Source organism: Pedobacter jeongneungensis (assembly GCF_039538295.1).
Lineage (GTDB): Bacteria > Bacteroidota > Bacteroidia > Sphingobacteriales > Sphingobacteriaceae > Pedobacter > Pedobacter jeongneungensis.
Map to the genome: position 1 here is coordinate 57672 of NZ_BAABBY010000012.1, position 57671 is coordinate 115342.

Below are 57671 nucleotides of genomic sequence, written 5' to 3' on the forward strand. Positions count from 1 at the left end.
CGAATTCAAATCTGGCCCAACCACCGGCGGTTACCTACCAAGCAGATCCGACAGGAAAAGACCTCACTTATACCGTTACTTTAAAGGCTACCACCGCCTGCGGCATCACTACACAAACTTCAACCGTATTGGTAAAAGCCAAACCGGTTGCTGTTTTCTCTCCTGATAAAACCACAGGCTGCTCTCCCCTGGCGGTTACTTTTAGTAATACTTCGCCCGGAAATTACACCAGTTATACCTACGATTTTGGCGATGGCTCTGCACCGCTAACCGTAACCGATAAAAACAGCGTAAGCCATACTTATACCACTTTGGCGGTTAGGGATTACGTGGTAAAAATGACCGCCACCAACGAGTGTGGCAGCAGTGAATCTCAGTATTCTATCCGTGTGGCACCTAACGATATTATCCCTGAATTGGTGGTCAACAGCAACCAGCTTAAGGGTTGTGCCCCTTTAAAAGTCGATTTCTTTAATAACACCAAAGGTGCCGGCACTTTTGTTTACGATTTTGGCGATGGCAGCACCACGGTTACCCACACCGCACCCGAAACCATATCGCATACCTTTACCGAGCCGGGAAAATATACCATTACACTATACGCATCGAACAATTGTTCTAACGCCTCCACAACCGAAACTGTTGAAGTTTTACCACAGCCCAGCGTAAGTTTTACTGCAGATAAAACAAGTGGCTGCGATGGCGTAACAGTTAAGTTTAAAAATACCAGTACCGGCGCCATAGGTTATGTTTGGGATTTTGGTGATGGTTCGCCAACATCAAATGCCATAGAACCTACGCATACCTTTAATGGTGCAGGGAAAAACTATGCGGTTACCCTCACGGCAACAAACGCTCTCGGCTGTACAAAAAGCACTACCATAGCCGATTATATCCATGTTGTGCCCCCACCTGTAGCAACTTTTACGGTTACCCCGGGGAACGAAGTCTCCATTCCGAACTACACATTTGCCTTTAAGGACATTAGCGTGGATGCGGTGAGCTGGCAGTGGACTTTTGGTGACGGTGCGGTTTCAACCCTGCAAAATCCTACCCACACTTATGCCAATGAAGGCACCTACAACGTAACCCTGAAGGTACTTAACAAAGAAGGCTGTTCTTCCAATACTTTTCAATCGGTCCGGATTATCGGGGTGCCGGGTTATCTGAATATCCCGAATTCATTTATGCCGGCAAGTGCGAAAAACGAAATCAAAGTATTTAAGGCTAAAGGTCGTGGCATAAAAGAGTGGCAAATGTCAATCTTTAATAAATGGGGCCAGCTATTATGGGAAACTACAAAACTGGATGATGGCTCACCTTTAGAGGGTTGGGATGGCACTTATAACGGACAGGAGCAGCCACAGGGCGTTTATTACTGGAAAGTAGACATAAAATTTATTAATGGCAGCGATTGGAAAGGGATGACTTATGATTCATCTCCTCCAAAGAAAACGGGTGTAATATATTTAATAAGATGATGAGGAGCAGGATAATATTATTTTTGTTTTGGGCATTGCCAATGGTTTCGTTGGCACAGGACCATATTTATTCGCAGTTTTACAATGCACCGATTTACTTAAACCCGGCCTTAACCGGTCAGTTTGAAGGTGATATCAGGTTTAATGCCTTATACCGTAACCAATGGACAGGTTTGGCGAGCGATTTTTCTTACATGACCGCCTCAGGAGACCTTAACTTGTCAAGATTAAATAGCGGTATTGGTATTATTTTTAACCGCAGCAGCGAGGGTACCGCTTACCTGGTGAAAAACAATGTTGCCCTAAGCTATTCGTATATTATTGGCGGAGATGATTTTACCTTATCGTTTGGCTTGCAGGGGGGCATTACCAACCAGAAATTAAACTGGGATAAGCTTGTTTTTGGCGATCAGATCGACATTAGTACGGGTTATATTCCCGGCAGTGTTTCAGGCGCCGAAAGGCCAAGTGTAGATAGCCGCTATTACTTCGATTCGAATGCAGGTGCCAACCTGGTGGTGGGCAAATTTATGATGGGATTAGCTGTGCATCACCTTAACCGCCCGGATGAATCCCTGTCAGGTTTTCAGGCCAGGTTGCCCATGCGTATTTCTGGTAATTTAAGTTATAAATTAACCCTGGTGCCTGATGAGTACGATCGCGACGGGAATTACCTCATCCCTTCTATTGTGGCCTATAAACAAGGTAACGTAAAATCGTTCAGTGTAGGCATGCAGTATAAATATGCAGGTATAAATGCAGGCATCTGGTACCGTAACGATGGCAATGCGAACGGAAACGATGCCGTTGTTTTTTCGGTGATCTTTGATATTTTCAACAGACGAACCAATGGCGAAAAATTCAGATTAGGCATCAGTCACGATGCTACAACCTCGAAAATCAACTACAGCAATACCGGCGGAACTTCAGAAATCGGAGTAGGATACGAAAAATATTTTCCAAATAGTTCAAATGGTGGCCGTGCAAATGGCCTGAGATGTTACGATTTTTATTAATTTGCCATTGATAACTCAAGGCAATGAACGATATCTTAGATCAAAACCATTTTATTACACAAAGCGAAATCAATAAGTTTTTACTGGCTACCCTGCTTTGTGGCATTATCGGTGCAGAACGCGAATACAGAAGTAAATCTGCCGGTTTAAAAACCATGATGATGATCGGTTTGGGTGCCACCCTGTTTACCATCTTATCCATCAAAATCGGGCCAACCAGTCAGGACCGTATTGCCTCGAACATTGTTACCGGTATCGGTTTTCTTGGTGCAGGCGTAATTTTTAAAGAAGAAAACCGCGTTAAAGGGCTTACTACAGCCTGTATCATCTGGATTGTTGCCGCCATTGGTATGGCAGTGGGCTCCGGTTATTACGAACAGGCCATTGGCGTTACCATTGTGGTATTACTGGCATTGATTATTTTTCCCTTTCTGGAAGAAATCGGCGACCGCCGCTTTACCAAACGTGTTTACCGTATTGTAAAAAAACAACATACCCATGGCGATCTGGAAAGCTATGAAGAAGTTTTTCGCGAAAGTAAACTTAAACCACAACGCGGCAAGCATCAATTGGTAAACGATATCATCACCGGAAACTGGGTAGCCACCGGAACGCCGCAAAACCATCAGAAGTTTGTAGAGCGCATGCTAAAAGATAACGATATTATAGAGTTTGATTTTTAACCGAATCAAAAAGATCTGCCCGCTGGGTTTGTAAAGCCAGTTTTTTCTCGTCGATAACAATTGTGTCCGACCAGCGATCGTGCCAGGGATCACAAGGATTACCGAGTCCACTAATTGCATTAAAAGGAATCGAGCGGATCATATTTCGTGTAAATGCCTTTCCGAAATCAATCTCACTGCCATCTAAGTTTACGGCCTTTGTGCCTGTAATGAGTTTTCCGATTGATTTTCCACGTGAAACAGCTTCTATTAAACACATAATAAAGCCATAACAAACCATCGCGATCAACCGGTCTAAAAGATCATTGATTCCATCTAAAATACCCGGAAGTAAAATTCCGATGCAGATGTAAATGCCAAGAAGAATGATGTAAAAAACAATAAGGTCGATGATGTAATTTGCCAGTCTTTTGCCTGAGCTGGCACGGCAGTAGCTTAAATCAATTTCCTGATAACTGTTGTTGAAGTCCATTTTTAGTGCGTTTAATTTAGATCTTTCTAAGGTAAAATATTTTCATCTTCAGTCAAAATTAATTTAGTCAGAATCATAAAACAATCATAGCTTTGTATAACTTATATTCATAATGATCAAGGAACAAATTTCGGTTTTCGATATCTTTAAAATAGGCATTGGCCCTTCAAGCTCACATACTTTAGGCCCCTGGCGTGCGGCCCAGCAATTTACAGCTTCGCTTGCCCAAAATGGCTTAATTGATGATGTTGAAGGCATCAAGATATTGTTATATGGTTCCCTTGCCAAAACAGGAAAAGGCCATGGAACCGATGTGGCTATTTTATTGGGTTTAACCGGGGCTGATCCCGTAACTTTTGATGTGGATGCCGTTACCCCAACATTTGAAAACATCCAAAAAGATAAAAAACTGAACCTTGCCAGCCACCTGATCATCGATTTTGATTATGATGAAGATTTACTCTTCCTTTTTACCGAGAGTTTACCTTTTCACCCTAATGCAGTAACTTTTCAGGCCTTTTTAAAAAGTGGCAAAGCTTTTTCTGAAACCTATTACTCCATTGGTGGCGGTTTTGTGGTGAAAGAAGGTGAAGACAATAGCAATAAAGTACAGGTAGACTTACCTTTTCCGGTAGAAAAAGCTAAAGAATTATTACACTGGTGCCTGTCTACCGGTTTAAAAGTGAGCGAGATCGTTATGGAAAACGAACTGGCCTGGCGCACCGAAGTAGAAACCAAAAAGGGTATTTTACAACATTTCGCGGTAATGCGCGATTGTATTTACCGTGGCTGTCACACCACTGGCTTTTTACCCGGTGGACTAAATGTAGCCAGAAGGGCTTTCCCGCTAAATAAACGTCTGATCAACAAAAGTGAATATACCAATTACGATAGCTGGGTTGATGCCATTAGAAAAGGTGGCAACGGCTTTAATTATACTTTAGATTGGGTAAGCTGTTTTGCACTGGCTGTAAATGAAGAAAACGCATCATTTGGCCGTGTGGTAACTGCCCCTACCAATGGCGCTGCTGGTGTAATTCCGGCCGTATTACAATATTTTATTACCTTTTGCGATGGTTATAGCGAAGATAAAATCATTCAGTTTATTGCCTGTGCTTCCGAAATTGGCAGTATTTTTAAAAAGGGAGCAACCATTTCCGCAGCAATGGGTGGCTGTCAGGCCGAAATTGGTGTTTCCTCTGCCATGGCAGCAGCAGCACTAACCGAATGTCTTGGTGGCTCGCAAAGGCAGGTTTTAATGGCCGCAGAAATCGCCATGGAACATCATTTGGGCTTAACCTGCGATCCGATTGGTGGTTTGGTACAAATCCCTTGCATCGAACGGAATACCATGGGCGCCATTAAAGCCATTACAGCCAGTCAGCTGGCTTTACAGAGCAATCCCGATAAAGCAAAGGTGAGTCTTGATGCTGTGGTTAATACCATGTGGGAAACTGCTTTGGATATGAATGCCAAATACAAAGAAACCTCTGATGGAGGCCTCGCAACCAATATTCCGATCAGTTTGCCTGAATGTTAATTTACCACAATATTTGTTGTTTTAACCGCAAAGCATTGGGCAGTTGGCGAAACGGTCAAAGTATCATTATTTCGGGCGTATGTTAAATCCTCCGTGTTAATCTGTATTTCGGTAGCCAGCCTCTAAAAACAGCCTCTGCGTACTTTGCGGTTAAAAACGAGAATAATTTAAACCAGCCCCGAATACGTGAGCACCAGCCACCACAAACCCGTGGTAATAAACGAAAGCACAATCCCGATGCCAACCACCAGATTGGAGAGTTTAGGATTAAGATTATACTGATCGGCCACTACCCCTGCGGTTAATAATGTTGGCATTGCCATTTCGAAAATGGTTATTTTGGTAATTGTTCCGCTCATGCCTAAGATCACAGCAATCAGCATCACCACCAAAGGCGCTAAAATCAGTTTATATAGCAAAGTAAAACTGATGTGTTTTAGTTCACTAAACCAACCCCCAAATTTTAACTGCAAACCGATCGAAAATAAGGCCAGCGGACCAACCGTACCGGCCAGCTTATCAAATAACGGATTGAGTGTAGTAATATTTACAAAATGTGGAACGGTTAAGGCTAAAACACAACCGATTAACGGCGGAAAAGTTAATACTTTTTTCAGCACCAGTTTTCCGCTTAATTTTTGGTACTGCGACGAGCGGATGGCGACAATAATTCCAATGGTTGATAACAGGGTAAATGTTACCTGATCGCAGATTATGGCGATACCCAATTCCTTTTCACTAAAATAAGCTACAATTAAAGGAAATCCCACAAAAGAAGTATTACTTAAAGAGCTGGTTAATTTTAAACCTCCGGAAGTTGCTTTACTGAGATTTCTTATACGGCTGTAAACGGTGATGAACAACCAACCGGACAACCAGATACAAACCGGCGCCAGTGCCGGGAAAAGCAGATCTTTCGTCCAGGTAATGTGTGGCAGGTACTTAAACGAAACAGCAGGTAATGCGATGTAAATAATCCAGGCATTAATGCCCTTGTGTGCATCTTTAGGCAGCGATTTGCTTTTTCTGAAAAGAATGCCCGCCAAAATACATAAACCGATAAGAATAAAATTTGCCATTTGAATAATGCAAAGCTAATCTATAAAAGAAAATGGATGATTTCCTATCGCTAGCTAAATCATCCATTTTACATCTTCCTTTTTACATTTTAAGCAGATGGTTTTGGTTTTTTCTTTTTATGCCAAACCTTTTTCTTGCCGTTATGCTGAGGTCTTTTTTCTTCTACATGTGTAATTTCCATTGCAGCTATACTTTCGGGCAAGGGCATGCGCGGAACAGGCTTTTCAATTAGTTTCTCTATGTTATCAAATTTACGCTTATCCCTTCCGTTAACCAGGGTGATGGCTGTACCTTTTGTGGCTGCCCTTGCGGTACGCCCAATACGGTGTACATAATCAGCCGGATCGCCGGGAACATCGTAATTGATTACTAAATCGATTCCTTCTACGTCAATTCCACGTGATAAAACATCTGTACCGATTAAAATCGGCAACCTTCTGTTTTTAAAGGCCAGTAAAATATCTTCGCGCTCTTTCTGTCCCAAATCAGAGTGAAAAGCTTCGGCTTTTATGCCCAAACCTTTAAAAGCTTTATACAATGCCTTTACTTTTTCTTTGGTAGAGGCAAAAATGATACTGCTTTTGTATTGGTCGCTTTTAAAAATCTCTGTTAATAATGCCTGTTTCTGCTGGTCGTGGATATTGTAGGCTTGTTGGTCAATTCCTTCGGCAGGTTTAGCAATCGAAATGGTAATCTGTTTGGGTTCGTGCAAAATTTTACCAGCCATGGTCCTTATTTTAGGTGCCATAGTAGCCGAAAATAAAAGCGTTTGCCTTTTCTTTGGCAGGTAGCTGATGATCCGGATAATATCGTCGTAAAAGCCCATATCCAACATCCTGTCTGCTTCATCGAGGATTAAATGCTGCAAGTGCTCCAGTTTTAACACACCACTGGATAAATGCGCCATTAACCTGCCCGGAGTAGCAATAATGATATCCACACCTTCGCGCATCGAACGTTTTTGCTGCTCATAAGCAATGCCATCTCCCCCACCATATACCGCTAAAGAGCTAATGTTGGTAAAATAGGCCAGCGCTTCAACCTGTAAATCAATCTGTTGAGCCAGTTCGCGGGTTGGAGCCAGGATTAAAGTATTATTATGCCTGTCGGTTGCTTTGCTAATTTTATCCATTACGGGCAAAAGGTAGCTGGCGGTTTTCCCTGTGCCGGTTTGGGCGCAGGCAATCAGATCATGATTATCTAAAATTACCGGTATGGCTTGTTCTTGTATTGGAGTAGCGCTTTTATACCCCATGGCCATTAAGCCTTCGTATAAATCGGGGTTAAAATTAAAGTCGTTAAAATTCAATCTGTTGTATTTATGTCTTTTAGCAAAAGTACCTTAAAATACCGCCAATAGCAAACAGCATTTCAATATCATTTATATTCAGAAGAAACAAATGCATTTTATAAGCTCTTAACCCAAAAAAGCCCCAACTGTATTAAACAATTGGGGCCTGGAAATTATAATAGACGAAACTTAGTGCACCTCGATATCTTTTTCGGGTATATTCGTTTCGGGGTTTTTAGGCAGGTTAACTTTCAAAATTCCATCGGCGTAGTTTGCTGAGATATGATCTGATAAAACCTTTCCGTTTAAAGCAAAAGCCCTTTCAAAAGTGCCATTGCTGTATTCTTTCCTGTTGTATTTTTTAGCCGTTTCAGCTTCTTCTTTTGGCTGGTAAGAAATGGTTAATACATCATCTTTGGTTACTACTTTTAAAAATTCTTTCTCCAATGCCGGTGCAAAAAGCTCAATAATAAAACTGTTTTCTGTTTCCTCGATGTTAACCGGTACTTTTCTAAATCCCTGGTTAAACATCCCGAATTTATGGTGACCAAAAGGCCCGCCGAAGTGTCTTCCAAATCTTCCTTCTCCTGCGCCGTAACGGCCATGCATCCTGCCCTCGTGGCATCTATGTTCTTTGTACATTTTACTTAATCTAATGGTTATTTATTTTATTAATTCGCAGGATTTAACCAGTTAACTGGTAACCGCCTGCTCGGTTTTGGTAATCCCCAATAGCTGGGTAATGATGTTGGCATAAGGATAAGCCGGTGAAAAAACGGCATAATCGAATTTTAATCCCCTTATCTGCACCACAATATCATCGATAAACTTCATGGGTTCGAGTAAGGCACTGATCAAACCCGATTTCGGTTTTTCTTCATCACTTTCAGCATTGCGCTGAAAAACATCCACCTCGCGATTATAGGCCTTAAAATCTGCACCGATTTGTTCAATAGGAGCTTTAAACTCATCCGAACTGAAAAAAGTTACCTTTTCTCCACGACTGATCAGTTCGTTGGCCATTCCTAAAATCGGACTCACATCTGCCTGTGATGGATCGCTCAAAAAAAGTACCTGCGACATAATCTTATCTTTTTGTGATGTTAAAACTATCTACCGGCGCAATTAAAGCATCAGTGGTTTTTCTATTGTGGTGACTGAAAGCATGGCGCCTGTTATGCTCATGCTGGCAATCTTCGTTGTAATGCCTGTTTTTAAAGTCAAGTCGATCGCGATATCCGTTTTGAACAGCTAATACATTTAAGCTGTAAAAAGTTCCTGCAGCAACAGCAAGTGCCAGTAATATTCTGAATGTTCTCATGGCTTAGTAGTTTACATTGATGTTGTTAACGGATCCATTGCTTTGTACGGTTGGCCTGTACCATTGATTGTCAATCGGCACAATCGGGTTGAAATGGTTTTCAAAACCGTTATATCTGCTGTGGAAATAATGACGTCTTCTGCCTGCAAAGGCCCTGAATATAAAACCGATCAGCACCGCAGCCAATATAAATTTGAATACAAAGGGGATAAAGAAAGCGGCCGCGCCGAGTATCATCCCAAATCCTATAGCTTTTAATATTTTTTTCATCTTCTTATCTTTTTAAAGGTTTAATCATTTCACTGTAAGCAAGTTGACCCATCAAACCCTGTTATTTCGTTATTTATATAGGAAGACGAAGCAACTTTATTTTTACTTTAAATTATTTTGATTTTTTTTAATCTGGAGCGTCACTCCCTCGTTATGTCATCCTGAGCGTAGTCGAAGGATCTTTTAGTAGTTACCATTTCGGTCGGTGAGACACCAACTGATAGAATAAGTAGAAAAGTCGTTCTTAGTATGACTGTTTAAAAAATCGACCGTCATTTCCACTGAAGCGCAGCGAAATGACTGCCCGTACAGGCGGGGAGAAATCTATTTTGATAGATCTCTCCACTCCGCGTTGCTGCGGAGATGACGATTCGCGGAGAGGCTTTCGCGATGTTCAGAATAACGGCAAAACAGATAAAACAAAAAAGCTCCGAAGAAATTCGGAGCTTTTCACTATTCTTTATTCCGGTGGTGGCCCCATCCGCCACACCTCCGTTTATATTCTTCTTTAAATTTTACCCGTTCCTCGTCGTCCATGGTTTCCCATTTGGCACGCATGGCCCTTGCCCGCTCACGGAAACCATTATGTCCGTCATGACCGCCTTTTTTAAAATTACCAAAAAGCAACCGGCACAGCACCAGTAAGCCGAGGGCCTGCCAGTAATTTAGTTTGCCTGCATGTGCCACCTCAGGTAAAATCCAGTTCCATAAAAACATAACCACATAACCCAAAACCGCTGCTATAAGCACCGCTACGGGTAAAAAGAAAATAAATTTCTTGCGCCGATTAAAATTTCTATTCATCATGTCTGCAAATTTAATAGTTAATAAATTCCTGATATAAATTTTGTAAGCGGTTACGCAGGTGTTTTACCGCATAACCTTTTCTTGATATTAATGTTTTAATATTCTCCCCGCTTTCATCGGCCAGCTCCTGAAAAGTGCGTTCTTCCAATTCATTCTGTACAAATACGTAACGTTGATTTTCGGGCAGTTCTTCGAGCGCTAGAAACAGCTGGTCCCAGAATAGTTTTTTCAAGCTTTCCTCTTCCGGTGAGTAAGCCTCGGCCAGTAGAATTTCCTTGAAATTGATTTCCCCATCTTCCCCTTCGAAACTGAAATCTTCAATCGATTCTTCCTTTTGTTTCCGGTATTCATCGGTAATCTTATTTCTGGCCACGCGGTATAGCCAGCCACTAATCTGCTCAATAGTACCCACTTCGGGCTGATTGCTTAGCTGAAACCAAACATCCTGTAAAATATCTTCCGCATCCTCGTCTGTATTCACCCTTCCACGGATGAAACTGAACAGGCGTTTACCATAATTGGCAACCGTTGAAATGATATTTTGAGGTTCGTTTGTTGGCACTATTTATTGCGTATAAAGCAGTAAACGGATGAAACTCAATATTACTTTAAATTTTTGTTATTTTTTTTGGCAAACCTCCGAAGTTTAGGGGAGGGAATGAGCAAGGCGAACCTTGAGAGTCTAAAAAGGCCTTATATGCAGAAATGATAAGGTTTTCATTACCTTTTTTTGGAAATGAAGGGAGGATGGTCTTGGGGAACTGCAGCCCTGCTGTTTGCTATAGTCCCGACGTAAAGTCGGGAGCTGCCGCTTCCATCAGGTTTATTAACAAAGTAGGTGCACCCTGCAACCCCTAAAATGAAATGCTATTTTGGCCCCCTGCCCGTTGCAGGCGGGCGGGTGAATTGATACCCTGCTGGGTTGAGGCACGAAACCCAAAGCGTATAAGCGGAACACGGGAACCAGCTTATTTTCTTGTACAGGCACTGCGCTCCAAAAAACTAAGATATGTTTCTTCTACTTTAGCGCGCCGGTTGGGTTACTTCCCTTATCAACCACCGTTTTAATATTGCCATTTAAATCTGCCACATAAATTTTGCTGCGTGTATATGGCTTTTCTTCACCGCTATAAAAAATACGGTCATCTGCAGTAACAAAAAGGAAAGGCGCATGAACGCCTTTGGGTGAGATTGGCGCCACTTTTTTACTGGCTATATCAAGAATATAAACAGCCTCGGCCCTATCGTGTAAGCCATCTAACACCTCGCCATTACTGGCATTGAAGATTAACTTTTTGCCATCTTTACTGTAGAAGAAATTGTTGCTGCTTGATATGTAATATGCATTTCCGATTAGCCCTTTAATAGATTTTGTATCTATCAGCTTTCCGGAAAGATTGAATGTGTAAAGGTTATCAATATCATGCGCAATGATTTCTTTTTCATTTTTCCAGTTAGGCCCAAAAGCATTTATTTTCGAGGTGCTATCCAGCATTACGTAGCCTGAATTATCAGCTTTAATTACACCAATTTTCCAAACACTTTGGTTATTAAAAACGCTGAAAGCAATATTATTACCGTCAGCAGACCATACCGCACCGTAATAATTATTGCCGTTTACCTGTAATTTGCCCTGGCTTTTATTTTCCAAATCAGCAATCCAGACCGACCTGTTCCCTACCGAATCGCTAAGGGTATAAGCCAGTTTATTGCCATCAGGAGAAATGGCCGGATCTGTAGCGCCACCAAACGAAATCTGCTTCATCGTATCGATACTCGTAGCTACAATTTTATCTCCATCCTGATAAGCAAGCGCAAAGTTTTTATTGCTCAAAGAAACAGTATCTAAAACGGCTTTGTCATCGTTTTCGGTAGATTTATTGTTACCACAAGAAGTGATTAACGCCACACAGGGAATTAAAATGGAAACTAATCGGCTACTGATTTTCGTCATGCGCAATTTTACAAATAGTTTTTCTTTCTGTTCATTAGAAACCTGTGATCGGACAATATTTTACTTAAAATAAACTTAATCAGTCGCCTTGGTTCGTGTCTCCACGAACCACACATACTACTTAACTCTTTTTCTTATCCGCGTAACCGAAAACCTTTTGCAATAAAGTTGTGCTTCTTGAGCTTAAATTACCCCTGATTTTTAATTCTTCTTTGGCTACTTCAATAAATAAGCCATCTATTGCTTTTTGGGTAACATATTCGGTGAGGTTGGTATTTACAGGTTTTACCAAAGGCAAGCGGTTATATTGAGTTGTTAAATCGCTGTAATATTTGGTAGCATTTACCTTGCTTAAACTGGTGGTTACAATCGGACTAAATTTTTCCATCAGCTGCGATGTAGTTACTCTTTTAAAATATTCTGTAGCTGCATTGTTATTGCCCAAAAGGATATTGGTGGCATCAGTTAATGTCATTTGTTTAATGGCCGAAATAAAAATAGGTTTTGCTTCGGTAGCGGCATCTTCTGCAGCGCGGTTTAAGCTCACAATTACGTTATCACAAAGCTTGTTTAGTCCTATGCCGCGCAATGTTTTTTCTACTTTTTGCGCTTCAGGCGGCATCAGTATTTTAACGGCAAGATTACCCAAAAAACCATCTTTAACCGAAAGCCTGTCGGCACCTGCAGAAACCCCGATCTGCAATGCTTCCTTTATTCCCTGCCCGATTTCGAAAGTAGAGGGCGTTCCGGTTGCACTTGTTGTGCCTGTGCCCTGCTTTTCAGTTACCTTTTTAAAGATATCGCTCAGTTTAATCTGGGCCTTTGCGTTGAGGCTTACGGATAGCAGCACTATCGATAAAGCTAAAATATTAATCCTTTTCATTTTGTGTGTTTAGTGATGGTTAGCAAAACAACTGCCATAATTTAAATTGATGTTCAAATATAAGTGTTTGTGTGCTGTGAATCCGGAATTAATAATGGGTAATCATCCCTAAAAAATTAGTTTATGTACCATCACTCAGAAATATTTTTTATACTTGAAAGATAATTCGAAATAGCGACCCTTTTTTTGAGATTTATAAAAAACACAGCTGGAAACAACCAGCAGGATGATGCCAAATTGATTGCTGAGTATAAAAATACCGGCGACTTAGACGCATTGGGTACGCTTTACAATAAATACATGCACCTGGTTTTCGGGGTTTGCCTTAACTACTTTAAAGATGAAGAGCAGAGTAAAGATGCTGTAATGCAGATTTTCGAAGAACTGGTAACCAAATTAAAAGTACATGAGGTGCAGAATTTTAAAAGCTGGCTTCATGTTTTAACGCGGAATCATTGTTTAATGGCTCTGAGGAAATCTGCAAAGCAAAATAACGTTTCAATAGACGATACTTTTGTGGAAAACAGCGAGTTTGTGCATCTGGATATAGACAACACAAAAGAAACGCAGCTTACCATTATGGAAAAGTGTATGGAAACTTTGCCCGAAGAACAGCGAAAAAGCGTAGATTTATTTTATTTACAAGAAAAATGCTACAAAGAAGTGGCCGACATTACCGGTTACGACATGCTTAAAGTGAAAAGTTACATCCAGAACGGTAAGCGGAATTTAAAGATTTGTATAGAAAAAAATAGTGGTGAATAACGACTGGTTAGATATTGATGTGCTGGAAGATTACCTTGATGGTAAGCTTGATGCCAAAGCTATGCACTTTGTAGAAAGGCAGGCTTTGGAAGATCCTTTTGTGGCCGAAGCACTGGAAGGGCTAAAACAATCGCCAAAACGCAAACAAACACTTTCTATTTTACAAAAGCAGCTTTACGACCGTGTTTCGGAAAAACCAATAAAACGAAAACTTTGGGGCATTACTACGCAAAGGTTAAGTATTGCAGCAACCGCTACAGTTGCTTTTATTGCGGTGAGCATCTTATTTTTTATGCGCGAAACCAACAGAAGAAATGCAGAAAATGTTGCGCGTAAACAGGGCGGTGTAATGGTTCAATTAGATAGCACTACCGCAGTTGCTTCAAGTAAACTAAAACAAGATACTGCAGTACAAAGTGCAACTCGAACTGCTTTGGTAGATAAAGCTATAGCCGATGCGAAAAATACTGATCTGGCTAAAAATACCAAAATAAATACCATTGTACAACCAGCGCCACAAGAGATTGTTGCTGCAAAACCAACAATTGGTTACAACAGGGCAAAGGTAGCAAGCGCTGAAAACATGAACATTTACGCTGAAAAAGCAAAAGCAGATCAAAGTGTATTACGCGAAGTTAAAATTGCAGCGGCTCCAGCTATTGCATCCAATAAAATTGCATTTAGCGGTAATGTTGTCGATCAAAGCAATGGCCAACCCATTCAAGGGGCAGTGGTAAAACTGGCCGGCTCAAAAAACGTAACGGCTACGGATGCTAAAGGTTATTTTTATTTACCCGCCGATAGCAATGCTAAAGATAAAGACCTGCTGATTAATGCAATAGGCTTTAAAGAGGCGCCTGTAGTTGGCATACAGGATCCCAACGCCATTAAAAGCGCCTTAAGCGGAAATAAGTCATTAAATGAAATTGCTTTAATTACGGGATCTAACGGACAGAAGAAAGAGAATATTCCTGCGCCAAAAATCACACTCCGCGCAGAACAAAACCTGGATGGTAAAGCAACAGCCGAAATTACCAAACCTGTGCCGGTTTCGACGATAAACTATACGCAGTACCTGGAAAACAACAATAAACTTTATAACCCGAAAGGCCCTGAGCAATTTGTGATTTTAAGTTTCAAGGTTAAAAAGAACGGACGGCCTACCAACATCGCCGTTATAAAATCGCTCAACAATAAAGCTGATGCAGAAGCAGTCCGGCTAATTCAGGCTGGTCCGGATTGGGTATTGCCCAAAAATGGAACTGATTTAGTAGAAATCAGCGTTAAGTTTTAAAAGGTTCTTCTTTTAAATAGATTCTATAAGATTGCTTTCTCGAAAAAATCGGAACATGCTTTCTTTCCTTTTCAGTAATGACGATATAGTTGAAATATCATGTATAAACTCCCACATTTTACAGTTCATAATCAGGATGAAGTTCTTGAATTTATGCACCAGAACAATTTTGTAACCCTAATCGGTTTCGATGGCGAATATCCTGTGGCTACACAAGTGCCGGTTAAAACGATAATAGATGGAGAATCGATTAAACTCATTGGCCATATCATGACCAAAACCGATCATTACAAAGCTTTTGAGCAAAACCCGAAGGTAATGGCCATTTTTACAGGTGCACATGCTTATGTAAGTGCTTCTGTTTACGAAACCCCTGCTGTTGCATCAACATGGAATTATAAAACGGTTCAGGCCAAAGGTACCATCAGGCTTATGGATTCAGAAGAAACCTATCAGGTAATTAAAGAATTGACCAATAAGTACGAAAGTCCGGAAACAAGTCCGGCTGCATTTAACAAAATGGATGAGGACTATATCCAGAAACATTTAAAGGCGATTACCGGTTTCGAAGTTTTGGTAAATCATATCGATCATGTTTTCAAAATGAGCCAGAACCATTCTGTCAAAAACCAGGAAAGTATCGTCTCAAATTTAGAGAAAAGCGAAGATGTATTGGCGCAAGAAGTAGCAAAGGAAATGAGCAAATCAATGAAAGATTCTTCACTACGTTCAGAATGACAGAAGAGTTGACGCGTAACTTATATATGGTCCCCGTCATCTCGAGCGGAGTGAAACGTAGTCGAGAGATCTATCCAGGCAGATCTCTCCGTTTCGCTTTGCTTCAGTCGAGATGACGACTTTTTGTTGGAGGATGTTAATGGTAGCCCAAATGACGCCTTTTCCCCGTTCTCCTCTGTGTAAAACTCAATGCCCTCTGTGGTAAACCTATCAGCCTTTCCGGTAAAAACGCCAAACAAAAAAGACCAAAGCTAATGCCTTGGTCTTTTGAGTATATAAAAGGATTTTGTTTTTACTTTAAGTAATAGATTATAGCGTAAATAATCGCGGCAAGCGTAGCCGAAACCGGAATGGTTAAAATCCATGCCCAGATTAAGTTGATGGTTACGCCCCAACGTACTGCCGAAACACTTTTTACCACACCTACCCCTACAATCGACCCCGTAATGGTGTGCGTTGTAGAAACCGGGATACCGAAATGCTCGGTAATACCCAATGTAATGGCACCGGCACCTTCAGCAGCAACACCTTCTAAGGCAGTTACCTTTGTGATTTTAGATCCCATGGTTTTAACAATTTTCCAGCCACCGCTCATGGTTCCCAATGAGATTGCCGAATAACAGCAAATTGGCACCCATGCAGGCATCGATTCGAAGTTAGGGATAACTTTAGCTGCAATTAAAGCCGTGGCGATAATACCCATTACTTTTTGTGCATCGTTACCACCATGAAAGAAACTCAACGCAGCAGACGATATTAATTGAAGGCGTTTAAACCATTTCTCTGCTGTAGCAGGTTTGGCATGGCGACAAATGTTTATAATAATTAATGTTAAAACAACTGAAATTACCATACCGATGATTGGAGCGAGTACGATAAAAGATACGATTTTAACAACATAACCCATTTCTACCGCAGCAAGAGGACTAGCACCGATTAACAAGGCGTGCGTCATACCTGCACCGGCAAAACCACCAATTAATGTGTGTGATGAACTGGAAGGGATACCATACCACCAGGTTAAAAGATTCCAGATGATTGCAGCAATTAAACCTGCCAGAATAACCTCAAGGGTAATATAATTTTCGATTACAGTTTTAGCAACTGTGTTGGCTACTTTGTGATCGGTAAAATAAAAGTAAGCAGCAAAGTTGAATAATGCAGCCCACAAAACCGCCTGAAAAGGCGTAAGAACTTTTGTAGAAACAACTGTTGCAATCGAGTTAGCGGCATCGTGAAAGCCGTTAATGTAATCGAAAGCAATAGCCAGAATTACAACAACAACCAATAAGGTAGTTACCATGTTTGTTTTTTATTAAGCGTTTTTAACCAAGATAGTTTCAAGCACATTCGCCACATCCTCACATTTATCTGTCGCTTTTTCTATCGTTTGTAAAACCTCTTTTTGTTTAATTAATTCAATCGCATTGGTTTCGTATTCAAACAAACGGGCAACCGCTAAGGTGAATACGTAATCTGCCTGGTTTTCGCCGCTATTGATTCGGATACAAGCATCAGCAATTACACGGATATTTTTAAAACTGCGTAATTCTTTAATGGCTTTATCAATATCTGTACACATTTCTACCAACAGCTCAGCGATTTTAACAATCGGCTCATTAATGGTATTCATATTGTACATTTGCATGCGGTTTGCCGTTCCGTAAATATAATCGGCAACATCATCAACAGCAGTAGCCAGTTGGTGAATATCCTCTCTATCAAATGGAGTAATAAAGTTCCTGCTCAGCTCCAGAAAGATAGAATGGGTAATATCATCACCAACGTGTTCTAAGCGTTCAATCTCTTTAAAAATTGTTTTTCTGCTTTCAGCATCACCTGTGCTAACCATTTCTAAAAGGGTTTCAGCAATTTTTAATGCATTGCTACCAGCTTGTTCGAAAAGTGGGTGAAACTTTCTGTCCTGAGGCGTAAAGAACTTAAAAATATTGTTCATGTTAATTTTTAATATGGTACAAAGCTACAAGCCCAATGTTAAGTTAATGTTAATTCATTAATTATATTAAGAAATTATTACCTGTTTTCGTCACATTTTATTGCTTTCAACTTTCTTTTAGGTATTTGATAATGAAATGGATAAAGGTTTAAGAAAATAATAACGCTGGTTTTAGAAACGCTTGAAGAGAATATAACAACGCTTGAAGTGATTCATGGGGATACGAACCATGGCTTTTGAATATTAGCTACGGATGCACGGATTAACACGATTTCATCTGTGCATCCTTTTTAGCTGTGGTTAATTTATTTATATCACGGCGCGTTTGAAGACCTTCTCTGTTTCTTCGGTGGTAGAAAAGCCTGTTATCCTCCCTTTTGCAGTGTAAATGCGAAGGTAGTACCGATCCCTGGTGTACTTCTAACCGAAATAGTTTGTTGATGAGCTTCTAAAATGTGTTTCACAATCGCCAGGCCTAAACCTGTACCGCCAACTTCTCTTGCCCTATGGGTATCGATGCGATAAAAACGCTCAAATAAGCGCAACAGGTGTTTTTCTTCAATTCCGATACCATTATCAGTAACTTCAATCAATACCTGATCGTGGAGTTCGAAAATTTTGATGGCTGTTTCTCCCCCATCAATACCATATTTAATGCTGTTTACAATCAGGTTGATCAGTACCTGCCTTACCTTTTCCCTATCGGCCGAAACAGGCGTAATTGCCGTGTACTTATCTTTAAAAAAAAGTTTAATGTGTTTCGCCTGTGCCCGGTCTTCGAGGTTTTCCATTACCTCTTTAGCTAACTGCACAAAATCGAATTTTTGGTAATTAATGGGCGATTCGCCGGTTTCGAGCTTAGAGATCACATCCAGATCGTTGATCAGGTAACTTAAACGCTCCACATTGTTTTCGGCTTTTTTTAAAAACAGAACGGCCTGATCAGGATCATCGACCAAACAATCCTGCAGGGTTTCGATGTAGCCCTGTATGGCAAAAAGCGGGGTCTTAAATTCGTGTGATACATTGGAAAGAAATTCCCTTCTAAACTGTTCCTGTTTTTTTAACAGATCTATCTCCTTTTTCTTTGCTCCGGCCCATTCTTTCACTTCATTTTCCACATCATTAATCGGATCGGAGCTTACATATTCGCCAAGCGCATCCTTTAAATCTTTACCGAGTTTAAGGTTATGGATCAGCTTATAAATCAGTTTGATTTTGGTATAAATATATTTCTCGAGCAGGTAATAAAAAACGAGAAAACTGCATAGAAAAGATACTCCAAAAGAAATGGCCAGGTAATACCAGCTATGCTGAAAATAAAAATTAACCATCCCGATGGATAAGCCAACGGCAAGAGCAGTAAATAAAACCAGCACACTTAATTTCATGCTGCAATTTAAAGTTTTTATGTTAAATGTGTGTTAACAGAACTTATGGATTCGCGATAAGCCCTGATGATTAATCCAACAGGAATAACCACACCATAAACAAAAAAAGCTTTCCTTTTTGAGGAAAGCTTTTAAAATAAGTTAATTACAAATTATTTCTTTGTTGAATCGCTTTGAGCCGGAGCAGGGGCTGGTGCCGGTTTAGTGTTGTTTAAACTTCCGCCAATTGGAGATGGTGATGGCGTTTTATCTAAACGTTCCTGAATGGCTGAGTTTCCAACTGCTGCAGAACCACCGCTTGTTTTGGCAATTGTAGTAACAGCAAGGGTTAACACCACAATTGCAGTTAACAATACCCACGATCCTTTTTCTAAAACATCGCCGGTACGTTGTACACCAAACATGTTACTGGTGCCACCGCCTGTAGCTAAACCTCCACCTTTAGGATTTTGTATTAAAACAAATAAGCCTAAGGCTACACACGCAATAATTAATAAAATGATTAAAAAGGTTACCATGGTAATATTATATTTTTTAAAATTTCTTTTCTATAGATTGGATAAGGTCGGCAAAGTAACGGCTTTTTTCCGGATATTTCAAACTTAATTTTTTATAAGTATCTATGGCTTTGTGATAAAGCATCTGCTCGATATAAATTTTGGCTAAAGTTTCCGAAACGAGGTCGTAATTGTCTTCTGCGCTCTTCTTGGCCTTATTCTCAGTATCAATCTGCTCAGGCTTTGGCGGCTTAATTGTGGGATCTTCTTTTAAAAAGCGCTCAATAATTTCTGCACCTTTAGCATCTTTAACTTCGGCAGCAGGATATTCGGCCAAATGATCTGCCACCTCGAAAGGGGTCTGGATATGGAAAATGTGCTCCACATACTGTTGCTGAAACTCAGCCCGCTCCTGCTGTTGATTGTTTTGTGGCTGTGGTTTTACTGAACCTTGTTTAGTTGGCGCATAAGGCTGAAAAATCTGCTCGTGCTCTTTGCGGGTTTTGGCCAGCCACCATAAAAAGGTGTAAGGAAGTTTATCGTCGTTATATTGCGAAACAAAACTTTGTTCCGGATCATCGGGTACTACGGTTTCTATTTTGGGCACTTCAGTTACTACATCAGTGCTCAGTTTTTGCTCAAATGCAAAAAAGTCAATCGAAGCTGCGCTTTCTATAAATGAATCGTCTACCGCAGGTAAATCTGTTAATTTATCGGTTCCCGGAAGGTTATCCGGCGTTTCTACCGAAGGAACATCTTTACTTTTTATTTTATCAACCTCTTCAACAACCTCCTGCTCATCATTATTATCTTCGGCAGCAATCTCATTTACCTCCGCTTCATGCACTTCTTCAGTTAAGAGAGTCTGGTTTTCAATTTCAGGTTCATTTGCTTCTTCTAAAACTTCCTCTTCATCCCGAACCGGAACCATATTTAACACATGAAACAAAACATGGCCCTGACCATACAAAGCTGCCTTTGGCACAAATGATGCGTTGACCTTGGCCAAAAGTAAATGGATGGGCTGTGAATAAGGAAATTGCTGAACCATATCCTGCAACATGGACGCATGCTCTGGCTTAACCTTTCCAGGTTGCGCAAGTAAATCTGCCAGTAGCTTTTTGTTATCCATTATCGGGGTTTGCCGCTAAGTTAAAAAAATGTATGCGGGTTTTTAAAATTTTGTCGCTTACAATCCTGCTTTGTTTACCATTGTGCAAAGGCACGGTTAAAAATATCCTCTGATAACTGCTTGTTAATGTTCTCGATAGCACCTGGCAACAGGGTTTGGATTGGTGCACCATTGATCGGGAAATCGAAAAATTTGGTAAAGCTTTCTTCAAAACTTTCTTTTTCGTGTTCTTTCAGGTTGTTTTTATACTTTACCGAAACGGTAATGGTTAACCTGTTTGCGCCCGAAGTTGGCGTAGCACTGTTTTGAAGGGCAACAGGTTTAATGTCGTAACCGGTTATTTTGCCTTCAAATGAGGCTTCACCTTCGCCGGTTGGCGAAATAATCAGTTTGGTTTGATTCCGGATCCTGGTTTTTAACGATTCGGTAATCTGGTTGCTCAATGTAGGGACCACTAGCGGCGCATTATTTTCGAATACACGCACCACCACTGTTTTTAAGCCTGTGGTAGAGGCTCCGCTGAATTTATAAGAGCAGGCACTTAAAACCGAAGTAACAAGGATTAAGGCTAATATTTTAATTTTCATCATGAAAGATACGATCTAAATTATGGGAAACGTGCTTTGGGTGAGAACTGATATAAGCAGATTGAATAAATTATAAATTTAATTCTTTGATTTTTCTGTACAAGGTACGTTCTGATATCCCCAGTTCCTGAGCTGCAAATTTGCGTTTGCCTTTATGTTTTTTTAATGCTTTTTTAATCAGATCAGATTCTTTATCAACCAGCGACAGTGATTCTTCAATCTCCTCTGCTTCGTGCGCAAAATAATCGTTATTGTTATTACTATTATTTACGTTGTTATTTGCAGGCGTTGGATGCTGAATGGTAAAAGCATGCTCCTGCCCAACAGGCAATTCAACATCACGATACAATTGATTGATATACTGAGGATTATCTGCTAAAACTGTAGCCGTATTTCCCCCGTGCTGAATAATTTCGGCAACAAGTTTTTTAAGCTCAACCATATCCTTTTTCATATCAAAAAGCACTTTATACAAAATATCACGCTCTGTAAAGTCTTCTTTCGATTGCGAATTAATCGTCATCGGCAAATTACTGCCTGCCTCATTAGGGATATAGTTTAAAATGGCCTGACCGGTAACATTACGGTCTTTTTCCAGCACACAGATTTGCTCGGCAATATTTTTTAACTGACGTACGTTTCCCGGCCAGCTGTAATTGGTTAAAATCTGAATGGCATCGGGCTCCAGGTGTAAAGCCGGACTGCGGTATTTATCGCTAAAATCTGCAGCAAATTTCCTGAACAATAGGTAAATATCTTCTTTACGCTCTTGTAAAGGCGGAATCCGTAATGGAACGGTATTTAACCTGTAATATAAATCCTCACGGAATTTTCCGTTTTTAACACGGTTATATACATCAACGTTTGTTGCAGCAATAATGCGGACATCAGTTTTTTGTACTTTAGATGAACCTACACGCAAATATTCGCCGCTTTCTAAAATACGCAATAAACGGGCTTGTGTACCTAAAGGCAGCTCGGCTACCTCATCTAAAAAGATGGTACCGCCATTTGCCACCTCAAAATATCCTTTACGGGCTTCGTGTGCACCGGTAAATGATCCTTTTTCGTGACCAAAAAGTTCAGAATCTATCGTTCCTTCGGGAATGGCACCACAGTTTACCGCAATAAAAGCACCGTGTTTACGGGCGCTCATTTGGTGGATAATCTGCGAGAAAACCTCTTTACCACTACCACTTTCGCCTGTAATTAGCACCGACATATCAGTTGGCGCTACCTGGCTTGCAATATCTATGGCACGGTTAAGTAAAGGCGAATTGCCAATTATCCCGAACCGCTGTTTAATATTTTGTGTATCCATTCTTTAGTATCAAGTTCCTATCTTTAGTATCAAGTACCTAGTATTAAGACGGGATTATTTCAGATTAAGTTCGCTTTCTGCTTTGGTCTTTTAGCTTTAGGCTGCTAAACTATTCTTCCGATCAGCGTAGCTGAAGTACATTTTTCTATAAACACATTTGCGTATTCACCAGGTTTAACGCCTTCAATTGCAGGGAAAATTGCCATTGCGCCGCTATCGCCCCTTCCGCAATAATCAAGATCTGATTTTTTAGAAGTACCTTCAATCAACACACGAACGGTTTTTCCTACCCACTCTTGCAAACGCATTAATGAATGTGCCTGTTGTTTGGCCAAAATCTCGGCTAAACGGCGTTTTTTCACTTCTTCCGGAATATCATCTTCCAGTTTACGGGCCGCTAAAGTTCCCGGTCTTTCTGAGTAAGTAAAGTTATAGGCAAAATCATATTGTACATAATCCATCATGCTCAAGGTTTCCTGGTGCTCCTCTTCGGTTTCGGTACAGAAACCTGCGATAATATCAGTAGAAATTGCGCAACCCGGGATAATGTTACGGATGGCATCAATGCGGTTAATGTACCACTCGCGGGTATAAGTCCTGTTCATTAACTCCAATACACGGGTATTTCCGGATTGAACCGGCAGGTGAATGTAGTTACAGATGTTATCGTATTTGGCGATGGTATATAAAACCTCGTCGGTAATATCTTTTGGATGTGAAGTAGAGAAACGTACCCTTAAATCAGGGCTCACCAAAGCAGTTTGTGCTAAAAGTTGGGCAAAATTTACGGTTTCAGTACCATCTTCTGATGTCCAGGTGTAAGAATCTACATTCTGACCTAAAAGGGTAACCTCACGGTAGCCAGCTTCGAACAGCCCTTTTGCTTCTTCTACAATCGAATGGGCATCGCGGCTACGTTCGCGGCCACGGGTAAAAGGCACCACGCAGAAAGAACACATGTTATTACAGCCGCGTGTGATGGAAATAAATGCGGTAATGCCATTGCTGTTTAAACGCACCGGACTGATATCAGCATAAGTTTCTTCGCGTGATAACAGCACATTAACGGCTTTATGTCCGCTTTCTACCTGCTCAATTAAATTAGGGAGATCGCGGTAAGCATCAGGCCCAACCACTACATCAACCAAACGCTCTTCTTCTAAAAATTTAGATTTTAAGCGTTCGGCCATACAGCCTAAAACCCCAACAATTAATTTAGGGTTACGGCGTTTTTCTACCCCAAACTGCGATAAACGGTTACGTACCCTGGTTTCAGCATTTTCGCGGATAGAGCAGGTATTAATAAAGATTACATCTGCCTGATGGTAATCGCCGGTGGTTTCAAATCCTGTTTCCGAAAGAATAGAAGCAACAATCTCGCTATCAGCAAAATTCATGGCGCAACCATAACTTTCGATGTATAATTTACGGGCATCGGCTTTTACTGGTGTATCTAAAATTAAAGCCTCACCTTGTCTGGCCTCATCGTGCGTCTTATCTGGAACTTGTAAATCAATCATTATTTAAAAACATTTTGGGGATTGCAAAAATACATAAATTTAATTAAAAGTGACAATTTGACATATTTTGTTTAAATGTTTACAGTGGGATTATGATCTGCGGTTAGCATAGTTATATTTTCTTAATCATAAATCTGCTATATTGTTTTTTTGGAAATGTAGGGTTCCATGCCAATGGTGGCTGCAGCCCCGCCCCCGCTTCTGCCCCAATTGAAAAAATTGTGGCATCCCGCTACGGTCGGGTTTACATTACAGCTGTTCTTGCAGCTATGAGGGGTATCCAAGCCACAAGCCTAACCAAACTAGCCCTTGGCGAAGCGGTAGCCTGCAGGCAGGAAGAACGATGGCCGAAGCGTACAAGCGAAGCAAAGAAAAAAACGCTGTTACTTATACTGCACCTGCGCTCCAAAACAATATACAGCTCTTTTTTTTGAAAATGCTGGGTTCCCTGCCAATGGTCGGCAACTGCCCCGCCCCCGCTTCTGCCCCAATTGAAAATTGTGGCATCCCGCTACGGTCGGGTTTACGTTAAAGCTGTTCTTGCAGCTATGAGGGGTATTCCTGCCACAAGCCTAACCAAATTAGCCCTTGGCGAAGCGGTACCCTGCAGGCAGGAGGAACGACGGCCGAAGCGTACAAGCGAAGCAAAGGAACAAACGCTGTTACCTGTACTGCCCCTGCGCTCCAAAAACCTTTCAATTTAACAACCCTAAAAGGCAACAACCAACCTACAACTAGAAGTGAACTTTCGTTATTCATAATTCTGTGCATTAAGATTGCTTCGTCGTTCCTCCTTGCAATGACGATGAACGGAAAAAACCTTTCTCCCTCCCATCTGTTACCTATCGATAAGCCACTAATAATGACAGCTCAACGAAAACACAAAATCTGGACCTGGATAGGAAGTATATTCGGCATACTGATATTAATTGTAGCATTTGGTGCCATGTTTTTGAGCGCCAGGTGGAAACCCATCCTGACCGATAAAATTAAAGATGGTGTTTATAACGGTTCTCATCATTTGTACCGGATCGATTTTAAAAGCATTAACCTGAATGTAATTACAGGTAGTTTGGCCTTACGCGATGTTACGTTAACACCAGACACTTCGGTTTTCGACAGCCTGAAGAAATTAAAGCTCGCACCCGCCCACACTTTTGAACTTAAATTAAAAAAACTGCAGATTACCAGGGTTGGAATACTAACGGCTTACTTTAAAAAACGCATTGATGTAAAGGAAATCCTTTTGCAGCAACCCTCTATCAACATGATTTTTAATAAGGTTGCTAAGAAACCTGATACCATAAAAGACGAAAAATCACTTTACGAGCAGATTTCGAAAAGCTTTAAATCGGTACACGTTAAAAGCATTAAAATTGTGGATGCAGATTTCGACTACATCAATAAAACTGCGGCTAAAAAAACCAAAAATTCCATCAAACACCTTGACATTACCGTGAACGACTTTTTACTGGATTCACTTTCGGGTAATGATACCAGCCGGTTTTATTACACTAAAGATGTATCTTTTCAGCTGGCCGGCTATAAATCGGTTACCAAAGATAAAATGTACTCGATGAGGGTTGATACGATTAAAGGCTCCACTTCATCGAAAAAAATAACGATTAAGGGTTTTAAACTTACCCCGCTATATGATGAACTGACTTTTGCCCGTAAATATAAGGTACAGAAAGACCGTTACAATTTGGGTTTTGAAAAGATAGAATTTAACGGAGTAGATTTTTTGGGCTTGAATACCGATCAGCAGTTGCATGCGAAATCGTTAAGGATTGGTCCTGCAAGTGTTGAAGTATTTATGAGCCGTGAATCGCCACCGCCGCCGGGTTTTGATAAAGGCCAGAACTATCCGCACCTGGCGCTGAAAAGGTTAAACATTCCAACCTTAATTGATACGGTAAAACTGAGCAATGTAAACGTAAAATATTCGGAATTTAACCCGGCGAGCAAAAAAACCGGCTCTGTAAATTTTAAGGCCCTTACCGGAAACATCTTAAATATAACCAATGACAGCCTGCAGCTTACCAAAAAGAACCATGCTGTGGCTGATTTGAATACGCTTTTAATGGGTACGGGTAAACTGAACGTAAAACTCGATTTTAACCTTACAGATAACAATGGTGCTTTCAGTTACAGCGGAAACCTGGGTAAATTTGACCTTAAAAACCTGAATCCGCTCTCAAAAGCGCTTGGATTGGTCGAAATAGAAAGCGGAAATATACAACACATTGATTTTAAGGCAAATGGAAATTTAAGATCGGCAGCAGGATCGATGAACATGTTGTACACCGATTTAAAAGTTAAATTGCTGTCGGATAATATTGATGGACAGGGCACCAAGGAAAAAGGATTTTTATCTTTTCTGGCGAATGCGATTCTGGTTAAAAATGAAAACCCGCAAAAGGGTGAAGCACCAAGAACAGCAACGATGACCAATAGCAGAATTAATTCGGCATCGTTTTTTAACCTGATGTGGAAGACCGTTTTTGTAGGCATAAAAGATATTGTTGGTGTGGGCATAGTGCCCGAAAAAAATCCGGTAAAGCAGCAAAAAGTAATTGCAAAAAAAATAAGGGAACAAAAACGTGCCGACAGGAAAGCGGCAAGAAAAGCGAGAAGGGAAAAAAACTAAGCGCACATTTCTGTAATTTATGTTATAAGCGTATATTGCTGATAAAAACACAGCCTACCCTTTTTTAATGCCTGATACAAAAAGATACCGTTATAAAGTTTTGAAATGGATTGCGGGTACCTTAACCGGTATTTTTATCGTACTCGCGGGTTTAACCTGGTTTTTAAATATAAAATCGCGGCCAATATTAACCGATAGAATAAAAACACTCCTTTATAAATCGACCGATAGTTTATATACCATTAGCTTTACAAAAGTATCAACCAATGTGGTTACTGGTAATGCCACTTTACAAAATGTAAAAATAACCCCTGACACCAACCGTTTTAAACAGCTTATTGCTTTAAAAAGGGCACCAAACAATCTTTACACGGTTTCTTTAAAAAAACTGGTGGTAAAACATTTCCATCCTTTAACCCTTTACCGCGAAAAAAAGCTGCAGCTGGAAGAGATTATTTTTGATAAACCGGAGGTAACGATGGTTAACCGGCAGTTCGCATTTAACGAGGGGCGTGCGCCAAGGCCGATTAAATCGCCTTATGATATCATTTCCAAAAACCTGAAAGAGTTTAGCATTAAAACCATCCGTTTTAAAGATGTAAGCTTTAAATATGTGAATAAAAATGTGCCCAATTCTGTACCATTCGATATTGATGACCTTAACATTACCTTAACCGATTTACTGGTAGATTCTACCTCTGCCGATGATCCCAGCCGTTTTTACCTGCTTAAGGATATTGTAATTAACCTGAATAACTATGTGTACCATACACCAGATAAAATGTACGATATCAAGCTAGATCAGCTTGATTTTAGGGCCACCACAGGTAAACTGAGGATTAACAGCTTTGCGCTGGTTCCGCTTTATGATGAAATGAAATTCGGCAAGGTAGCAGGTTATGCGAGGGAACGTTTTGATATTGGCATGCGCGATATTATGCTCAACGGCATAGACTTACCGCTTTACATCAGCAAACAGGAGCTCTGGGCAAAAGAAATGGCCATTTCTAATGGTTTTATATCTGTTTTTAACCAAAACGGACTCCCGAACAAACCCCAGGAAAATAAGATAGGCAAATTTCCTCATCAGCTTTTACAGCTACTTAAAGCACCAATACTGGTACAGAAAATCCAGCTGAAAGATGTAAATGTAAATTATTCGGTTTTTAACAGCGAAAGTAACCAGAGGGGCCGCATCAGTTTTGAAAATACATCAGGAATTATAAAAAACGCCACCAATCTTGATAATATTAAAGCCATAAACCCAATTATGGAGGTTAACCTGAATACTTATTTATTTGGCCAGGGAAAACTTGATGTGAACTTTAAATTTAACCTTACTGCTAAAGATGGTGCGTTTTCTTATAACGGGGTTTTACATAATTTTAACGCAAGGGTTTTAAACCAGATTACCAAACCACTTGGCCTGGTGCGCATTAACCGAGGAAACGTTGATCAATTGAAATTCGATTTTAAAGCAAATGATTTGGGTGCAAAAGGCAAGGTAGCTTTTTCTTATTACGACCTTTCTGTGGCATTGATGAAGAACGACCCTGAAAAAGACCACCTGGTTACCCGTGGTTTTCTTTCATTTCTGGCCAACGCGCTCATTATTAAATCAGAAAACCCAGGTGCCGATGGAAAATTGGTTGCAGTAAATGTTAATTATAGCAGGCCATCAAATACCTCATTCTTTAATTTGATCTGGAGGAGCCTGTTTACAGGCATAAAATACAGCATTGGTATTACCGAAGAAAAACAGAAGGAAGTGCAGCAACACATTGCCCGTTTCAGGGCCATGCGGGCCAGCCATAATTTACGGGTGCAAAAAAGATTAGAACGCCGTTTGAAAAAAGAACGTGAAGAAAATGAAAAGCGATAATTTAATAACGATCTTTCGCTACCACCTACTTAGCAAACCACAGGCTAGCTTAAATGTTTTTTCACAATTTCTTCAAGCGCAGCAATATCAAAAGGTTTAGATAAATAACTATCCGCACCAGCTTCGTCTGCCAGTGAAGAAATATCATTATTTGCTGAAAAATAAATTACGGGGATATGTTTTAAATCAGGATGGCTTTTTAATGCCCTGGTAGCTTGTATTCCACCTAAATCAGGCAGCCAGTTATCCATAAAAATCAGGTCGGGCATATACTCCGCTACCTGTTTTTCTATATTATTGGCATTTTCAGATGTTTTTATTTCGTACCCGGCATCTTCCAAAATAAATGTACATAGATCAAGGATATCCCTGTTATCATCAAAAACAAATACTTTTTTTGCAACTGTCATATTAACCTCCGAAAGCAAATTAATTGTTTAAATTATTTATAAAATCAGCCATATCATAACTGTCCAATACTACATGCGGTTTTACATTAAGTACCGCCTGCTGGGGCATATACGGCATGATGGCAGTATTTGGATTTTGTATAACCACTTTACCCCCATAATTGTTTACACTTTTTAATCCTTCTACTCCATCGGCATTTGAACCCGAGAGCAAAATACATACAACTTTCTCTCTAAAAACCTCAGCAGCTGATTGAAAGGTAACATCGATAGAGGGCCGCGAGTAATTTACTTTTTCCGAATAATCTAAAGAAATGCTATGGTCATCTTCTATTAACATGTGATAATCTGCAGGGGCAATAAAAACTTTTCCGGCGGTTAAAAGCTCTTTTTCTTCGGCCTCACCAACTTTTAATGTAGTACGGCTTTGCAGCAAATCCGTTAGTAATGATTCGTTACTGGCCTTGCGGTGCACAATCAGTACAATCGGGAAACTGATGTTGCTCTGTAGCGCAGGAAAAATTTCGAGCAGTACATCTAAACTGCCCGCAGAACCACCGATAACCAATGCTTCACATGGAATAGAACTTACAGTTTCCGCCATATCTTCTCCATTTTAACGCGTTTATACTCTTTGGCTTTTGGCCAAAACTCCAGACTTTCCTTACTCCCCAGGGCAAGGTAACCTAATTTTTCTATGCTTCCGTCAAACAGGTTAAATACTTTGTGCTGCAGTTCTTTATCGAAATAGATTAATACATTTCTGCATAAAATAAGCTGAAATTCGTTAAACGAATGATCAGAAACCAGATTATGCGTAGAAAAGATCATTTTACTGTTCAAAGTTTCGTCAAATTTGGCCAGCGAATAGTTTGCAGTGTAATAGCTGGAAAACTCTTTTAAACCGCCTGATTGCAGGTAATTTTCGGAATACTGTTTCAGGTAATTTAGCGGAAACATGCCTTTTTTTGCCTTATCCAGCACAGATGGATTAATATCTGTGGCATATATCAGCGATTTATTAAGCAGATTGAGTTCTTTTAATACAATGGCGAGCGAATAAGCTTCTTCACCGGTAGAGCAACCTGCCACCCAGATTCTGATAAACGGATAAGTCCCCAAAACCGGGAGTACATCGTTCCTCAAAGCCCTGTAAAAAGAAGGATCGCGGAACATTTCGGTCACATTAACCGTAATTTCTTCTAAAAACCGCTTAAAATACTGTTTATCTGATTTAATGGTGTAGCGGAACTCGGCAAAGCTTACAAAATTATCGAGCGCGTAAAGACGGCTAATCCTCCTTTTTATTGATGCATGCGAATATTCAAGAAAATCATAACCGTGAGTTTCCAGCACATCATTTAACAGGATTTCAACCTGGTCGTTATCTATCGCATCACCTATCACCTGTTATTTTGTAAAATTTTCTATCTGTAACAATAATTCATCAACATTTATCGGTTTTGAAACGTAGCCTGAAGCGCCGGCAGATAAGCAACGTTCTTTATCGCCAACCATGGCCTGTGCGGTTACGGCCAGTACCGGTATATTCTGCATTCTGGCCGATTTTTTCATAACTGAAATGGCCTGGTAACCATCCATATCGGGCATCATCATATCCATTAACACAATGGCAACGTTATCGTGCTTTTCCATAATAGAAAAACCTTCCTGTGCACTTATAGCAGATAAACAATCAAAACCTTTGGCCTTTAGAACAGCTTTTAAGGCAAAAATGTTTCGGTTATCATCATCAATTATGAGAATTAATTTTTGAGGCATAGTTTAATAAAAATGGGGTTATGATTTATGATGATTTTCGTAAAGCCAAACACGTAAAAGCGAAATCAGCTGATCCATATCTACCGGTTTGCTGATATAATCTGAAGCACCTGCGGCAATACACTTTTCCCTGTCGCCCATCATGGCCTTGGCCGTTACCGCTAAGATAGGCAGATTACGGTATTTAATATCCTGTCTGATGGCTGTGGTGGTTTCGTAACCATCTAATTCAGGCATCATCATATCCATTAAAACCACATCAACTTCAGGGTTTTCGTTTAATAATTTCAGTGCTTCTTTACCATCAGTTGCAGCAATAACCTTCATCTGGTGCTGCTCAAGCATTTTGGTCAGCGAGAAAATATTACGCACATCATCATCAGCCACCAGAACTGTTTTGCCTACCAGTACATCCTGCAGTTCTGAGAATTTTTTAGGTGCTTTGGTTTTTTCCCTGCTCTTTTCTTCTACCAGGTGAAGGAACAGTCCGGCCTCATCCAAAATACGCTGGTAAGAATGTGCTGTTTTTACCACAATCGAATCTGCATATTGTTTAATGCGGTTTTCTTCGCCTTTTGAAAGGTTTTTACCCGTAAAAATGATAATCGGAAGGTTTTCCAGTCCGGGGGTTTTCTTTACTACTTCGAGGGTTTCGTAAGCATGTTTATCCGGGATACCCATATCCAGAATGACGCAGTTAACCTCAGGCTTATGCAATGCCGAAACACCTTCCTGCACCTGATTTACAATTTCGGTCTGAATATTGAAATTACTTAAAAAGTAGCTTAATGCTTTGGCGTGTTGTTCGTTTTCTTCAACAATAAGCACTTTTTTAGGGTGACGGCTTAAAGCGTGCTCCAGTTTAGAAAATATCTCCTGCATGTGCTCAAAAGCAAATGGTTTGTTGATGAAATCTACCGCTCCTTTTAATAAACTTTCCTTTTTAACCTGTAACGACGACATAATGTGCACCGGAATAGGGCGGGTTGAAGGATCAGATTTCAGTTCTTCCATTACCTGCCAGCCATCTTTAACCGGCAACTGGATATCGAGCAAAATGGCAAGGGGTTTAAACGCTTTCGCCATTTCAATACCCATATCGCCACGTACGGCCACCAGGCCTTTGTAATTCCGTTTGCGGGTAAAATCTAAAAGCGTTTTGGCAAAAGGGGTATCATCTTCCACAATAAGGATCACTTTATCATCCGGCTGGATGTTATCGCGGTCATCTTCTATTTCCTGCGGAATATTATCTACCGTTAGGTGGCTTACTTTTTTCACTGCAGGTTCTGTTGGGGCAACCGTTATCACAGGTTTTTCCAAATCAGCAACTACCCCATCAAAACCTTTATTTTTATCGATAGGTAAGGTTAAAGTAAAAATACTTCCTTCGCCTTCTGTACTTTTTAAATCGATATAGCCACCCAACAATTTAGCCAGCTCTCTACTGATTGATAAGCCCAAACCTGTACCTCCAAATTTACGGCGGGTAGAGCCATCTGCCTGTTGGAAAGCTTCGAACACCATACCCTGTTTTTCTGGCGCAATACCCACACCGGTATCGGTAACTTTAAATACTAAGGCACCAAGTTTATCGTTTTTGCTGATGTTTAAGGTTACGGAGCCAACAGTTGTAAATTTAATGGCATTTGATAACAGGTTTTTAATAATCTGCTCTAAACGCATTTTATCGGTATGGAAAAACTCCGGAACATCTTCGGTTTTATCGATTACAAAATTGAGGTTCCGCTCTTTGGCCAATGGATTAAATAAAGAACGCATATTGAAGATGATATCATCAACCTTAATGTTCATCCTGTCTAATTCCATTTTACCGGCTTCGATTTTAGAAAGATCCAGAATCTCGTCGATTAAGCTCAATAAGCCTTGTCCTGAGCTCTGGATTACCTCGGCATATTCCTGATGCTCGCGGTCCATGGCTTCATTTTCGGCCATTAAACGCGATAACAATAAGATGGAATTAAGTGGCGTTCTCAGCTCGTGCGACATGTTGGCCAAAAACTCCGATTTATACCTGGTACTCAACTCTAAAGCTTCTGCTTTTTGCTGAATTTCGATATTACGTTCTTCAATCAGCTCATTTTTCTCTTCCAGCAAGCTACTTCTCTCTTCCAGTTCCTGGTTGCTTTGCAATAATTCTTCCTGCTGTACACGAAGTTCCTCTTCACTGGCTTGAAGTTTCTGCGCCTGCGCCTCGAGTTCTGCATTTAATCCCTCAAGCTCGTTATGCTGTACCTGTAACTCTTCTGATTGTGCCTGGGTTTCTTCTAATAACTGCTGCAGTTTCTGGCGGTTCTGCGCTCCCAATAAAGCGGTACCCACATCAGATAACACCAGGTTTAAAAAGTGTAATTGTAAATCGGTATATTTATTAATAGAACCCAGTTCTAAACCACCGATAGAAATTTCGTTTCTAACAATCGGCAATACAATTAACTGGGCAGGTTTAATGTTCCCTGTGGCATGCGTAATGGATAATTCGTTCTGTGGAACATCATCCAGCAAAATTGATTTACCTGTTTTAACCACCTGACCAATTAGACCCTGACCAATTTCTATCGTTTCGGTTAAATTCTGACCTTTTAAAGCATACTGCCCTTTTAAATGCAGGTAACCATCATCTTTAAATAAATATAAGGCCCCAATCTGGCTTTTGGTATAATTGGCTAAAAATTCGATAATATCTTCTGCTAAATGGAAAACATCTTTTTCGCCGACCATTTTCACATTCAGGTTGGCCACGCCGGTTTGTATCCATTCGTTTTCTTCTAAAGTATCGAAAGATTTTTTTAATGACAACGACATGGTATTCAACGATTCAGATAACTCGCCAATGTCATCCTGGCTTTGGCTATCGAGTTTTACTCCGTAGTTTCCATTAGAAATCTGATAGGCAATTTCTTTAATGGCCACAATACGTTTTTCCATCTCATATTTTTTATCTTCAATTTCTTTTTGAAGCTTCACGCGTTCATCAAAATCGACAGATACTTTTCTATAGAAAAACAGCGTAATGAGGATCGCCAGAACAGCTGCAATTAAAATCAGGATCGGCGTATAAGCGGTAAGTTTATTAAGTTCTACCGTGCGGCTTTCGAGTAACCGGCGTTCTTCTTTAACCATTCGGTTAACTACATTACGGGCCTGATCCATATAGGTTTTACCCTCCAACAATACGGTTGGGTCTATCTGCCCGCCCAATGATTTGATCTCGATTGTAGAGGTGATAATATTTAACCTGCGGGCCATAATATTTTTCAATTCAGCAACATTTTTTTGCTGAACCAGGTTATCTTTCGTTTGTTTCTCTATACGGCTTAATGTTGCCATTGCAGTATCAGTTGCCCCGTAATACGGTTGCAAAAAGATTTTATTCCCCGTTAAAAGGTAGCCTCTTTGTCCGGTTTCGGCATCTTTCAGGGTAGAAATTACACCTTCTGAACTTAAAATAACTTCATCGCTGTGTTTAACCAGTTCGGTACTTTTAATGAGGTTGCTAATGCTTACATAAGACGCTAATGAACTGATAAACAGAATAATAAGCGACAAGCCAAGGCCTAAACGCAAATTATTTTTAAGAGTTGTTTTCATTATATGGATTAAGGATAATTAGATCTGATTTTTAAGGATTTCTTCTTCGGTGATGGGAACGATAAAGTAAAACTCTGATCCTTCATCAGGAACGCTGTTTACACCGATGGTGCCGCCATGGCGGTTTATGATTTCGGAACAGATATACAAACCGATGCCCAGGCCATTAAAGCGGTTGCTGTTTTCTTCTACCCGATAAAATTTATCAAATATTTTATGCTGCTGCTCTTTAGAAATGCCTATACCAAAATCTTTTACGGCCAGGTAAAGTTTTTCATCTTTAATATTGATGGTTACATTAACCTGATTGGTGCCAGGGGCATATTTAATGGCATTGGTTATAAAATTGATTACCACCTGCTCAAGGCGCATTTCATCACCAAAAATCATCTCGTCTGTTTTGCCCAGTTTGGTGATCTTGAAATCGGGGTTAGACTGCTGTAACATTTCGATGGCATTGTTTACCATGTTATCGGCACAAAAACTTTTCATGTTAAACTTCATCTTGCCACTTTCTATTTTGGAAATATCAAGCAGGTCTACAATCAGTTCGTTCAGTTTTTCGAGCTGGATGCTGGCTTTTTCGAGGTGGTTTTGAGCCATGGTTTTATCATCTCTGTTTAAGCTTCGCTGCAACAATTGGATATAACCTTTTACACTGGTTAAAGGGGTTTTTAACTCGTGACTGGCGATTGAGATAAATTCGTCTTTTTTATGTTCGGCCTGCTTTCGGAATTCGATTTCTTCCAGCAGTTTTTCCTGTACTTCGTTCAGTTTTCGGTTCTGCTCGTAAATGCGGTAAAATGTTTTTATTTTAAGTAGCAGAACATTAATATCAACAGGTTTGGTGATATAATCCAGACCACCACTAAGATAGCCTTTGGTAATAAATTTTAACTCGGTATTTACTGCCGACAGAAATATGATTGCGGTATCTTTTGCTTTACTAAAGCCAGAAATGGCCTCTGCCACCTCGAAACCGTCCATATCTGGCATCTGTACATCGAGAATAATCAGGACATAATTGTTTTTTAGCACTTTTTTCAGCGCTTCTTCGCCAGATGATGCGGTATCAACCTCAAAATTGTGTGCTTGGAGTACTTTCTGTAACGAGATCAGGTTTTCGGGCCTGTCATCAACTATAAGGATCATCTTTATTAAAACAAATAAGAAGCCGGGATAATTATGTTTGGTTTTGAGACAAAAATCTCATTAACTGTAAACAAACAACAGTGTTTTAAAAAAGTTTTAAATTTTTTATAAATTATTTGAATTAAAGGTATCGCCTTGTTTAATATCGCCCGTTTCGAAACCTTTTTTAAACCAATACATGCGTTGTGCCGATGTACCATGGGTAAAAGAATCAGGCTGTACATCGCCTGTGGCCTGTTTTTGAAGTTTATCATCGCCAATGGCATTGGCCGCGGTAAGTGCTTCTTCTATATCACCTTCGTCTAATTTAAAATCTTTAAGGTTTTGTGCGTTGTGTGCCCAAAGGCCGGCAAAAAAATCGGCTTGTAGTTCTAATTTAACCGACAGCCGGTTATATTCTTTTTCGCTCACCTGCCCACGGGCCTGATCAAGTTTTTCTGATATTCCCAATAAATTTTGTACGTGATGACCAACCTCGTGTGCAATTACATAAGCCTGCGCAAAATCGCCGGCAGCGCCAAAACGGTTTTTCAATTCGTCGTAAAAAGAAAGATCGATATATACTTTACGGTCGCCGGGGCAATAAAACGGTCCAACATTAGCGCTGGCATTGCCACATGCTGTTTGAACCGCGTTGCGGAACAATCTTAGCTTAGGGTATTCATATTGTTTGCCCATGGCCTGGAATTCTTTATCCCATACTTGTTCAGTAGATTCTAAAACACCTGATACAAACTGAGCCTGCGGATCGTTTGCCGGTACGCCCTGTTTTACTTCTTCGGTACCTGTTGTAGCCGGAATCTGGCTTACTACACCGGTTAAATCCTTTCCGAAAATTAATCCGAGTACAACAATGATAATACCGATACCGCCACCTAAAACGGTTTTGCCACCGCCCCCACTTCTGCCATCTTCTACATTATTGCTGCCTTTACCAAACCACTGCATAGTTTATTTAATTTAATTGTATAACCTTTAATTTGGGACAATTGTTGCACTAAAGTATAAATTATTTTGATTGATTTATTCTTTTGGGTTGTGGTAAAAAAATGGCTTTGGTGTTTACCAGGTAAAAAGGAAAGGCATTGTGGCAAATTAATGTTCACAATCTTAACTGAACTTATATGCCTTATATAGTAAAACACCTCTTCACCATATAAAGCATATAAGGGCATATTCGCTCAAAGCGAATTGCCAGGGCCCTAAAAAGTATATTAACTATTAAAAATAGTTATTGCTTTTTCGATTCGTGCTTTAGTTTCTGCCACACCCAATAATACGGCAATATCAAAAACACCCGGGCCAAATTTGCCACCCACCAGCATAATGCGGAAAGGCAGCATCAATTCACCAGGTTTAAAACCTTTTTCCTCAGCCAATGCTTTAAAAGCTGCTTCTGCAGTAACGGCATCAGTTAAAGTCAAATTTTCGGCAAACGCATTAAAAAATGCTGCCTTTTCAGGTGTCCATTTTGGTTTTACGGAGTTTACATCATATTCTGCCGGCGAAGCGAAAAAGTAACTGCTTTGTGCTACAAAATCGGGCAATAATGTGCAGCGGTCTTTAATTAAATCGATAACTGTATTTAAAAAAGCTTCATCTTTAACTTCAATTCCGGCTTTTTCGAGTTCAGATTTAACGCCTGGCGCCAGGCGCTCAGCACGCTGCGACTTAATCCACTCGTGGTTGTACCATTTAGCTTTTTCGAAATCGAATTTAGCCCCGGCTTTGCTGATCCTTTCTATAGAGAATTTCTCTTCCAGTTCTTTTAACGAGAATAATTCCTGATCGGTACCATCGTTCCAGCCTAAAAGTGCCAGCATATTAATAAAAGCCTCGGGCATAAAACCCATTTCTTTAAAGCCTTTAGTAATATCACCGGTTTTAGGATCAGTCCAGTTCATGGCATAAACCGGAAAACCTAAGCGGTCGCCATCGCGTTTGCTTAACTTTCCGTGTCCGTCGGGTTTTAAAATCAATGGTAAATGTGCCCATGCAGGCATATCTGCTTCCCAGCCTAAATATTTCCATAATAAAATATGAACCGGTGCTGATGGCAACCACTCCTCGCCCCTAAAAGCATGACTGATTTCCATTGCTTTATCATCAACCACAACGGCTAAATGATAGGTTGGCATTCCGTCGGCTTTTAACAACACTTTATCATCAACCAAAGAGGTTTCGAAACTTACATCTCCGCGGATTAAATCGTTAAAATGTACAATTTCATCTGCAGGCACTTTAATGCGGACCACATGCGGCGTTTTAGCTGCCAACAAATCTTCTACCTCACTTACCGTAAGGGTTAAAGAGTTCCGCATCTGCATGCGCGTAGCCTGCCCGTACTGGAAATTCGGGATTTCTTTCCGTTTGGTATCCAACTCTTCAGGGGTATCGAAAGCGTAATAAGCATAACCATCGCTAATTAACTGCTCGGCAAATTTACCATAGCTAGGTTTACGTTCACTCTGGCGGTAAGGGCCATAAGCACCCGGATTATTGGGGCTTTCATCGGGCGTAATGCCGCACCAATTTAAACAGTTTACAATATATTCTTCAGCACCTTCTACAAAGCGGTTCTGATCGGTATCTTCTACGCGAAGTGCAAAAGTTCCGTTATTTTTTTTGGCAAACAAATAATTAAACAAAGCAGTGCGTACACCACCTAAATGCAAACCTCCGGTTGGGCTTGGGGCAAATCTTACTCTAACTTTTTTATCCATGATTAAGCAAAGAGCAGGGAGTTAAGGGCTTGAGTTATGGTGCAATCCATGCTCAAAGCGCAACACACTATGCTCGGTACAAAGATATGTTTTTCATCCATTTTATACAGTTTTCATCTGCGATGAAGCTATTATGCTTTCGAAATGATTGTTTCAAGGTTTCTGAAAAAGCATAATGGTTTTACGTTTTTTTCGTTTTGTTATTGTAATTTGGCTAACTAAAGCATGAATCCTTATCAAAAGAAACGCCGCTGGAAGTTTTTCCTCCTCATTTTTGCTATCTTAATTGGCATAGCATCAGTATTTTACACCGATTCTTTTGTAAAAAAAATGGAACGTGAAGAGTCTGACCAATTTCACCTCTGGGTTAAAATTCAGGAACGGGCCATGTTTCTTTATGATAATGATGATTATCGTACAGTGGTTGAAACAGTGCGAAAAAACACCAAAACACCGGTAATTATGACTGATTCGGCGGGAATTATTACTTCTTTTAACGGGCTGGACAGCACCAAAACCAATTACCCCATTTCGGATGCCAAGCTTACTTATGATAGCTTATATTTTGTACGTCAGCTGAGGCAGATGAAAGCACAGCATCCACCTGATGAAATGAATATTTTCGGACGAAAATTTAAGGCTTATTACCGCGATTCTTTCATTTTAACACAGCTAAGGTATTTCCCCTACATCCAAATGGGTGTAATATTTCTTTTCCTTTTAACGGCTTATGCCGCATTTAGTTCGGCACGGCGTGACGAACAGGACCATGTTTGGGTAGGTTTGGCTAAAGAAACGGCGCATCAGCTGGGCACGCCAATATCATCGCTCATGGCCTGGACGGAACTCATGAAATCGAAATTTGATGCGGAAGATGACCCTTTGATTGCCGAAATGGAAAACGACATTAAACGTTTAGAGATCATTACCGACCGTTTTTCGAAAATCGGTTCTAAACCCATACTCGAAGACCATACGGTTTACATCGTAATCAGCGATTTTATCAGGTATTTTAAAGTTCGCACCTCTGATAAGGTTAAATTTAGCATTACAGGCGATGAGCAGGTAAGGGCCATGCTCAATGTTCCGCTATTTGATTGGGTGATCGAAAACCTGTTAAAAAATGCAGCCAATGCCATCGAAAATGAAGGATCGATCTCCGTTAATATTATAGAAAATCTGGCCAAGGAGCAGGTATTTATTGATGTAAGCGATACCGGAAAGGGAATTCCAAGATCGAAGTTTGACGCGGTTTTTCAACCGGGGTACACCACACGCAAACGCGGCTGGGGGCTTGGTTTATCACTAACCAAACGTATTGTAGAGAATTACCATAGCGGCGAAATTTTTGTTAAAGAATCGGAACTGGGCAAAGGCACCACTTTTAGAATTATATTAAAAAGCAGTTTAAGATATGAACCGACCACAGCCTAACGAATATCCGATTTGGGGCGAAACCTATATTAGTAAAGTTGACCGGGAAATTTTTGAGGTTTTAAACGATCAGGTGCAAAGTCTTCCGGATTTATTCAGGAGAAATGCTGATAAAGCAGATTATGCTTATGCCGACGGTAAATGGACTTTAAAGGAAATGCTGGGGCATATTATAGATACCGAACGTGTGTTTGCCTATCGCATTACTTGTTTCGCCAGAAATGAACAGCAACATTTACCTGGCTTTGAAGAGGATGATTATGTAAAAAACGCCCGCTTTGCCCAACGCGACTTGGAAGATTTGATTGAAGAATTTATCGCACTGCGTAAAGCGAATTTATTCCTTTTTAAATCGTTAAACGAAGAAGAACTGGAAAGAAAAGGAATTGCCTCGGGCAGGGAAATTAATGTAAAATCTATATTGTTCATTGCTGGCGGGCACATTATTCACCATGTTTATATTTTAAAAGAACGTTATCATGTGGTTTAAAGATTTTACCGTTGAGGACCTAAATAACCGTCCTAAAAACCATTTGGGGGCTTTGCTTGATATCCGTTTTACCGAAATTGGCGAAGATTTTATTACGGGTACCATGCCGGTTGATGAACGCACACACCAGCCAGCGGGTATATTACATGGCGGGGCTTCGGTGGTTTTGGCCGAAACGCTTGGAAGTATTGCGTCTTACATGTGCATCGACCCTGAAAAATATGTTGCCGTAGGATTAGAGGTAAATGCCAACCATTTACGCCCCGTAAAAAGAGGCCTGGTAAAAGGGATTTGCAAACCTTTACATGTTGGCGCTAAAACACAGGTTTGGGAAATTAAGATTTACGATGAACGCGGAAAAATGCACTGCATTAGCCGCTTAACGGTAGCGATTATCAATAAACCGCAGTAAATTCAACGGTGAAGTCAGATGTTACCATCTGACTTTTCACAAAATAAAAGCTTGACTTCACTGTCGATTAAAGCAATTTGTTATTATCCAGCCATTTTTTTTCTACCAGATAAGAAACAATCAGGCCCAAACCGCCAAAGATGCCGATACAGCCAAAATAAATGGCTACCGATTGTCCTTCTTCTGCATTGGTCATATTGCTGCCAAATACGCCTCTAACCGTAAACAGCGCCACCAGCAAACCAATTCCTAAACCAACCAGTAACAAACCGAACTTTAAACTTAAAAAAGGTTTTGGAGTTGCCTTGTGTATGCCCGGATCGATTCCCCGTTCGATCATTGCCATTTTTTCTTTGTTAGACAGATAGCGGATTCCAAATACCATTGCAAATGCGCCTAAAAAAAGTGAGATTGGGACTAATATACCATCCATGATTATAATTTTTAATGTGTTATTATTTTATTGTCTGTTGAACCGTGTTCTGTGTATTATGACTACATGCTTTTTAATCAGGTTACACTCGCGGGTAAAAAATATTCAACAATCAATTTTCAAACGGGCAAGCCTAAATAATTGCCTAATACCAGCTAAAACATTGCTATTTTTGTTCAAAGCCCTAAATTTTGATTGAAAAACTTAAAAATATAGCCTTTTTTACCTCATTAAGCGATAATTCATTGCATGAACTTTCGGCGCATATTGAGCCTGTAAAGCATAAAAAAGGAACGATCATAATTCACGCAGATAAGGTAGAACCTTATTTTTATGTGCTTGAAAAAGGCATTGCCCGAGCCTATTGCGAGGGTGAAAACCAGCAGATTACTTTTTGGTTTGGGCAAAGCGGTAGCGTACTTTTTTCTTTTAACAGTTATATTAACAACCGCCCGGGTTACGAAAACATTGAGCTTTTAGAAAACAGCAGCTTACTAAAAATAAAGCTTGGCGATCTTTTTTCGCTTTACGAACATAACCCCGAAATGGCCAACTGGGGCAGAAAAATGGCCGAGCAGGAATTAATTGCCACCGAAAGAAGATTGATTGACCGGGCATTTAAAGGCGCAGCAGAGCGTTACCAGGAATTTGTAGCGCAATCGCCAGAGCTGATTAAACGGGTGGCTTTAAAACACATCGCCTCGTATCTTGGTGTAACACAGGTTACGCTGAGCCGAATCAGGGCGGCAAGTAAATAAGCTCATTTTTTAACATTTGTAAAATGTTGCGCGATAAATGTGCCGTAGTTTTGCGGAAACACATTTATCATGAACTGGATTATCTTAATTATTGCCGGTCTTTTTGAAGTCGGCTTTACCACTTGCCTAAAATTATCGAACAATTTTTCGAATATAAAATGGAGCATTGCATTTTTTGTATGCATTATTTTAAGTTTTTTATTGCTAAACAAAGCTACGCAAAGCTTGCCGATGGGTACTGCTTATGCGGTTTGGACGGGTATTGGAGCAGTTGGAACGGTAATTATCGGAATAACTTATTTTAACGAACCAGCCACCTTTTGGCGGATATTTTTTATCTGTACGCTGATCGGATCTATTGCAGGATTAAAATTTTTCGCTTCGCATTAGTGGGATAACCCGCGACGTTTATCCGGACCAGGGCATCGGCAAAACTTCGCAAGTTTAACCAACCGATCCAACATCAACAAACTTTTCTTTTTTTGGAGCGCAATGCCGGTGCAAGTAAACAAGTTAGTTCCCGTGTTGCGCTTTTACGCTTTGGCTTCGTACCTCAGCCTGCAGGGTAACGCTTCACCCGGGATTTGCAGGGCGCAGAAACGATGTTCATAAACCTGATGGCAGCGGCAGCCCCGAAGTATGAGGGCTAGAGCGAACAGCAGGACTACAGCCCGCCAAGAAAACCAGCCCCATCATTTCCAAAAAAAATAATAACAATTTAATTAAGCCTACACAACCAGACTCTTCATAAACTCAGCCACCGGCAATAAACAATTAAAATAATGTTCCACGTGTAACCTACCGATCTTTAATGTAGTCTTACAGCTAAACATGGAGCAAAAACTTACCGATTTAGCACTGATACAAAACATATTGAACGGGCAAACCGATCAGTATGCGTTGTTGGTTAAACGCCACCAGCGCTTTGTATTTACGCTTGCGTTAAGGTTTGCAAAAAACAGGGAAGATGCCGAGGAAATTGCTCAAGATTGCTTTGTAAAGGCCTATAAAGCTTTAGGTACATTTAAACAAACGGCTAAATTTAGCACCTGGCTGTACACCATTACCTACACTACTGCGATGACTTTTTTGAGGAAAAACCGTTTAGATACTTCCTCCATCCATGATGAAGGCACATTTTTACAGCTCGAAAACCATAGTTCGGCATTTAACGCAAATGGTTATGATAAACAGGATAGTATTGCTTTTTTGAATATCGCAATTGACGAATTATTACCTGATGATGCGGCGATTATTACGCTGTTTTATAAAGGTGAGCAGAGTTTGGAAGAGATTGGAGCGGCTTTGCACATGGAACCCAATACGGTAAAAGTAAAATTGCACCGGGCGAGGCAAAGGCTTAAAGAAAAATTACAATATTTGTTAAAAGATGAAGTAAAGGAGTTACTATGAATGCAACAGAACAACAGCTTTGGGATTATATAGACGGAAATTTAAATGCATCCGACAGAAAAAACATCGCAGAAAAAATTGAGTCTGATACTGAAATTAAATCGCTTTATGAGGATCTGCTAAAGCTTAATTCGGCATTTGGTGAACTGGATCTGGATGAACCATCGATGTCTTTTACACGAAATGTAATGGAAAGCGTGGCTTCGGAGCCTGCACCTGTGGCCATGAAAACCCAGGTTGATAAAAAGATTATTTATGGTATTGGCGGCTTTTTTGTAATCTCTTTACTGATTTTGTTTGGTTATGTACTTTACAACTCGGACCTAAGCATGCCTGAATTTAATTTTAATGCTCGTTTAAACTTAAATTTAGATAAATACATAACACCAACAGTGCTGTACAGCTTCTTATTTTTCGATTTGGTGATAGGATTGGTATTTCTTGATCAGTTTTTGAGGAAAAAGATGCATAAATAGGAAATTTATCTTTTATGTGCCCGCAGATCAAAATGATTTACGCTGATTGATTTTGATCTGCTTTTTCTGCGAAATCTGCGGGAAACTTTTAATCCAGTTTTTTCAAAATCTCCAGCCCTTCCGGCCATTCGCCAAAACCGGCATCGGCGTTGATATGCCCTGCTACCCCTATATTAATGAATTCACTGCCCCAATGTTCGGCAAAAAACTCAGCCCTTTCTAAAGTTACCCATTCATCATTTGTACTGGCTACTACAATGGTTTTAAAATTGATTTGATCTAATGGCACATGGTCAAAACCAACAGTTGGGAAAGTATATACCGGCGCTTCCAAATCACTTGGCGCAACGAGTAATGCACCCTTAATTTTCTTTTGATATTGTTTTGCCCAGTTGGCAATAGCGGTACAGCCTAAACTATGGCCAATTAAAATCACTTCATCCAGATTATAACCATTTAGAGCAGATTCTATATTTTCAATCCAATCATGATTAGCAGGCGCATCCCAATCTTTTTGATTGATGCGGATAAAATGATCTCCTGATTTTTCGAAATGGGTTTGCCAATGGTCCGGACCTGAATTGCCCAAACCCGGAACAATAAAATAATGAGTCATAAAAGATTTTAAAGGGGATTATTTAGACGACCAAAAACAAAAAAGCCCCGACTGTAATCGAGGCCATTTGTAAATATGATAAATAAATTAAATTACTTTCACATTAACGGCATTTAAGCCTTTTTTACCGTTAGCAACTTCGTACTGTACTTTGTCGTTTTCACGGATTTCGTCGATAAGACCTGTTGAATGAACAAAAATTTCGCTATCGCCATTCGCAGGGATGATAAAGCCAAAACCTTTAGTTACATTGAAGAATTTTACTGTGCCTTCTTGCATTGTATTAAATATTAAAATTAAGTACGCAAGGTAAGTTTTAATTTTTAAAATCAAAATAAAATTTTAACATTTTTTTAACGTTAAAATTTTGTAAATATCAGATTACTAAGGCTTTTTATTTGCCTTCCCAATCATGGTTAAGGTAATTTCGCTGTTGTGCGGAACGCCTAATGTTGTTCCGGGCGCCACATTAAAAATATTCCTGACGTAGATATCGGCAATGCCCTGAGCCACCTTTTTTTTGGCCTCCACATTTTCTGGTAACACGTTATAAATGGTTTTTACATGTATGCCGCCCTGAAAATCTACAACGGCTGCAACCTGATAAGCAAAATCTTTATAAGCCTTGTCAATCCTGATGATATACTGCGGAAACATGTAATCGTAAGCTTCTGTGCGGTTGTTGGTTCGATCTACCGTGCTTATTTTTTCTACCCTTGCAATTTTACTTTTGGGTATAAACTGAACCGGATCTGTGGCAGCAAAAGCGCTATCACTATTCAGGTTAACTTTGGCCGAACGTTTTTCAATAAAAGCAGTGTCGGCCTTGGTGGGTTTTTGCAAGTCTTCGGCTTTAGCCTTGAGCTTGTTTTTGATGTAATCCTGCGCATAAAAGGTCATGTTTACATCCGAGCGTACATCAGAGGCAATCACCTTTCCATCAACCTGGATCCGTTGAAAAACCAGACTGTCTTTACTGATATGTTTTACCTTAAAAAATTCTGCTGCGAAATTATACACATTGCCGTGATCGTATTGCAGGTAAAAATTCTGCATTCTATGTTTCTGAGGGCTCCAGGCCGACATGGTATCTTCTTTAACCACTTCGATTATCCACGATGGTTTTTGCATAAAACCTTCCTTATTAAAAGAATATCCATCTTTAAACCGGCGTTTTACTTCAACATAACGGATGCCTTTAACGGGTTCGAAAGTAAAATCCCTGAGTGTTGGATCGCTGGTTTTAGTACCCATTTTACAGGCACTGAGCAGGAGTACGAAGAAGGAAAGGTATATGGTATTTTTAATCATTTCAACAAAAATATTCGACTAAAATAAGTTTTTTTTAGGCTTGTTGCTGTTAAAGGAGTTTTATCTTTTAGCTTGTTTCTTTACTAAAATAACATTGGCTACTTTCCGCTGGCCTTCGTGGTCCCACTTTTTATTATCGGTTGGATAATTGATTACGCCGCCATCGGGCATTCCATTTACCCATAAAGTGGTAGAACCGCCACCATCAAAATTTATGGAAGAAGTGCAGCCCAGCCAGCGCATTAATTTGGTGAGCTCGAACAAACTCATCCCTGCCGAATTATCGTTTCTTCCATCAACAGTTAAAAGAATTGCCCTTCCGTTGGGTTTTATACCGAGGCAGGTACGGGGATGACGCAAGCGGTTAAAACCAGCGGTATCTAAAGTTTCATCAATATTATTTAAGGTTAATAACGGTCCGTTAAGCAAAATGTTCTGTTCACTTAACTTTGTTTCCCAATCAGCTGATCCATCCCATTTTTTAATGGAGATTTTTCCATTATCAATTACGATTGCTGCTTCCTGATGCCTGGCCCTGTTTCCGTTTTTATCTAAGCGGTTGGTATTGATTGTTTTTCCGTTTACACGCACAAAATCTACCGATCCTCCGTTTTTTACATCAAAAAAATTGCCATTTACCGCAGCAATCGCGGTATCTCTTAAGCCGAAATTACTGGTGGTAATCAGTTCCTTTTCTTCTGCACCAATGGCAAATACAGCTTTACGACCGGTGTTTTTTATTTCCAGGAAAGAGATGTTTTCATTAGCGGCAAAAAGGTTTTTCTGATCAAAATGATGCCTGAATAAAATTACCTGCTTGGCAATCTTATTTCTCTGCCATTTAGCCTTTACAACGGTAATAGAATCGGCATTTTGGCCAAAAGCGGAGAAACCGGAAGTAAGTAATGCAAGTGCAAAGAATAGTTTTTTAAGCATAACCTTGTTTTAGTATAAAATTAGAAAACTGTTGTGTTGTTTAAGTTAAAGCATCAAGAATTATACAAAGGGCTATTTAATAACGCCGTCATTTCGAGCGGATTGAAACGGAGTTGAGAACCAGGTAAGTGCTCAGCGAAGCTAAATCTATCAGGATAGATCTCTCTCCCGAATATTCGGGACGTTTCAGTCGAGATGATGAATCGCGAGGTTTGGTGTAAATAAAAAGCGGAGCGATCAATTTAATGATCTGCTCCGCTTTTTTGAATTTTGAATGAGTGAGTTTTGAATGATTGAATGGCGCATCGCAATTCAATCATTCTCTAATTCAATCATTCACTCATTCTATCATTTATTTCTTCGGATCTAAAATATCTTTAATACGGATACTTAAATCTTCGTAATGTGCTTTTGTAATGGCATCGCCTGCAGCAGCTCTTGCTTTGGTGGTAGCCAATAAAGTTTTTAACTCTGCCCTAACCAATGGCCTGATATCTGATAAACCAACGTTAATTGGCGTTAAGCCATAACTTGCTGCATACTCTACAGGGAAACCTACCGGAAGTTCCGATTCTTTGGTCATTAAATCTTGCAAACGGTCTACATAGGCACGTTGTAAGTTGCGTTTAAAGGCATCTGCCCTTCCGGCTACAAATACTGATGATCTTAAATCTGTAAATAATTCTGGTAAGGTATAAGCTTTTGCCGAGCCATTTTTGGTTTCGTTATCTAATAAACGGGCAATACGTGGTGCTGATAAAAGATTGCCCAATGTATTGGTTTGAACGCCTTTAATGCGGTTTAACAATACGCCGTTATCAAATTTACTTAACTGTTCGTTACTGATTAACCACAATGGCGTAGTAAATAATTGCTGGTTAAAGAAAGTGATGGCTTCTTTTTGTTTTGCTTTTGGCAGGTAAGCGTAAACCGGACCGCTTTGCTCGTAAGTTTTAAAGTTTTCGCTTAAACCACCAACGTTTGTAGCTACATGGCCCATATAACGGTTAAACTGACCAACAATTTCGGTATAAATTTCTTTTAAATCGCTATAATCTTTTCCTTTTTGGTAAGTCCATTTTTCTACGTTAGGTAAAATGCGTTTTAAATTGGCAATACCGTAAGTACTGGCTTTCATTGCATTATCACCTAAATCTTCACTCTGTAAACGTGGGTCTAAGGAAGTACCCTGGCGGCCATAGAAATACAAAGGATTACCTGCGTTTTTCAAGGTCCACTGATCTAAAATTTCTTTTTCCTGCTCAGCGGTTTTGTTGCCGGGAATCCATGAATAGCCCCATTTTACCACCCATTTATCATACTCGCCAATTTGAGGGTGAAGTTTGGTTACTCCATCACCTGGCTGTGCAATGTAATTGAAACGGGCATAATCCATAATAGATGGCGCCGTACCATGTTTATCGGTAAAGGTTTTAGAACGTAATGAATCAACAGGATAGGCATAACTAGAACCAAAGTTGTGCGGTAAACCTAAAGTATGGCCAATTTCATGCGATGATACAAAACGGATCAGTTCGCCCATTTGCTCATCTGTAAATTTAGCTTTGCGTACATCAGGATTAATGGCTGCAGTTTGTACAAAATACCAGTTGCGCAATAAATTCATTACGTTGTGGTACCAACCGATGTGTGTTTCCAAAATCTGTCCGGTACGCGGATCGCTGATGTGTGGTCCGTAAGCATTTGCAATATCAGATGCAAAGTAACGAACAACCGAATACCTTGAATCTTCTACACTGAACTGAGGATCTTGCTGTGCGGTAGGTGCTTCTTTACCCATAATGGCATTTTTGAAACCTGCAGCTTCAAAAGCTACCTGCCAGTCGTTAATCCCCTGGATCAAAAACGGCACCCATTTTTTTGGTGTTGCAGGATCGATGTAAATTACAATCGGTTTTACCGGTTCTACCAACTCACCACGTTTATAAGCATTGGTATCTTTAGGAACCAGGTTCCAGCGGTGAATATATGCTGTACGCTCTGCTTTTTGAGCATTCGTTCCGTAATCAATCTGCGATTGACCGAAGAACCCCACCCTGCTGTCCATAATCCTTGCTTTTACAGGGATTTTTGGCAACAATAACATCGAAGTATTAAATTCAAAAGTTACCGCAGCATTGCTGTTATCGGTTGGAGATTCTGCCGCACGGTAAGTTTTAGCCGTCTTTACTTCAACATTGATCGGGAAAGTTTTTACGGTATCGATGTAAGAGCGGGTAGCATCGTACATGGTTACTTTATAGGCCTTACGGATCTGATCGGTAGCGCCGATGGCCATCACATCACCGTTATAAAAATCTGTAACATCAATTACTACACCAGTGGTATCTTTATTATAGGCTTTAATATCGAAACTGGCTAAAATCTGCGCCAGATTAGAGTTTTGTACCGATTCGTACATATCGCTGTTTGGATCGGCCTTGGTTGAATAGCTTGGTACGCGGATGTACACCTGTTTCCCCCTACGTTCCCATTTCCAAACCTGTTCGTTTAATTCTTCACCGCCATATTGCTGGTTGCCCACCTTTACACCTGCAGGCACTTTTGCCAAACGGGTAACCACAAGCATTTCGCGGTTAATCATCGAATCCGGGATCTCAAAGTACCATTTATCATCTACCTTATGGGTTTTGAACAAACCGTTTGTAGTTCTTGCTTTTGAGGTAATTACTTCCGAAAATGGTTTAATGCCTTCTTTCTTTGGTGCTGCAGCCGGGGCCGCTGCTGGCGTTGCAGGAGTTGCGCCTTTTGTGGTTTTTGACTTCTTCTGAGCATATACCGAACCTGATCCGGCTACACCAAGTACTACGATACCTGCAAAAGCAAGTACCCTAAAGTTTTTCTTCATGTGTATATAAAAGTTAGTTTGCTTGATAATAAGAGGTTAAAGTTAGAGCCTTGTTACATAGCAATTGTTTTGTAACCGGAAAATTACGCTAATTAAATCCTTTTTTCAAGCCGTACTACTTTAAAAAACACTTCTTTACCCCTATAAATCTCAAAAATAACACTTCTTTCAGCCTTCGATTTAAACAAATCGGTAAGTTCGTTTAAGGTATAGCCCTCAACTCCTTTAAAATTGACGCCGATAATTTCGTCATCGGGGCATAATCCTGCCTTTTCTGCTGGACTGTTTTCGTCAATTTCTCCAATAAGAACCCTTTTATATTCCTTCTGATCAAGATAAATAACCATTCCCACCATATCGTGCTCAAAAGGCGCTTTGCTAAAGCCATTCGGTTTAACGTATATAAAGCCCTCTTCATAATTAAACTGGATATTGAATTTCCGCAGCAAATCGGCACCTAAATTCCCGTTCCGTTTGGATAAATCTATTTTTTCTGCAATGGTTTTAAAATCCGGAAATCCGGCAACAACATCCTTAAAAACATAGTTTCCCAGGCTAAATTTACCCACCCGGCCAATGTAACCTTTAATCTGTCCGCTAAGGCTCATGCCCAAATTGGCTTTGATTTTTTTCTCCGGCATAGGAAATTCAGCGCCCTGCAACATTTCGAGCGATAAGGCATGGCTGGCACCGGTATCCATTAAAAACCGGGCATTAACCGAATTTCCATCCGGAAGCTCAACATTACCAATAACATAAGGTTTCTGGTTTTCGATCTCAATCGAGATTTTCTTTCCGCGGTATTTAACCTTTGCATCCCGATCATAAATAATCAAGCGGTTTTCGCTGTAGCGGATATCTACAATAAAACTGTTAAAAAAGCTATAACCCAATAGACCGTAGATTTTGAGTCCCAAATGTCCGGATAAATTAAAAAGATCTTCTTTTAAAATGGCCGTCGGAATGTGTTCTATAGCAGCACTGCCCACCTTTACATCCAAACTTTGAGAAACATAGGCTTCAACTGTTTCGATGCCCAGCCCCGAAACTTTAATTTTACGGAGCATGTTAAAGTTTAACGAATCGATAATAGACGGATCGGTAATAATCATCGGTCCCACACCCGTATCCAGCACAAAATCAAAAGGCCCTTTTCCATCTACATAAACAGGAATAACAATCAGGTTTTTAATGCATTTAAAAGGAATGGATTGCTTTTGGCGGTTCCTTTTAAACAAGAATTCCTGTCCGGAAACAGAAAATACAAGAAATACCATCCCCATGCAAATGGTCAGTTTACGTAAACAGATTATTACACCAGAACTATATTTGGTTAACATTAAACTAAATTTATATAAATTAGTTGATAATTATATCCCTAAATTTAGAAGATGTTCCGGTTAAAAAATCAAAATCCTATTTTTCTTGTCTTCACACTATCCATTTGCTTGTTAGCGGGCTGTTCTACCAATAAAATCATTTCCAGAAACGTAGCTAAGGAATTTAAAAACTCGCAGGTAATTAAACAATACCAGGTTGGTTTTGCACTTTACAACCCTACCGATAAAAAGATGATTTTTGAGAAAGATGCCGATAAATATTTCACCCCGGCCTCTAACACGAAACTTTACACTTTTTTTGCCAGTTTAAAAATGCTGCCAGATTTAATGCCGGCATTAAGATATATCGAACGGAACGACTCGCTGATTTTTTGGGGAACAGGCGACCCCTCATTTTTACAGTTTGCCGTGAAAGATAAATCGGCTTATAATTTTCTTCTCGAGTCCAATAAAAAACTGTTTTTTGCCCCGGGACGATATTCAGGCACTTTTTTTGGCGATGGCTGGGCCTGGGATGATTACGATTATTATTATCAACCCGAAATTACCGAAATGCCGGTTATGGATAACATGGTAACTTCTACTTATGCCGGTCCGAATAAAATAAACATCGAACCCAGGGTTTTTGCTCCATGTTTTAAAGCAGATTCGACCAAAACCACAGGAAATTTTCAGGTTACCCGCGATTTTCTGACCAATAGCTTCCATTATCCTGCCGTTGCAGTAAAACCAGGTTACAACCAGCAAAATCCTTACAAAACCAGTGCTCAGGTTACCGTTGAAATATTAGCTGATACCTTGCACAAACCTGTTGGCCTTATTAATCTTAAAATCCCGGCAAATACGAAAACTTTGCAGGGTGCAAAACGCGATTCAGTTTTAAAACACATGATGCTGCCCAGCGATAATTTTATTGCTGAACATTTATTGCTGGTATGCTCCAACCAGATTGGCGATACCTTAAGTACTGTAAAAGCCATTAACCACATTACCAAAAACTACCTTTCTTTTCTGCCTGATAAAGTTAAATGGGTAGACGGATCGGGTTTATCGCGACAAGATTTATTTACGCCGCGTGATAATGTTTATTTGCTCGATTCTATTTATAAACTGGTTAATAATCCGGAAAAACTTTTTGATATGTTGCCTGCCGGAGGAAAAAGCGGCACTTTAAAAAGCGCCTATCCAAAAACCGACAAACCATTTGTTTATGGAAAAACAGGATCGCTTGGTGGTGTTCATAACCAGAGCGGTTATGTTTTGACCAAAAAAGGGAAAACCTATATCTATTCTTTTATGAACAATAATTTTGTAAAACCAACGGCAGAAGTAAGGGCCGAAATGGTGAGAATTGTAACTTATATACATGATAACTTTTAATGCCGGATTTTAAATCGATCAATCAGCCTTTTTCGAACACCATAAATATTGATGGAAATTCCTACCTGTATTTCGGCGGAACGGCCTATCTGGGGATTCCACAAAATCAGGATTTCATTAATCTTTATATTGAAGGAATCAAAAAATTTGGTTTAAATAACGGCACCAGTCGTACCAATAATATTCAACTGGGTATTTATGATGAAGCGGAAAAAGTGGCGGCAGGACGTTACGGAGCAGAAGCGGCACTGATTACCTCCAGTGGATATTTAACGGCACAGCTTACACTTAAGGCTATATCTGTGTCAGGTAAGGTAATTTATGCCCCTGCTACGCACCCTGCGCTCTGGTTAATTGATCAGCCGGCACATCAGCAAGCATTTAAGGATTGGAAAAAGGAAACGGTAAGCCTGATCAATGCTGCTGAAGAAAAAACCTGGGTTTTGGTCAGCAATTCCATGAATAATCTTATCCCAGAAATTTATGATTTCGACTTTGTAAAAGAAATCCGCAGCGATAAAAATATAATACTGGTTGTTGACGATTCGCATGGAATAGGCGTAAATAATAATGGAATGGGTGCCATTGTAAATCTTCCCAAACAAGAAAATATCGAAAATGTAGTGGTTGCCTCTATGGCAAAAGCATTAGGGGTAGATGCTGGTATTGTTTTGGCCTCCAGTAAAATTATCGATAAACTTAAAAGTACAAATACTTTTATTGGTGCTTCTCCACCAAGCCCCGCCGCACTTTATGCATTTATCCATGCAGGGGATATATATAACAAAGCATTAAACAAACTGAAAAACAACATGGCAATGTTCGAAGATGCATTAAATCTTACCTGGAAGTTTGAATGGGATTTCCCGGTGTATCTGCCGGGTGAGACAAATTTTTCACAACGTCTTTTGCAAAAGCAAATCCTGATTTCGTCTTTCCCTTATCCAAACCCTACCGACGAAATTTTAAACCGCATAGTGCTTTCTGCCTGGCATGAAAAAGAAGATATCGAAAAGCTAATCGCTGCCATCAATTTTTAACCTTTCCTTATCCAATTAATTTTTGAATATTTAAAACATGAAAAAACTGATTGTATTCCTGTCGTTAAGCCTGTTTTTTATCAATGTAATTTCTGCACAAACCACTACCGTGTGGATTGTCAGGCATGCTGAAAAGGATAAATCAAACCCACAGGATACTGACCCCAACCTATCAGATGAGGGGAAAATCCGTGTTACCGATTTAGCAAAATATTTAAAAAAGGTAAAATTTGATGTTGCTTTTACCACACCAACCAAAAGAACTCACCAGACGCTGGATTCATTGGTAATCCCAAAAGTAATCGATTATAAAGATATAAAATCGCTTGTTGACAGCATTAAAACCAATTATGCTGGCAAAACGGTGATGGTGGCTGGTCATTCTAATACCGTACTCGAAATTATTGAAGCCCTTGGCGGTAAAAGACCAAAAGAAGAATTAACCGATGATGATTACGATTATATTTTTGAATTATCAGTTAAAGAGGATAAAGCAAGGGTTAAAATGGATCAATACGGCAGGCCGCATCATTTGTAATTCAAATGATGTTTTGTGTTACCACCTGACGCTTTACATATTAAAGATCTAACAATTAGTGTAGGATGGTAACAGCTTACTCCACGCGTAGATAATTTAGTTTAGGCCGGTTATTATACTACAAATAGATTTCTCCGTTTCGCTGCGCTTCAGTCGGAATGATGCAACGAATTGTTATACTCCCAATAGCAATGAACTACAATTTCTCGAAAGGAATATCCATTAAATCATAGTTTTTCCAGTTCGAAAAATCATAATGCCACCATTCGTTTTCTAACACATTCATCTGGTATTTAGCCATAATCGCAATCAGGAAATCGCGGTTTTTCTTAGCCTCCGGAGATATCTTTTCATATTTTGCCGCCGCTGCAGCCGAAAAACTATCATAAGGCGTTGGCATTACCAATTCTTTACCTGTTTTCAGGTTAATCAGCGTTAAATCTACTGCGCAGCCCCTGTTATGTTTAGACCCTTTTGCCGGGTTTGCCACAAAATTCTTATCGCTTGCTTTTTTATAAAACTCAACCGTAATGGCATATGGACGGTATCCATCGAATATTTTTAAACCGTAGCCTTTTTTATTTAATTCATTCTGGATTTTCTTTAAAGCTGCAACCACAGGCCTCCGGGCAAAAGCCCTCGCCTGTTTATACATTACCTGCTGCATAAAATTATTTTTGGTTGCGTAGCGGATATCGAGCTTAATGTTTGGAATTGCTTTTTTGATTTCAACCAGCTCATTATTCGGATTCGATTTTACAGAGGATTGATATTGAGTATAAGATTTAACCACAGCAAGTTTATTTGTTGCGATAGGTTTATTTTGGGCAGAACCCGAAACAGAGATAAGGAGAAAAAAAATCAATAAATTGAGTTTCATAAACGGCTATATTTAGATGGCTTATTATTTTTCTAACATCTACAGACTTAGATAAAAAGGGACGTCATCTCGACTGAAACGCAGTGGAATGGAGAGATCTGTTTATACAGATTTCTCGACTGCGTTGCACTCCGCTCGAAATGACGGATTATGAACTACTGATTCGAAACCACCAACAGTTCCAGATCTTTGAAAGGCAAATTAAACATATCGGCCAGATCTTTATTGGTACAATTTCCCTGGTAAATATACAGTGCTTCACGAATCCCCGGGTTGTTCCAAACCATGTTCATCAAACCTCCGTATTCTCCAATATCTAGTAAAATAGGCGCAAAAATATTCGTTAATGCGTAAGAAGCCGTTCTTGGCACACGCGAGGCGATATTGGGCACACAATAATGAATCACATCATATTTCCGGAACACCGGATTGGTGTGGTTGGTTACTTCAGAGGTTTCGAAACAGCCCCCCTGATCGATGCTCACATCGATTACCACCGAATGCGGTTTCATCCGCGCAACGGTTTCTTCCATCACCACACAAGGGCTACGGCCATGGCTGGCACGAATGGCACCAATCACCACATCGCAGGTTATAATGGCCTTATTTAATACGATTGGCTGCATTACCGAGGTAAAAACCCTGCTGCCCAAATTATTCTGTAAACGGCGTAAGCGGTAAATGGAACTGTCAAAAACTTTTACCTCAGCACCTAATGCCAAAGCTGTCCTTGCGGCATATTCGCCAACCGTTCCTGCACCTAAAATCACAATTTCAGTGGGTGGAACACCGGTAAAACCGCCTAACATTAATCCTTTACCACCAGTTACATTGCTCAGGTATTCTGCTGCAATTAAAATAGAGGTAGAGCCAACTATTTCGCTCATGGCCCGTACCACGCTTAAAATATTACCTTCGTCGCGGAGATTTTCAAAACATAACGCATTGATTTTTTTATGCATCAAAGCTTTAAGGTAATCCTGTTTTAAAGTTCCGGTTTGTAAAGAAGAAATCAGCGTTTGGCCTTTGTGCATCAGCTCAATTTCTTCTAACATGGGTGGTGCAATTTTCACCAGGATATCGGCGTCGAAAACTTCCTTTTTATCGTAGGCAATTTTGGCGCCTTGCTCCGCATATTCGCTATCAGAAAAATTGGCTGCTATACCCGCTCCGGTTTCCAAAACCACGCGGTGACCATTATTTACCAGTAAAGCTACTGATAGAGGCGTTAGCGCAATTCTATTTTCCTGGAAAGAAATTTCTTTGGGTATTCCTATATAAAGGCTGTTTTTCTTTTTGCTGGTTTCTAACTTCGCTTCTTGCGTTTGTAATAAACCCTGACGAGCTATATCGGCCATTCCTTCGCGTAATCCTGTAGCCATGTTGAATTAATATTTTGGTAGTTTTAGGTTGTTCAAGGTACGGAAAATCTGTTAATTTATTGATAACTAATTGTTATACCTTCAAAAGCCTGAATAATCTGCGGTTCTCGTCCACTACATTTATTTCTACTTTAATGTAGTTTTCTGGCAGTAGTTCCTCCACCCTTTCCGGCCATTCAATTAAACAAGTACCACCGCCATAAAAATATTCCTCATAGCCTAAATCATACGCCTCGCGGATATCTTTTATCCGGTAAAAATCGAAATGAAACACTGGTCCATTCGGACTTTCATATTCGTTAACGATAGAATAGGTTGGGCTCGAAACTACATCTTCGATTCCTAAATGCTTACAGAAATTTTTAATAAAAGTGGTTTTCCCGGCACCCATATCGCCTTCGAAAATGAAGACTTTCTCACTGCCTGCAAAATCTGAAAGTTGTTGCGCCACAACAGGTAAATCGGCTAAACTATTTACTTCGATATCCATTTTAAAAGAATAAAGGCAAAAGTAACACATAATTGCATTGCTTTTGCCTTTATTTGTTTTGCCATTAGTCAGGCTGAGTTTGTTGAAAGCATATAGCCTGTAAATTATTGAAAATCTTTCGACAGGCTCAAGATGACAACCGACTAAATATGTAATTCATAACTTTAGCTCGACGAATAAGTCATCATCAGAGCAATTATACAATTAACCTTTAAAGTAAAGGCCGATAATCATTAAAGCCAACGCTATAAACAAGCCAACAAACCATTTAATCATATCCGTTTTAGCATTTGCCAAATCTTCTTTAGAAGCTAAATGGGTTGTTTTATCAATTACGGTTTTATCAACTTTCGCCTCGATATAACTGGTCAACTGCTCTGCAGTATCCTTATCAAGCTTTTCGCTTAAAAGTGCATATAGTTGAGTTATTGATATATTCATGTTGTTTAAAAATCTAACTAAAATTAAGAATAATGCTTCAGTTTGACAAAATATAGGGGTAATTCTATTGTAATAGTTGTTGTAAAGGTAAAAGTAACACATAATTGCATTGCTTTTGCCTAATATACATCGTCATTTATCGACTGCGTACTATCCGTCCTCTCGACTGGAACGCAGTGGAACGGAGAGATCTACCTCGAGATAGATTTCTCGACTGCGCTGCTCTCCGCTCGAAATGACGAGATCATGAGCGGAGTAAACTACCTCGGAGAGTAAGTCACCACCGGAATAATCATTTCTTCTAACGAAATCCCGCCATGCTGAAAGGTTTCGTTGTAATAGTTTACAAACTGGTTGTAGTTGTTCGGATAAACAAAATAGCTATCCTCCCTTGCAAAAATATAACTGCTGCTGATGTTAATCTTCGGCAACAAGGCATCGTGTGGATTTTTGATTAAAAACACCTCTTTCGCATTAAAATTAAGATTTCTGCCCTGTTTGTAACGTAAATTGGTATTAGTACTTCTATCGCCGATTACTTTAACCGGTTTTTTAACACGAATGGTTCCATGATCTGTAGTAATGATCACTTTAACCTGCTTTTGAGAGATTTTTTTCAGTAAATCCCAAAGCGGCGAGTGCTCAAACCACGATAAAGTTAACGAGCGGTAAGCTGCATCATCGTTTGCCAGCTCTCTGATCATTTGCATATCGGTACGGGCATGGCTCAGCATATCAACAAAGTTGAAAACAATGGCGTTAAAATCGTTCTGCAACAGGTTATTGGTCTGATCTACCAGGTCTTTCCCCTGCTCAAAAGT

58 protein-coding genes (2 of these 58 cut by a window edge) are annotated in these 57671 nt (G+C 40.0%); 19 read left to right on the plus strand and 39 right to left on the minus strand.

Annotation, left to right across the window (positions count from 1 at the left end; genetic code table 11):
• The 3 genes in view from ABD769_RS20860 to ABD769_RS20870 are tightly spaced (at most 23 nt apart) and all read left to right on the plus strand, a layout consistent with a single transcriptional unit that may run on beyond the window.
• Positions 1-1481: the 3' portion of a PKD domain-containing protein gene (locus ABD769_RS20860; protein WP_344853296.1), read on the plus strand. 4396 nt of this gene lie to the left of the window's left edge; 1481 of the gene's 5877 nt are visible here — the last part of the coding sequence; its start codon lies off the left edge, out of view; it ends in the stop codon at positions 1479-1481.
• Positions 1478-2497, plus strand: a complete 1020-nt coding sequence (locus ABD769_RS20865; protein WP_344853297.1) for a PorP/SprF family type IX secretion system membrane protein — start codon at positions 1478-1480, stop codon at positions 2495-2497. The genes ABD769_RS20860 and ABD769_RS20865 overlap by 4 nt, the downstream gene beginning before the upstream one ends.
• Positions 2498-2520: 23 nt before the next feature.
• Positions 2521-3180 carry an MgtC/SapB family protein gene (locus tag ABD769_RS20870; RefSeq protein ID WP_344853298.1) on the plus strand — a complete coding sequence of 220 codons (660 nt, stop codon included), beginning with the start codon at positions 2521-2523 and terminating at the stop codon, positions 3178-3180.
• Here the strand turns inward: ABD769_RS20870 and ABD769_RS20875 are convergent.
• Positions 3161-3652, minus strand: coding sequence for an RDD family protein (locus ABD769_RS20875; protein ID WP_344853299.1), 492 nt, complete (start codon positions 3650-3652; stop codon positions 3161-3163). The two genes, ABD769_RS20870 and ABD769_RS20875, sit on opposite strands and share 20 nt — an antisense overlap.
• Before the next feature lie 112 nt (positions 3653-3764).
• Here ABD769_RS20875 and ABD769_RS20880 point away from each other — a divergent pair, with 112 nt between their 5' ends.
• Complete coding sequence (locus ABD769_RS20880) at positions 3765-5192, plus strand: L-serine ammonia-lyase (protein WP_344853300.1); 1428 nt, start codon at positions 3765-3767, stop codon at positions 5190-5192.
• Positions 5193-5359: 167 nt separating this feature from the next.
• Here ABD769_RS20880 and ABD769_RS20885 read toward each other — a convergent pair whose 3' ends face one another.
• From ABD769_RS20885 to ABD769_RS20930, 10 genes are all read right to left on the minus strand, one after another.
• The gene (locus ABD769_RS20885) at positions 5360-6271 is read right to left on the minus strand and encodes an AEC family transporter (protein WP_344853301.1); all 912 of its coding nucleotides are present in this window, start codon (positions 6269-6271) and stop codon (positions 5360-5362) included.
• 89 nt (positions 6272-6360) lie between these two features.
• Complete coding sequence (locus tag ABD769_RS20890; RefSeq protein ID WP_344853302.1) at positions 6361-7581, minus strand: DEAD/DEAH box helicase; 1221 nt, start codon at positions 7579-7581, stop codon at positions 6361-6363.
• Between the two features lie 171 nt (positions 7582-7752).
• Positions 7753-8205 (minus strand): Hsp20/alpha crystallin family protein, encoded by a 453-nt coding sequence (locus tag ABD769_RS20895; RefSeq protein WP_344853303.1) that lies wholly within the window; start codon positions 8203-8205, stop codon positions 7753-7755.
• A 51-nt stretch (positions 8206-8256) separates the two neighbouring features.
• Entirely contained in the window at positions 8257-8646 is a 390-nt protein-coding gene (locus ABD769_RS20900; protein ID WP_344853304.1) for a glycosyltransferase, read from the minus strand.
• A 4-nt stretch (positions 8647-8650) separates the two neighbouring features.
• Positions 8651-8884, minus strand: coding sequence for a hypothetical protein (locus ABD769_RS20905; RefSeq protein WP_344853305.1), 234 nt, complete (start codon positions 8882-8884; stop codon positions 8651-8653).
• Positions 8885-8887: 3 nt separating this feature from the next.
• Positions 8888-9154 (minus strand): hypothetical protein, encoded by a 267-nt coding sequence (locus ABD769_RS20910; protein ID WP_344853306.1) that lies wholly within the window; start codon positions 9152-9154, stop codon positions 8888-8890.
• 453 nt (positions 9155-9607) lie between these two features.
• Positions 9608-9961, minus strand: coding sequence for an HMG-box domain-containing protein (locus ABD769_RS20915; protein ID WP_344853307.1), 354 nt, complete (start codon positions 9959-9961; stop codon positions 9608-9610).
• Positions 9962-9971: 10 nt separating this feature from the next.
• Positions 9972-10523, minus strand: coding sequence for an RNA polymerase sigma factor (locus tag ABD769_RS20920; RefSeq protein ID WP_344853308.1), 552 nt, complete (start codon positions 10521-10523; stop codon positions 9972-9974).
• Between the two features lie 456 nt (positions 10524-10979).
• A complete protein-coding gene (locus tag ABD769_RS20925) occupies positions 10980-11915 on the minus strand; it encodes a TolB family protein (protein ID WP_344853309.1) in 936 nt (311 codons plus the stop codon).
• Between the two features lie 121 nt (positions 11916-12036).
• Positions 12037-12798, minus strand: a complete 762-nt coding sequence (locus ABD769_RS20930; RefSeq protein ID WP_344853310.1) for a DUF4197 domain-containing protein — start codon at positions 12796-12798, stop codon at positions 12037-12039.
• Between the two features lie 186 nt (positions 12799-12984).
• Here ABD769_RS20930 and ABD769_RS20935 point away from each other — a divergent pair, with 186 nt between their 5' ends.
• The 3 genes from ABD769_RS20935 to ABD769_RS20945 all read left to right on the plus strand — a co-directional run bounded on the left by ABD769_RS20935 (position 12985) and on the right by ABD769_RS20945 (position 15595).
• A complete protein-coding gene (locus tag ABD769_RS20935) occupies positions 12985-13563 on the plus strand; it encodes an RNA polymerase sigma factor (RefSeq protein WP_187592447.1) in 579 nt (192 codons plus the stop codon).
• Positions 13556-14857, plus strand: a complete 1302-nt coding sequence (locus tag ABD769_RS20940; RefSeq protein WP_344853311.1) for a carboxypeptidase-like regulatory domain-containing protein — start codon at positions 13556-13558, stop codon at positions 14855-14857. Before ABD769_RS20935 ends, ABD769_RS20940 begins: the two co-directional genes overlap by 8 nt.
• A gap of 99 nt (positions 14858-14956) precedes the next feature.
• On the plus strand, positions 14957-15595 hold the full coding sequence (locus tag ABD769_RS20945) for an FMN-binding negative transcriptional regulator (RefSeq protein ID WP_344853312.1): 639 nt from the start codon (positions 14957-14959) through the stop codon (positions 15593-15595).
• 292 nt (positions 15596-15887) lie between these two features.
• Here the strand turns inward: ABD769_RS20945 and ABD769_RS20950 are convergent, their stop codons facing one another.
• The 8 genes from ABD769_RS20950 to miaB form a co-directional block, all read right to left on the minus strand.
• Positions 15888-16898 carry an inorganic phosphate transporter gene (locus ABD769_RS20950; RefSeq protein ID WP_113951764.1) on the minus strand — a complete coding sequence of 337 codons (1011 nt, stop codon included), beginning with the start codon at positions 16896-16898 and terminating at the stop codon, positions 15888-15890.
• A gap of 12 nt (positions 16899-16910) precedes the next feature.
• Positions 16911-17552, minus strand: a complete 642-nt coding sequence (locus tag ABD769_RS20955) for a DUF47 domain-containing protein (protein ID WP_025141776.1) — start codon at positions 17550-17552, stop codon at positions 16911-16913.
• Positions 17553-17917: 365 nt separating this feature from the next.
• The gene (locus ABD769_RS20960; RefSeq protein ID WP_344853313.1) at positions 17918-18943 is read right to left on the minus strand and encodes a sensor histidine kinase; all 1026 of its coding nucleotides are present in this window, start codon (positions 18941-18943) and stop codon (positions 17918-17920) included.
• Positions 18944-19095: 152 nt separating this feature from the next.
• Positions 19096-19461 (minus strand): preprotein translocase subunit SecG, encoded by a 366-nt coding sequence (gene secG, locus ABD769_RS20965; RefSeq protein WP_344853314.1) that lies wholly within the window; start codon positions 19459-19461, stop codon positions 19096-19098.
• 16 nt (positions 19462-19477) lie between these two features.
• Positions 19478-20572 carry a hypothetical protein gene (locus ABD769_RS20970; protein ID WP_344853315.1) on the minus strand — a complete coding sequence of 365 codons (1095 nt, stop codon included), beginning with the start codon at positions 20570-20572 and terminating at the stop codon, positions 19478-19480.
• A gap of 74 nt (positions 20573-20646) precedes the next feature.
• The gene (locus ABD769_RS20975; RefSeq protein WP_344853316.1) at positions 20647-21162 is read right to left on the minus strand and encodes an LptE family protein; all 516 of its coding nucleotides are present in this window, start codon (positions 21160-21162) and stop codon (positions 20647-20649) included.
• Between the two features lie 67 nt (positions 21163-21229).
• Complete coding sequence (locus ABD769_RS20980; RefSeq protein WP_344853317.1) at positions 21230-22480, minus strand: sigma 54-interacting transcriptional regulator; 1251 nt, start codon at positions 22478-22480, stop codon at positions 21230-21232.
• A gap of 104 nt (positions 22481-22584) precedes the next feature.
• The gene (gene miaB / locus ABD769_RS20985; protein ID WP_344853318.1) at positions 22585-24000 is read right to left on the minus strand and encodes a tRNA (N6-isopentenyl adenosine(37)-C2)-methylthiotransferase MiaB; all 1416 of its coding nucleotides are present in this window, start codon (positions 23998-24000) and stop codon (positions 22585-22587) included.
• 862 nt (positions 24001-24862) lie between these two features.
• On the opposite strand from miaB, the gene ABD769_RS20990 reads away from it, so the two are divergent.
• The gene (locus ABD769_RS20990) at positions 24863-26650 is read left to right on the plus strand and encodes an AsmA family protein (protein WP_344853319.1); all 1788 of its coding nucleotides are present in this window, start codon (positions 24863-24865) and stop codon (positions 26648-26650) included.
• 67 nt (positions 26651-26717) lie between these two features.
• Positions 26718-28532 carry a hypothetical protein gene (locus ABD769_RS20995; protein WP_344853320.1) on the plus strand — a complete coding sequence of 605 codons (1815 nt, stop codon included), beginning with the start codon at positions 26718-26720 and terminating at the stop codon, positions 28530-28532.
• A gap of 44 nt (positions 28533-28576) precedes the next feature.
• Here the strand turns inward: ABD769_RS20995 and ABD769_RS21000 are convergent, their stop codons facing one another.
• The 8 genes from ABD769_RS21000 to gltX form a co-directional block, all read right to left on the minus strand.
• Positions 28577-28942: a response regulator gene (locus ABD769_RS21000; protein ID WP_187592436.1), complete on the minus strand. Its 366-nt coding sequence runs from the start codon at positions 28940-28942 to the stop codon at positions 28577-28579.
• A gap of 19 nt (positions 28943-28961) precedes the next feature.
• A complete protein-coding gene (locus ABD769_RS21005) occupies positions 28962-29546 on the minus strand; it encodes a chemotaxis protein CheB (RefSeq protein WP_344853321.1) in 585 nt (194 codons plus the stop codon).
• Positions 29531-30349, minus strand: coding sequence for a CheR family methyltransferase (locus ABD769_RS21010; protein WP_344853322.1), 819 nt, complete (start codon positions 30347-30349; stop codon positions 29531-29533). Before ABD769_RS21010 ends, ABD769_RS21005 begins: the two co-directional genes overlap by 16 nt.
• A gap of 3 nt (positions 30350-30352) precedes the next feature.
• Entirely contained in the window at positions 30353-30724 is a 372-nt protein-coding gene (locus ABD769_RS21015) for a response regulator (protein WP_344853323.1), read from the minus strand.
• Between the two features lie 18 nt (positions 30725-30742).
• Complete coding sequence (locus ABD769_RS21020) at positions 30743-34336, minus strand: response regulator (protein ID WP_344853324.1); 3594 nt, start codon at positions 34334-34336, stop codon at positions 30743-30745.
• Positions 34337-34354: 18 nt separating this feature from the next.
• Positions 34355-35488: a sensor histidine kinase gene (locus ABD769_RS21025; RefSeq protein WP_344853325.1), complete on the minus strand. Its 1134-nt coding sequence runs from the start codon at positions 35486-35488 to the stop codon at positions 34355-34357.
• A gap of 105 nt (positions 35489-35593) precedes the next feature.
• The gene (ypfJ, locus tag ABD769_RS21030; protein ID WP_344853326.1) at positions 35594-36436 is read right to left on the minus strand and encodes a KPN_02809 family neutral zinc metallopeptidase; all 843 of its coding nucleotides are present in this window, start codon (positions 36434-36436) and stop codon (positions 35594-35596) included.
• Between the two features lie 266 nt (positions 36437-36702).
• Positions 36703-38211, minus strand: a complete 1509-nt coding sequence (gene gltX / locus ABD769_RS21035) for a glutamate--tRNA ligase (RefSeq protein WP_344853327.1) — start codon at positions 38209-38211, stop codon at positions 36703-36705.
• A 225-nt stretch (positions 38212-38436) separates the two neighbouring features.
• Between gltX and ABD769_RS21040 the strand changes: the two genes are divergently transcribed.
• The 3 genes from ABD769_RS21040 to ABD769_RS21050 are packed head-to-tail and all read left to right on the plus strand — an operon-like array spanning position 38437 to position 40547.
• A complete protein-coding gene (locus ABD769_RS21040) occupies positions 38437-39645 on the plus strand; it encodes a sensor histidine kinase (RefSeq protein WP_344853328.1) in 1209 nt (402 codons plus the stop codon).
• On the plus strand, positions 39626-40135 hold the full coding sequence (locus ABD769_RS21045) for a DinB family protein (RefSeq protein ID WP_344853329.1): 510 nt from the start codon (positions 39626-39628) through the stop codon (positions 40133-40135). Before ABD769_RS21040 ends, ABD769_RS21045 begins: the two co-directional genes overlap by 20 nt.
• A complete protein-coding gene (locus tag ABD769_RS21050; RefSeq protein ID WP_344853330.1) occupies positions 40125-40547 on the plus strand; it encodes a hotdog fold thioesterase in 423 nt (140 codons plus the stop codon). The genes ABD769_RS21045 and ABD769_RS21050 overlap by 11 nt, the downstream gene beginning before the upstream one ends.
• A 67-nt stretch (positions 40548-40614) precedes the next feature.
• Here the strand turns inward: ABD769_RS21050 and ABD769_RS21055 are convergent, their stop codons facing one another.
• Positions 40615-40980 (minus strand): DUF6249 domain-containing protein, encoded by a 366-nt coding sequence (locus ABD769_RS21055; RefSeq protein WP_344853331.1) that lies wholly within the window; start codon positions 40978-40980, stop codon positions 40615-40617.
• A 191-nt stretch (positions 40981-41171) separates the two neighbouring features.
• Here ABD769_RS21055 and ABD769_RS21060 point away from each other — a divergent pair, with 191 nt between their 5' ends.
• The 4 genes from ABD769_RS21060 to ABD769_RS21075 all read left to right on the plus strand — a co-directional run bounded on the left by ABD769_RS21060 (position 41172) and on the right by ABD769_RS21075 (position 43627).
• Positions 41172-41738, plus strand: a complete 567-nt coding sequence (locus tag ABD769_RS21060) for a Crp/Fnr family transcriptional regulator (RefSeq protein WP_344853332.1) — start codon at positions 41172-41174, stop codon at positions 41736-41738.
• 69 nt (positions 41739-41807) lie between these two features.
• Positions 41808-42128 (plus strand): DMT family transporter, encoded by a 321-nt coding sequence (locus ABD769_RS21065; RefSeq protein WP_344853334.1) that lies wholly within the window; start codon positions 41808-41810, stop codon positions 42126-42128.
• A 441-nt stretch (positions 42129-42569) separates the two neighbouring features.
• Positions 42570-43151, plus strand: a complete 582-nt coding sequence (locus tag ABD769_RS21070) for an RNA polymerase sigma factor (protein ID WP_344853335.1) — start codon at positions 42570-42572, stop codon at positions 43149-43151.
• On the plus strand, positions 43148-43627 hold the full coding sequence (locus tag ABD769_RS21075; protein WP_344853336.1) for an anti-sigma factor family protein: 480 nt from the start codon (positions 43148-43150) through the stop codon (positions 43625-43627). The genes ABD769_RS21070 and ABD769_RS21075 overlap by 4 nt, the downstream gene beginning before the upstream one ends.
• 88 nt (positions 43628-43715) lie before the next feature.
• On the opposite strand, the gene ABD769_RS21080 is transcribed toward ABD769_RS21075, so the two are convergent.
• The 6 genes from ABD769_RS21080 to ABD769_RS21105 all read right to left on the minus strand — a co-directional run bounded on the left by ABD769_RS21080 (position 43716) and on the right by ABD769_RS21105 (position 50699).
• Positions 43716-44243: an RBBP9/YdeN family alpha/beta hydrolase gene (locus ABD769_RS21080; protein WP_344853337.1), complete on the minus strand. Its 528-nt coding sequence runs from the start codon at positions 44241-44243 to the stop codon at positions 43716-43718.
• Between the two features lie 87 nt (positions 44244-44330).
• Positions 44331-44522, minus strand: coding sequence for a cold-shock protein (locus ABD769_RS21085; protein WP_010599196.1), 192 nt, complete (start codon positions 44520-44522; stop codon positions 44331-44333).
• Between the two features lie 105 nt (positions 44523-44627).
• The gene (locus ABD769_RS21090; RefSeq protein WP_344853338.1) at positions 44628-45554 is read right to left on the minus strand and encodes a hypothetical protein; all 927 of its coding nucleotides are present in this window, start codon (positions 45552-45554) and stop codon (positions 44628-44630) included.
• A 60-nt stretch (positions 45555-45614) separates the two neighbouring features.
• Positions 45615-46490: a phosphodiester glycosidase family protein gene (locus ABD769_RS21095; RefSeq protein WP_344853339.1), complete on the minus strand. Its 876-nt coding sequence runs from the start codon at positions 46488-46490 to the stop codon at positions 45615-45617.
• A 352-nt stretch (positions 46491-46842) separates the two neighbouring features.
• On the minus strand, positions 46843-49359 hold the full coding sequence (locus tag ABD769_RS21100; RefSeq protein WP_344853340.1) for a zinc-dependent metalloprotease: 2517 nt from the start codon (positions 49357-49359) through the stop codon (positions 46843-46845).
• A 92-nt stretch (positions 49360-49451) separates the two neighbouring features.
• Positions 49452-50699 (minus strand): aspartyl protease family protein, encoded by a 1248-nt coding sequence (locus ABD769_RS21105; protein WP_344853341.1) that lies wholly within the window; start codon positions 50697-50699, stop codon positions 49452-49454.
• Between the two features lie 51 nt (positions 50700-50750).
• Here ABD769_RS21105 and ABD769_RS21110 point away from each other — a divergent pair, with 51 nt between their 5' ends.
• The 3 genes from ABD769_RS21110 to ABD769_RS21120 are packed head-to-tail and all read left to right on the plus strand — an operon-like array spanning position 50751 to position 53657.
• A complete protein-coding gene (locus tag ABD769_RS21110) occupies positions 50751-52079 on the plus strand; it encodes a D-alanyl-D-alanine carboxypeptidase (RefSeq protein ID WP_344853342.1) in 1329 nt (442 codons plus the stop codon).
• Positions 52079-53119, plus strand: coding sequence for an aminotransferase class I/II-fold pyridoxal phosphate-dependent enzyme (locus ABD769_RS21115; RefSeq protein ID WP_344853343.1), 1041 nt, complete (start codon positions 52079-52081; stop codon positions 53117-53119). Before ABD769_RS21110 ends, ABD769_RS21115 begins: the two co-directional genes overlap by 1 nt.
• A gap of 37 nt (positions 53120-53156) precedes the next feature.
• Complete coding sequence (locus ABD769_RS21120) at positions 53157-53657, plus strand: phosphoglycerate mutase family protein (RefSeq protein ID WP_344853344.1); 501 nt, start codon at positions 53157-53159, stop codon at positions 53655-53657.
• Positions 53658-53853: 196 nt separating this feature from the next.
• Here the strand turns inward: ABD769_RS21120 and ABD769_RS21125 are convergent, their stop codons facing one another.
• From ABD769_RS21125 to porX, 5 genes are all read right to left on the minus strand, one after another.
• Complete coding sequence (locus ABD769_RS21125; protein WP_344853345.1) at positions 53854-54537, minus strand: M15 family metallopeptidase; 684 nt, start codon at positions 54535-54537, stop codon at positions 53854-53856.
• A 155-nt stretch (positions 54538-54692) separates the two neighbouring features.
• Positions 54693-55919, minus strand: coding sequence for an alanine dehydrogenase (locus ABD769_RS21130; RefSeq protein WP_344853346.1), 1227 nt, complete (start codon positions 55917-55919; stop codon positions 54693-54695).
• Between the two features lie 73 nt (positions 55920-55992).
• On the minus strand, positions 55993-56409 hold the full coding sequence (gene tsaE, locus ABD769_RS21135; protein WP_344853347.1) for a tRNA (adenosine(37)-N6)-threonylcarbamoyltransferase complex ATPase subunit type 1 TsaE: 417 nt from the start codon (positions 56407-56409) through the stop codon (positions 55993-55995).
• 204 nt (positions 56410-56613) lie between these two features.
• A complete protein-coding gene (locus ABD769_RS21140; protein WP_344853348.1) occupies positions 56614-56850 on the minus strand; it encodes a hypothetical protein in 237 nt (78 codons plus the stop codon).
• Positions 56851-57110: 260 nt separating this feature from the next.
• Positions 57111-57671 carry the 3' end of a T9SS response regulator signal transducer PorX gene (gene porX, locus ABD769_RS21145; RefSeq protein WP_344853349.1) on the minus strand. The gene runs 993 nt beyond the window's last position, so the window shows 561 of its 1554 coding nt (coding positions 994-1554); the start codon falls outside the window, past its right edge — the gene reads right to left on this strand; it ends in the stop codon at positions 57111-57113.

Excerpts from the sequence above, each read along its gene's own strand:
- ABD769_RS20970 (WP_344853315.1), bottom strand. The coding sequence starts at position 20,572 with ATGGATAACAAAAAGCTACTGGCAGATTTACTTGCGCAACCTGGAAAG.
- ABD769_RS20875 (WP_344853299.1), bottom strand. The coding sequence starts at position 3,652 with ATGGACTTCAACAACAGTTATCAGGAAATTGATTTAAGCTACTGCCGT.
- ABD769_RS20950 (WP_113951764.1), bottom strand. The coding sequence starts at position 16,898 with ATGGTAACTACCTTATTGGTTGTTGTTGTAATTCTGGCTATTGCTTTC.
- ABD769_RS21105 (WP_344853341.1), bottom strand. The coding sequence starts at position 50,699 with ATGTTAACCAAATATAGTTCTGGTGTAATAATCTGTTTACGTAAACTG.
- ABD769_RS20955 (WP_025141776.1), bottom strand. The coding sequence starts at position 17,552 with ATGAACAATATTTTTAAGTTCTTTACGCCTCAGGACAGAAAGTTTCAC.
- ABD769_RS20870 (WP_344853298.1), top strand. The coding sequence starts at position 2,521 with ATGAACGATATCTTAGATCAAAACCATTTTATTACACAAAGCGAAATC.
- ABD769_RS21130 (WP_344853346.1), bottom strand. The coding sequence starts at position 55,919 with ATGGCTACAGGATTACGCGAAGGAATGGCCGATATAGCTCGTCAGGGT.
- ABD769_RS20880 (WP_344853300.1), top strand. The coding sequence starts at position 3,765 with ATGATCAAGGAACAAATTTCGGTTTTCGATATCTTTAAAATAGGCATT.
- ABD769_RS21045 (WP_344853329.1), top strand. The coding sequence starts at position 39,626 with ATGAACCGACCACAGCCTAACGAATATCCGATTTGGGGCGAAACCTAT.
- ABD769_RS21025 (WP_344853325.1), bottom strand. The coding sequence starts at position 35,488 with ATGATCCTTATAGTTGATGACAGGCCCGAAAACCTGATCTCGTTACAG.
- ABD769_RS21095 (WP_344853339.1), bottom strand. The coding sequence starts at position 46,490 with ATGCTTAAAAAACTATTCTTTGCACTTGCATTACTTACTTCCGGTTTC.
- ABD769_RS21000 (WP_187592436.1), bottom strand. The coding sequence starts at position 28,942 with ATGACAGTTGCAAAAAAAGTATTTGTTTTTGATGATAACAGGGATATC.
- ABD769_RS20910 (WP_344853306.1), bottom strand. The coding sequence starts at position 9,154 with ATGAAAAAAATATTAAAAGCTATAGGATTTGGGATGATACTCGGCGCG.
- ABD769_RS20900 (WP_344853304.1), bottom strand. The coding sequence starts at position 8,646 with ATGTCGCAGGTACTTTTTTTGAGCGATCCATCACAGGCAGATGTGAGT.
- ABD769_RS21140 (WP_344853348.1), bottom strand. The coding sequence starts at position 56,850 with ATGAATATATCAATAACTCAACTATATGCACTTTTAAGCGAAAAGCTT.
- ABD769_RS21115 (WP_344853343.1), top strand. The coding sequence starts at position 52,079 with ATGCCGGATTTTAAATCGATCAATCAGCCTTTTTCGAACACCATAAAT.
- ABD769_RS21110 (WP_344853342.1), top strand. The coding sequence starts at position 50,751 with ATGTTCCGGTTAAAAAATCAAAATCCTATTTTTCTTGTCTTCACACTA.
- ABD769_RS20975 (WP_344853316.1), bottom strand. The coding sequence starts at position 21,162 with ATGATGAAAATTAAAATATTAGCCTTAATCCTTGTTACTTCGGTTTTA.
- miaB (WP_344853318.1), bottom strand. The coding sequence starts at position 24,000 with ATGATTGATTTACAAGTTCCAGATAAGACGCACGATGAGGCCAGACAA.
- ABD769_RS21085 (WP_010599196.1), bottom strand. The coding sequence starts at position 44,522 with ATGCAAGAAGGCACAGTAAAATTCTTCAATGTAACTAAAGGTTTTGGC.
- ABD769_RS20960 (WP_344853313.1), bottom strand. The coding sequence starts at position 18,943 with ATGAAATTAAGTGTGCTGGTTTTATTTACTGCTCTTGCCGTTGGCTTA.
- ypfJ (WP_344853326.1), bottom strand. The coding sequence starts at position 36,436 with ATGCAGTGGTTTGGTAAAGGCAGCAATAATGTAGAAGATGGCAGAAGT.
- ABD769_RS20945 (WP_344853312.1), top strand. The coding sequence starts at position 14,957 with ATGTATAAACTCCCACATTTTACAGTTCATAATCAGGATGAAGTTCTT.
- ABD769_RS20905 (WP_344853305.1), bottom strand. The coding sequence starts at position 8,884 with ATGAGAACATTCAGAATATTACTGGCACTTGCTGTTGCTGCAGGAACT.
- ABD769_RS20885 (WP_344853301.1), bottom strand. The coding sequence starts at position 6,271 with ATGGCAAATTTTATTCTTATCGGTTTATGTATTTTGGCGGGCATTCTT.
- ABD769_RS21080 (WP_344853337.1), bottom strand. The coding sequence starts at position 44,243 with ATGACTCATTATTTTATTGTTCCGGGTTTGGGCAATTCAGGTCCGGAC.
- secG (WP_344853314.1), bottom strand. The coding sequence starts at position 19,461 with ATGGTAACCTTTTTAATCATTTTATTAATTATTGCGTGTGTAGCCTTA.
- ABD769_RS21125 (WP_344853345.1), bottom strand. The coding sequence starts at position 54,537 with ATGAAACTCAATTTATTGATTTTTTTTCTCCTTATCTCTGTTTCGGGT.
- ABD769_RS21120 (WP_344853344.1), top strand. The coding sequence starts at position 53,157 with ATGAAAAAACTGATTGTATTCCTGTCGTTAAGCCTGTTTTTTATCAAT.
- tsaE (WP_344853347.1), bottom strand. The coding sequence starts at position 56,409 with ATGGATATCGAAGTAAATAGTTTAGCCGATTTACCTGTTGTGGCGCAA.
- ABD769_RS21055 (WP_344853331.1), bottom strand. The coding sequence starts at position 40,980 with ATGGATGGTATATTAGTCCCAATCTCACTTTTTTTAGGCGCATTTGCA.
- ABD769_RS20895 (WP_344853303.1), bottom strand. The coding sequence starts at position 8,205 with ATGTACAAAGAACATAGATGCCACGAGGGCAGGATGCATGGCCGTTAC.
- ABD769_RS20915 (WP_344853307.1), bottom strand. The coding sequence starts at position 9,961 with ATGATGAATAGAAATTTTAATCGGCGCAAGAAATTTATTTTCTTTTTA.
- ABD769_RS21005 (WP_344853321.1), bottom strand. The coding sequence starts at position 29,546 with ATGGCGGAAACTGTAAGTTCTATTCCATGTGAAGCATTGGTTATCGGT.
- ABD769_RS21070 (WP_344853335.1), top strand. The coding sequence starts at position 42,570 with ATGGAGCAAAAACTTACCGATTTAGCACTGATACAAAACATATTGAAC.
- ABD769_RS21050 (WP_344853330.1), top strand. The coding sequence starts at position 40,125 with ATGTGGTTTAAAGATTTTACCGTTGAGGACCTAAATAACCGTCCTAAA.
- ABD769_RS20930 (WP_344853310.1), bottom strand. The coding sequence starts at position 12,798 with ATGAAAAGGATTAATATTTTAGCTTTATCGATAGTGCTGCTATCCGTA.
- ABD769_RS20925 (WP_344853309.1), bottom strand. The coding sequence starts at position 11,915 with ATGACGAAAATCAGTAGCCGATTAGTTTCCATTTTAATTCCCTGTGTG.
- ABD769_RS20995 (WP_344853320.1), top strand. The coding sequence starts at position 26,718 with ATGCCTGATACAAAAAGATACCGTTATAAAGTTTTGAAATGGATTGCG.
- ABD769_RS21075 (WP_344853336.1), top strand. The coding sequence starts at position 43,148 with ATGAATGCAACAGAACAACAGCTTTGGGATTATATAGACGGAAATTTA.
- gltX (WP_344853327.1), bottom strand. The coding sequence starts at position 38,211 with ATGGATAAAAAAGTTAGAGTAAGATTTGCCCCAAGCCCAACCGGAGGT.
- ABD769_RS21090 (WP_344853338.1), bottom strand. The coding sequence starts at position 45,554 with ATGATTAAAAATACCATATACCTTTCCTTCTTCGTACTCCTGCTCAGT.
- ABD769_RS21040 (WP_344853328.1), top strand. The coding sequence starts at position 38,437 with ATGAATCCTTATCAAAAGAAACGCCGCTGGAAGTTTTTCCTCCTCATT.
- ABD769_RS21100 (WP_344853340.1), bottom strand. The coding sequence starts at position 49,359 with ATGAAGAAAAACTTTAGGGTACTTGCTTTTGCAGGTATCGTAGTACTT.
- ABD769_RS20980 (WP_344853317.1), bottom strand. The coding sequence starts at position 22,480 with ATGGATACACAAAATATTAAACAGCGGTTCGGGATAATTGGCAATTCG.
- ABD769_RS21020 (WP_344853324.1), bottom strand. The coding sequence starts at position 34,336 with ATGAAAACAACTCTTAAAAATAATTTGCGTTTAGGCCTTGGCTTGTCG.
- ABD769_RS21015 (WP_344853323.1), bottom strand. The coding sequence starts at position 30,724 with ATGCCTCAAAAATTAATTCTCATAATTGATGATGATAACCGAAACATT.
- ABD769_RS20865 (WP_344853297.1), top strand. The coding sequence starts at position 1,478 with ATGATGAGGAGCAGGATAATATTATTTTTGTTTTGGGCATTGCCAATG.
- ABD769_RS20990 (WP_344853319.1), top strand. The coding sequence starts at position 24,863 with ATGACAGCTCAACGAAAACACAAAATCTGGACCTGGATAGGAAGTATA.
- ABD769_RS21065 (WP_344853334.1), top strand. The coding sequence starts at position 41,808 with ATGAACTGGATTATCTTAATTATTGCCGGTCTTTTTGAAGTCGGCTTT.